Consider the following 52819-nt stretch of genomic DNA (forward strand, 5'->3'; position numbering starts at 1 on the left):
AGTGTGGAAATTATACAGCTCGTCACAAGAAGAGGAAGTTTAGATATTGATGACTTTATTCTAAATATCATTGGAGCGTTAATAGGGTTTGGATTATGGAAAGCGATAATAGCCCGGAAATTAGGGGATAATGCAGTAAACGTATAATAAATGCCTGTCTAACGGATGTAGACAGGCATTTCCATTACCTTGCTTTTTTAAAAATTAATCTAATCAGCAGCAGCCCATTTATTGCCAGCATAATTACAGCCAAAATCGTTAAGAGTGCAATATCAGGTGCAAAGACAGAGATGGAATGCCAAGGAGAAGATGTGCTAGCTGTGAAAAGAGGGATTAGTGCAGCCGACAGGCCAATAAAAATCAGCCCTAAGAAAAGTCCGGTTCCCATTTTTAGAAACTTCTGGGTTCTGAATCTTTTCCATAAATAGATTGAAAGGATTACTAGCAGCAGGACACATCCCAGCAGAGTGTATTGCATGGTCAAACTATGATTAGGCACTTGTTCAGATTCATCGCCATTTAAAAGACTAATAATATGATTCTTAAGATAATAAAGCCCATCTTCCTCTAAAATATGATTCTTATTTGTCAGAATCACGCCGCCCCAGCCAGTTTCGGGAATATAAAAGACTTCTGCATGCGAATCAGGGGTAGAACCAGAATGCCAGATCATTTCTTTGGGAGTATCCGGGTCTGATATGCGTATTCCTAAACCATAATATCGGTCAACGCCTGTTTGAACCTGAGGAGTCATAAATAAATCCAATGTTTTGTCACTGATAAAGCGATCTGGCCCTTTCCCGCTCAATAATTTTACAAATTGGACCATATCTGCAGAACTGGCCGTAATGTATCCGTATGGTGCCCCGGCATTATCGTAGGCTACAGAACTTTCCACCGGAAATCCAAACAAGGATTGATAACCGCTAAGGTATCCTTTCTTATAAGCTCCCTCTTTATTGGCTGCAGCATTTTTCATCCCTAAAGGCTCAAAAATCTGCTGTTCCATATACTCTGCATAGGACATTCCTGTTAGTTCTTCAATCATCGCACCCAGAATTAAGAAATTGGCATTGCTGTATTGATGTTTTTCACCAGGCTCAGCAGTCAAAGTAACTTCTGCCATTTTCTTGACTTGATTCTTGATAGCATTCCTGCCTGTAAACTCTTTATCAGATAGTGCCAGCCCGTCGTACGTACTTAACCCGCTTGTCTGCGCGAGCAATTGCTCCACTGTTATTTCGGCAGCTTTTCCATTTTTTAGTGTAATCCAGGGAAGATATTCTTGAATGCTGCCATCCAGTCGGATGGTTCCATTATCAGCTAATTTCATAATGGCCATTCCCGTTAATGATTTGCTTATGGAGCCAATCGTAAAAGGAGTTTGTTCTGTAATCTCCTCCTCTGATTCTCCAGTAACGCCCCATGAATGTGAAAAAAACAGCTCATTATTATGAACGATAGCAACTGAAGCTCCTGGAACTTGATATTCTTCCAGGTAATCCTTAATTGCCTCCTCCATTTTTGCATTGATGTCTTCCTCAGCTGAAGCCGAATTATTAAGCAAGTAACTAAATGAAGTGAACAAGAAAAGAACCAATATTATCTTTGATAAACTGGACGGCAAGACTGCCATATAACCTCTCCCTCTACCAGTGTTTTTTATCAACGGTTTGTCCCGTTGTTTGGATGCAAAAAAATATCTAGGCACATTCCCTTTCTTGAAGTAATATTACCTTTATTTGGAAATACCTATAATGGTCCTCAGCTTTATTTTCAAATAGGACTTGAGACGCAAAGAAAGATCGGACTCTTTTTCATCAAGATAGTTAACATGGAGATTAATCTAAGGTAATACGGAATAATGGAGGGTACACACGGGGCAGGCAAACAAATAACGAAGTTTCCCTATAGAACTGATGGTCTATTATTGGCAAAGAGGATTTTACTATTTCAACCAGCTGTGAACCTATGGCTTTTTTTCTTCATTTATTGCTCTCCTTCTTTTTCAAACACAACCACGTTTTTTAGGTACATGCACTGATTTTAGGCATATGCATACTTTATTGGGAAATTCATTTTCCCAAAAGGACTGAGCAGCAATGGTTAAATATTTGGATTACACCTCTCCGTCTTTAAATTACTTTTTTGATGTGAACAAAAGCAACCTGATGAAAAAAGATAACCGAAATTTAATAAATGTATTGGGCGTTCAGCAATTAAACACGCTGGAAGATGTCTCACTTCTGGACATCTATCTAAGCAAAAATAATGTGATAGAACCTCATTATCACCAAAACGCTGCTGAATTGGTTTACTGTATTTCAGGTGCAGCGACTGTTTCATTGCTTAATCCATTTACAAAGCAAATTCAGAACTATTACATTACACCTGGGCAAGTAGCCAATGTCCCTCAGGGCTGGTGGCATTATGAGATAGCTAATACCGACAGCACTCATCTGCTGGCCATCTTTAATGCTCCTACTCCGGAAGTCATCCTGGGATCTGACATTCTCAAATTAACACCTTCAAATATAATGGCACACACTTATTGTATGGATGAAAAGCAATGGAAAAAGACCGTAGCACCTGTTCAGCCTTCATCCTTTATCGGCCCGGCAAAAGACTGCAGCAGAAATGCTCATAGCCCCGAACCAAACCAGCAATATCAATACACCCAGCAATACTTCCCTCAACATATGTATTACTATTAAGGCTTTCACAGGCATGGATATTATCATGCCTGTCTTCTTAGATTCTCTTTGCATATGCAAGTCTTCCGTTTAACTCCAACCCGGTCCTTCGACTCCACCTTCTCAATATATTCCTTTGCCAAAGGAATTTTACAGACAGAGTTTCCAACGTCTACATGCACTTTTCCGATATGCTCAGCGACATTCTTCGCTTCCACAATCAGCTCCGTACATAAGCACCCACTGAGATGACAAAGCCATTCATCACATATCTTCGTTTTTTCCTCATGAATGGTATTTTTAACTTTCTTCAATAATGCTCTTATTTCGCTGAGCTCATTGTCAGATGTAATTGATACATAATTGGAATAAGTGCTCCAGCCGGAGACCAAAACCATTTCATTCTCTTATTGGATCAACTCCCGGGCCAATTAAAGAGCATAACCACTTTCAGCCTCTCATCCAATAGAAAAATACCAGCTTTACACTCTCTCATTTTTAAACCTTTGTATACAAGAGTCCCTTCCTAAATAAGTAAATTACTGGCAAACTCAAAAAACAGTAAAAACCGCTTATGAATTACGGTTAAATTTTTTTACAAAAAAGGATAATTTTAAGTCATAAAGAATAAAATGTTACATCTGCTGTATGGGTGAAAACCTTACAGCACTGCAAGGGGAAAACGAGAAAATATGATGGAAAAAGGGGATTGAAACACATGCAAAAGTATAGAAGGCGAAACACTCCAGCTTTTACATTTTTAGCATACTTTACACTGATTGCAGGCGTTGGTCTGTTTCTTATTGGACTATACAATGCTGATATGGAGCTTAATGAAAAAGGGTATTATATAGCGGTCATGCTCCTGGTGGCGGTTGGATCCATTCTGACTCAGAAAGTAACACGGGACAATGCCGAAGATGCGGAAATCATGGCAGAGCAGGAGCGCAGATCAGCTAAAATTGAACAATGATACACAGGTTCAGAAATGCTTCTGGGCTTTTTCTTTTTATTAAAATAAAAATGTGTTGACTTTAACACTTAAAAGCGTTTAAGATATAAAGCATCCTAATACTTAAATGCTTTGAAGGAATTGAAGTAGTGGTATCCTCCCTGTTACAGAGAGCTGGTGGTGCTGAAAACCAGTACAAAGGAGATCATGAATTACGTTTCTGGAGCTTCTTATTTCTTTTCCTGAAATAAGACGGTTTAGCCGTTATTCTGTGAAGTGGTAAGTTCTATACTTACAATCAGGGTGGTACCGCGAATAAATTCGTCCCTGCTGAGTGAAAATTCAGCAGGGATTTTTTATATCTATATACTTTCGCACTTAAAAGCGTTTAAGCATAAATACTAATAAAAGGAGACATACCAAATGAAGAAATCGATACCACTGCACCTGCGTCCTTTTACAGCCCAGCAGCATTACAATGCTTACAGCCCCATTGACCATGCAGTTTGGAGATATGTGATGAGACAAAATCATCATTTTCTTGAGGACATCGCCCATGATGCATTCATTACAGGCCTAAAGTCATCCGGCATTTCCATCGACAGCATTCCACGGGTAAGTGAAATGAACGATCATTTAGATAAAATCGGCTGGGGCGCTGTCATTGTCGACGGATTGATTCCCGGCACAGCATTTTTTGATTTTCAAGCGAATGGCATCCTCCCAATAGCAACGGATATACGCCAGAAGACCAATATCGAATACACGCCCGCTCCTGATATTCTCCATGAAGCAGCGGGGCATGCACCGATATTATTTGATGAAACCTACTCAGAGTTTGTTAAATTAATTGGGAATATCGGCGCCAACGCTTTTGCAACAAAAGAAGAACATGAGGTATTTGAAGCAATCAGGCATTTATCTATTGTCATGGAAAATCCTGCTTCAACAGAAGAAGAAATTGAAGCAGCCAAACAGAGATTAAAGGATAAACAGCAGCTCGTAAAAGGACTTTCTGAAGCTGAGCAAATCTCCCGGATTTTCTGGTGGACAGTCGAGTTTGGCCTGATTGGCGATCTGCAGAAGCCCAAGATCTTCGGTGCAGGACTGCTGTCTTCTGTAGGCGAAAGCAAACATTGCCTGTCCGATCAGGTGAAGAAACGCCGGTTCACAATTGAAGATGCGATTAACACCAGCTATGACGTTACATCTATGCAGACTCAGCTATTTGTTTGCGAAAGCTTCGAACAATTGATTGAGGAAGTGAAGAGATTCGGTGAATCGATGGCCTTCAGGCAAGGCGGCACAGTGGCTATCGAAAAAGCGATCGCTTCAAGCAAGGTCGCGCACATCGAGTTCAATTCTGGAATTCAGATTACTGGTCTATTTACCGATATCATGAAGGATGCAGAAGGTGAAGCCATCTATGTCAAATCGTCAGGTCCAAGTGCCCTTTCGATTCAAAATGAACAAATTAATCATCATGGACCTGATATTCACAATGACGGCTTTGGGACGCCTATCGGAAAACTTGCTGGTGGCATTAAGCTGGAGAACCAAACTGAACAGAGCCTGAAAAAGCTTGGCATAGAAATAAATAAAATAATGCAAATCACCTTCGAAAGTGGAGTAGAAGTTTCCGGTCATGTGACGAATCTATTATTTAATCATGATTCCCTTGTTTTAATATCACTTGAAGAATGTCTCGTCAAAAAGGGAGAAGAAACCTTGTTCCATCCCACTTGGGGCACATATGATTTAGCTGTGGGCAGCCAGATTGTTTCTGCACGGCCCATCGCAGCAGATTACGCTGCATACCACGGGGAACCTGTTATAGACGAAGAAAGCCCAAAAGAAGGAATAACCCTTACGCCTCTGGAAGAGCTATACGCCGAAGTAAGGCAAATCCGGGAAACGAATTTCCCTCAGGATGTCCTTCTTCACAGTGTTATCGGAAAAATACTCGAAGAGTTCCCGGAAGAATGGCTGCTTCAGCTGGAAGTTCTGGAACTGCTTGAAAAGCATGACAAAGAATCGCCTTTGAAAAATCTGCTTCTGGACCAGCTTGAAAAGTTAAGTAGGGAAAATCGCTATGTCCGCCTGATTCAAAACGGACTCGATGTCATCTTTGACCGGAGGCATGCTACAGTATGACAAGATTAAGTGAAGAAGAAATAGCCCGGCAGCTATCCATGATGCCGAACTGGAAAAGAAAAGACAGCAAATGGATTGAACGACGTTATCGCTTCAAAGAATATTTGGACGGTATCGCATTCGTAAATAAACTAGCATCCCTTTCCGAAGAGGTAAACCATCATCCTTTTATCACCATTCAATACAAAATGGTGATCGTCTCCCTCACTTCCTGGAGTGAAAATGGGCTGACAGGTCTGGATTTTAAGCTAGCCCGGCAGATTGATGATCTTTATTTTCCAGATCATTATTAGGAAAATAAGTGCCTGTCGAGATGACAGGCACTTATTTTTCCATTGTATCAAGTGGAATCTCATACTCCCGAAGCACCTCGTAAAACGCCCTTCTCTTTGCATACCAGTCTGAATGGAGATTCAGCAAAACCATTTTGTCTTCCTCTAATGCCATTTCAAGCTGAGCCGGCAGTAGCTGAGTGTCTGACTCCGCCTCTTCTCACTGATAGCTTTCAACTGAACTAAATGGGGCCTTTCCTTATAGCGCTGACTGCAAATCCTCAATCAAGTCTTCGGCATCTTCCAGGCCAACTGAAATGCGGATCAGGCCGTCTGTAATTCCCAATTTCAGACGGCGATCTCTCGGTATCGATGCATGTGTCATTTTGGCTGGTAGGGAGATCAAGCTTTCCACCGCGCCCAAACTTTCTGCCAGAGTAAAGTATTTTACTTTTTTCAGCACCTTTTCTGCCTTTTCACCGCTGCCGGCATCAAAGGAGATCATTCCGCCAAAGCCCTGTGCCTGCCGCAAGTGAATGTCATGGCCTTTATGATCTTTAAATCCTGGATAATAAACGTTTGAAACCTGCGGATGACTGACAAGAAATTCCGCTATCCTTTTCGCATTCTCTTCGATTTCCTCCATCCGAATGGCCAGTGTCCGAACTCCCCTGATTAATAGCCAGCTGTCCTGCGGCCCCAGAACAGCACCGATTGAATTTTGGACGAAGTGCATGTCTGCTGCAAGCTGTTCGGAATTCACCACAACCAGTCCAGCAACCACATCACTATGTCCGCCTATATATTTGGTGGCACTATGGAGGACAATATCAGCACCCAGATCTATCGGATTTTGCCAGTATGGTGTACTGAAGGTGTTATCCACAATCATAAGCAGATTCTTGGATTTGGCCAGTTTGGAAATTCCGGCCAAGTCTGTAATCTTCAGCAATGGATTCGTAGGCGTCTCGACATAGATTGCTTTTGTATTTTCCTGTATCGCCTCTTCCACAGCAGCCAAACCACTTGTATCCACAAAGGTTACACCTACATTATATTTTGTCAAAACCTTTGTCACTAATCGATAGGACCCGCCATACACATCATCTGTGAAAATAACATGATCTCCTGTTGAAAATAAGTGCATTACAGAAGAGATAGCCGCCATGCCGGAACCGAAAGCAAACCCGCGGTATCCACCTTCCAAATCCTTTATTAATTCCTCCAGTGCATGCCTTGTCGGATTTCCGGTTCTTGCGTACTCATATACGAAATTGCCCACACCATCTTGTTTAAAGGTACTGGCATGGTGGACAGGAATAGAAACGGCACCTGTATGTTCATCCCTGGAGATGCCGCCGTGAATCATTTGTGTTTTCTTTCTCATTGTTTATCCTCCTCATAAATAGATTTACTTAAATACCGCTCACTGCTGTCAGGAAAAATCGTGAGAATATTCGTGCCAGGCGCAGCATTTTCAGCTTCTCTCAATACTGCTTCGAAAGCAGCTCCTGACGAACTTCCAACTAAGTATCCCTGCAGCAATGCCAGCTCCTTCACTCGTTTAAAAGCATCTTTATCTGAAATGGTATGAATGGCGTCAAATAAGCCTATTTCCATATACGGCGGCAAAAACTCCATCCCGATTCCCTCGGTGCGATGCGGCCCTGCTTTTCCGCCATTTAAAATGGAGCCTTCAGGTTCAACGATAACTGTCTTTATCTTTGGATTCTTTTCTTTAAAATATCTGGCGCAGCCCATGAACGTACCACCAGTCCCTGCTCCAGCAGCAAAAATATCAATCTTCCCATCTAACGCTTGGAAAATCTCAGGACCCAATGTTTCATAATACGTTTGCGGGTTATTTTTATTGCTGAATTGCTGAGGACTATAGGAATTAGGAATTTCCTGCAATAATTCATGTACTTTCCTAATAGCGCCTTCCATTCCCTCTTCAGTCGGCGTATTAATAACCTCCGCCCCTAACGCCTTCATTAGTTCCTGTTTTTCAACGCTGAATTTTCGAGGTACGACACAGATGATTTTGATCTTCGTTCCAATAGCAGCCATCGCTAAGCCGATCCCGGTATTCCCTGCAGTCGGTTCAATTACAGACCCATCCTCCGGGAGAAGCTCATTCTCAATCGCTGTCTGAATCAGCTTTTGTCCTAACCGATCCTTTACACTGCCGCCGGGGTTAAAATATTCAAGCTTAGCAAAAACGTTTACTCCATGCGGAACAGCATAGTGTTTGATCTTCACAAGAGGGGTATGCCCAATCAGTTCATTCACACTGCTGTAATAATTCATCGTCAGCACCTCTGTTTTCAGAAAGAATGATTACTCTTCTCCATTGCGTTCTTTAGATATTTCTTATGCTCCCTTTAATTCTTATTATTCCTACTTGTATAGTATGTTTTAAATGTTTTTTTTGTCAATTATCAGCTTAAAAATCAGCTGGCAACTCAGAATTAAGGCAGGTTGCAAAGTTGCCAAGTGAGATATTTATTCATACTATACCAATAAGTATTATAAGAATTAAAAGGAGTGAATTTACAATGAGCCGTGAATTTGTAGATTTGTTTGACCACTGGGCAGAATCCTATGATCAGGCTGTAACGGGTGAAGACCTTGAATATCAAGAGGTGTTTTTGAATTATGAACACATTCTTAATGAAGTTGCCGATCTAGTTAATGGAAATGTGGTGGAATTCGGTACAGGTACGGGAAACTTAACTCAAAGGCTCGTGGAGAAAGGCTGTTCAGTAGTCGGAGTGGAACCTTCTGCTGCCATGAGGAAAATAGCAAGCAATAAAATGCCTCATCTTACATTATTAGATGGTGACTTTTTAAACTTTCAACTGATTGGCCCCATAGATGCCTTCGTCAGCTCCTACGCATTCCACCATTTAGAAGACAGGGAAAAAACCAATGCCATAACTAAATACAGCGCCCTCCTTTCAACTGGCGGGAAAGTTGTTTTTGCCGATACTGTCTTTGAAAGCGGGGACGAAAAACAGACTTTTATCCAGGAAGCTAAAAACAAACATTACCTCAGCCTGGCTCAAGATCTGGAAACAGAATACTATACATCCATCCCTATACTAGAAAGCATGTTTCAATCCAATAGATTCTCTGTTAAGTTTAAGCAGCTAAATCGGTTTGTGTGGCTTATAGAAGCAGAGAAACTTTAGGAAAACAAAGCTCAATTACTGAAATCCCTGCTGACCCATAGACTATTCAGCAGGATTTTCTCTTGCTAAACATCCGGTTTGACTTCTAAAATATTTTGGAGTATATTAATTGATGCATCAATCATTGACCTATCAATTATATAAAAGGCGGGGATGCTGTGTTCAAATGTTCAAAGGAAGAAGAATTAATTGCCGCCCGGCTGTTTGAGCTCAGTAAGCAGACAATGCCGAAGTTTGAACGCTGTACAGGCATCAGCCAGTCACGGCTTGAGATTCTTCGGGAGCTTTTTGAAGCGGAAGAAATTACGCAACGGGAGCTTCAGAAAAAAGTGAATATTGATCATGCTGCTGTTACAAGACACCTTAAGCAGCTTGAAGAAAAAAGCATGGTAATCCGCAGGAAAAGCCCTGAAGATAACCGCTTTACTTATGTCAGCCTTACAGAGGAAGGCAAAACGAAGATTGCTGCTTACTGCGAAGAAAAGCAACGATTTATTTCCAAAATCCTGAACGGCTTTTCGGAACTTGAGCGAAGCACACTATTAAATATGCTCACACGTATCCAGGAAAATATAGAAAAAATGTAATTTTCACATCCAGAAAAAAATAAAGGAGAGTTCATCATGAATAAAACCGTTATCAACGACTTTAGGGAAATCATCACAGGACGCCGTTCCATCCGTAATTATGACCCAATGGTCAAAATAAGCAGAGAAGAAATGACAGAAATCGTGGAAGAAGCGACTTTGGCTCCTTCATCCGTTAACCTGCAGCCATGGCGCTTTGTAGTGATCGATTCAAAAGAAGGCAAAGAAACACTGGCGCCGCTTGCAAAATTCAACCAAAGGCAAGTAGAGACATCATCAGCTGTCATTGCCGTCTTTGTTGATATGAAGAGTGAAGCTTTCATTGAAAAAATTTATGATACAGCTGTTGAAAAAGGATACATGCCCGCTGATGTAAGAGACAAGCAGGTGCCATCCATCAAAGGCTTAGTGGAAACCATGACATTCGAACAAAAGAAAGAAATGAACCTGATCGATGCTGGTCTTGTATCCATGCAGCTAATGCTTGCAGCACGTGCCCATGGTTATGATACAAATCCAATTGGAGGCTATGAAAAAGACCGCATTGCTGAAGCATTCCAGCTGGACAAGGAACGCTACTACCCTGTCATGCTTATCTCAATCGGCAAAGCCGCTGATCAGGGCTATCAATCTGTCCGCCTGCCTGTTGAAGATATCACGGAGTGGAAATAACTCATAAAGGAGAATCAAACATGATCATTATTCATGCTGGCTTCCAAATACAAACTGATAAAGAAACTGACTTTCTTGACGAAATCCGTCCGCTTATCAATGCCTCCAGAGCAGAAGAAGGCAATATCTCTTATGACCTTTTAAAAGATACAGAAAAAGAGGGTTCCTATACGATGGTGGAATTATGGAGTGATATGGACGCTGTAAAGTTTCACAACCAGACGGAACATTTTACCTCATTTACAGCGAAAGCGCCTCAATATTTTACTGCACCTCCTCAGGTGAAGTTATTTAACGCACAGCCTGCAGATAAAAAGTAAATTAAATACAAAAAACGCTTGAGATATTATAATCCCAAGCGTTTTTTAACGATCTAATTTACAATCTCTTCCTGGCTGGTTTGTCTAGCATGAATTCTTTTCATTGCAAATCTTGCAATAGGCTGGGCAATCACTAGCTCAATCCAGAATGCAGCACCAAAATTCCGGAACCAGCTATGGAAAAAGTTTTGAAACGGCTCCAGGCTTATTTTTTTCGACCCAACCCAGGTGCCTATTATGGTTAAAAAAATGGAAAGAATGGTCACATTCAATAAAGTATCCAATAAAATCCGGGCATTAAATCCGTCCGTTTGCCCTGCAAACCTTGGCATCATTCTGCCAGCTAACGGTCCCGCCACTAACCTTACAAGCAAAACCACGATTACCCACAAAAACGGAATAATCTTTAAGGTTTCGAAATAGTTTTCTTTACTGAAGCCGCGTTCCATTCCCACAATAATCGGTGCAATCGTGTTTACCGAAATAACAGAAATAATCACCAAAAATAATATGCCTTCTTTTGCATTTTGAGGCAGCCTGTCCTCTTATACATAATTTCCCCTCCGAAATTAAAACTAAATTTCAGATGGCAGACGTATCTTTCGACATATATTTTTGGCCAGTAAAAACCTTACCAATATCTCTAACACTGATTTAATCATTATATCAAAGCAAATATGGGGATTTCTAATCTTTTTATTTATTGTTCTCTTTATGATCATGATAAGCAATGAGAATAACTTCTTCTCCCTTTTCCTCACTTAAGCGTTTTTCCAGATTATGCACCTGCTGCAGATCCCCGTCAGACAAATTTGCAAATTGATATTCTTTATCCATTTTTCATCACCTTTTCGTAATAGGATACCTAAAGTTTGTGTTTTCCAAGCATTTTTATACACCAAAAATACCCGGTTTCAATCTCTATTTAATCCCCAGAATGGCAATAGCAATGACAGCTAACAACAGGCTTAGGAGCAGTGACATGCCCCAATGTTTCTTTTCAGTCATTTTGAATAACACATTCATTACTGAACTGATTGCCAGAAAAATAAAGAAAACAAATAAATAAATCATAAATTCCATTATCCCTTAACCTGCCTTCTGCCCTGTTTTCGCAAGGAAAAAAGAGGAGCTTCCCATCATCATCCCTCCGAAGATTCCCATGAAACTGCCGGCGGCTGCCCAATAGGCAGACAGAAAGATGCCGGACATTAGCAAAATCAGCCCTCCTATAAACAGGGCCCATCCCAATTTCATTTTGCTTCTCCCCCCTTTTCCTTTAGCCTAAATCTTTCACAACCGCCATTTCCTTCCCAAAACGGTGGCCATGATCTGCAAACCCCAAACTTGCATAAAGCTTATGTGCCCCAAGATTCTCAGGATGGTACCCTACTGCAAGTTTTTTCGCATTCGGCAGTTTCGCCATCTCCGCAATCATCAGATCAGTCGCTTTTTTGCCTATTCCCTTTCCTTGGTGCGCCTTATCGACCATAATCCGATAAATCCAGTAAGCATCCAATTCTTCTATACATGTATTAAACATTAAGAAGCCGACAGCTTTATCCTCCAAGTAAATCACATGTGGTCTCAGCGCCGTTTCAAATTTAGATTGCGCAATGGAAACAGCATTCGGCTCCATATAGGCTTTTTGTTCCTCTGAAAGCTCCAATAAACAGCAATCATACCAATTGTCTGCTGTTACTTGTTCAATTCTCACATTGCCAGTATTCATATAATTTCCCCTTTTCATATTTTGGGGAAACGCTGATTTTAATTAGGCGTTCTCCCCTTATTTTTATCCATAATAACTAAAGTTTTATTTAGCATAATGAACGCCTCCTTTTACTAAATTATCAGAAAAATTAACACCACTCATTATACTATAATATTCCAATAAATGCGCACTTGGGATTTCAGTTATTTTTTCTATGGAAAGGCCATATATAATATATTGATTCAGCAAAAAAAGGGGAGGATATGATAATATGCCAGCGAAGCAAATTCGTTTACGGAGAATTCAAAGCCTTGCTCACGACATTATGGTAGAAATGAATTCAAAGGAAGACCATAAGAAGAATGAATCATACAGAACAGTGATTGATAATCTATCACGTGCGATTGGGGAACTATCTGATCCATCTGGTGATTATTCATTGGATTATGTAGAAGAAAAAGTAGGCACTGCCCATTATAAAATTTTTAAAAACATGAAAAAACTGACGCCTCTCCGAAAAACAAAAGAATCAGCAAGATAAAATTTTTTTGAATGAAACTGATAATTATTATCAATAATAGATAAAGAAGGTAACCAAATAGGTTACCCCTTGGATTAAACTTCTGGTTCAAACGTTTTACAGTCTGTCTCTTTGCTGTTGGACGCCTGCTTGCCTTTATGGCTGACAACGTAAATAGCTTCTGCACCACACTTATTTCCCTTTTCCCAATAAGTGCAGTTATTTACTTCACAAAGAACATCTTTAGCCATGTATATCACCTCCTGTTTTATTATTTTTAGCCATACAGGATGGTGATATACTTGCTTGTTCAGTTATCTATGTTCCACTCTTCTTTCAAAATCGCATAATAATATTCATCCCACCACTCATCGCCATGAGGAATGCACTTTTTGAAGCAGCCTTCCCGCCTCATGCCGATTTTCTCCATCACCCGGTAAGAAGGCGGATTCTCGGGCTGGCAGGTTGCAATAATCCGGTGAAGCCCAAGTTCTTCAAAGCCATATTTCAGCGCTGCATATGCCGCTTCTGATGCATAGCCTTTATTATAAAACTTCGGATTAAACACCCAGCCAATTTCATAGGTATGATCGCCGAAATACTTAAAGAAAGCGACATGGCCAATCAGCACTTCTTCATTTTTCAAAAGAACCGGGAAATGCTCTGCTTTTTCGGTATTCTCACGGATAAACTCTTTAGCTGCTTCTTTTGTAAAAATACCTTCTGGAATGTATTTCATTACTTCTGGATTTGATGTGTACTCATAAACTGCCTGCCAGTCTTCTGATTTGAACTTACGGATTATAAGTCTCTCTGTTTTAAGCTCCATTTCTTAACCTCTATTCAGCTGTTTCATCCCATGTATGTTCGTTGATTTCAGTCAGATTTCCTTTATAAATAGGCTGATCGCACATAATTTTTTTATCCGCACATAAAGTACGTCTATCCGCACATAAAAAATCTTATGCGCACATATTTCTCAGCTAACCGCACACAAATTATTCCGATGCATCTTTATTCCGAAGAAAAGTGGTCCTTTCCTGCAAAATTCATCACTGGGGCAGAACTTTTCTATCTTTTTCAGCAATTGGCGCAGGTTTTCCAAACAGATATCCCCGAAAAACCTGGTATCCCTTGTCCCGGATCGGGTTCAAATGTGCCAAATATCATATATCGCGCTTAATAAAAACATAACAAAATAATATTTAATTGAATCTTTATGTTCGACTCAAACAAAAGACTATCCTCTGCCGAAGAAATAATCACTCATACCGCAAAGATTCAATCGGACTCAGCCTCGAAGCTTTATTGGCCGGCAGCAGTCCGAAGATGATGCCGATCGCCATCGAGAAGAAAAGGGCTCCTGCAACGACCTGCCAGGAAATGAGCGATGGCCATCCGGCAAAGAATGAAATCAGGGATGCCGTACCCCAGCCGAGCAGGATTCCCAGTACTCCTCCAATTAAGGTCAGCGTGACAGATTCGATTAAAAACTGGCCCATGATTTGCCCCCTGGTCGCTCCGAGTGCTTTACGGATTCCGATTTCCCTCGTTCTTTCTGTTACAGATACGAGCATGATGTTCATGACACCAATTCCGCCGACAAATAGCGAGATACCGGCGATACTGCCGATGATTAGAGTCATGACCTTTGTAATCTGGCCGATTCCTTCTGCCATTTCTTCCATGTTGATGACCATATAAGATTCTTCTGTATTATGCATCTTGTTAAGTAAGCTGGCAGCCTTCTTTCCGGCCGTCTGAAGCTGATCAGCGGATTCTGCCTGAAGCGTCACCTGGGTAAAGTCACTCTTCCCATAAATAGTCTGCCATGTTTTAGTAGGCACATAAATCTCCAGAACACCGAATGAAAAGAGCCCTGTCGGCTTTTCCATGACGCCAATGATCTCTATCGGCTGGTTCCCAATCCGGATCACTTCGCCAACCGGCGACTTGCCATTAAATAGCTCCTCCTGCATGGAATAGCTGACAAGCCCCACCCTGCGTCCGCCAAGGAAATCTGCAGCCGTAAAGGATCTCCCTTTCTCCAGGTCAACATTGTTCAGCTCAAAATAGGCTGGACCGACTCCTGTTGTGGATGTTTCTGCCGTCTGTTCTCCAAACGAAGACTGTGAAAACTGTGAGCTTGAAGCAACTACTCTTTTAATCTCTGGAATCTGCTCCAGTGCTTTGATATCCTCCCCATCAAAAGGAGCTTCATTAAATATGTTTGGGTTTGCCTGAATTTCCTCGTCAGAAGGCTGATAAAACAACTCCACTGTATTACCTGGACCTGTCAGCTGCGTCTTCAGCATCGCTTCTCCGCCCTGGCCGATTGCGACTACAATAATAACAGCCCCAACACCAATAATGATCCCAACCATCGTTAAAATCGATCTCATTTTATGCGCCTTCAATGAACTAAGTGCCATTTTGATATTTTCTAAAAAACTCATGTAGGCGCCCCCCAGCGGGAAGGTTCTGCGGACACAATCAGCCCATCCCTCACCATAATCGTGTGATGGGCATACTCTGCAACCTCAGGTTCATGTGTAACCATTACAATCGTTGCCCCTTCATGGTTCAGCTCACTGAACAGTTCCATAATGGAGGCGCTTGTTTTCGTATCAAGAGCACCTGTCGGTTCATCCGCCAATATGATCTTCGGTTCGTTCACAATCGCTCTGGCGATGGCAACCCGCTGCTTCTGACCTCCTGATAGGGCATTTGGCAGGTGCTCCATCCGATCAGCAAGACCCACTTTGACCAGCGCTGCTTCCGCCCTTTCCAATCGTTCCTTTTTTGCAAGGCCGCTGTAAATCATCGGAAGCTCTGCATTTTGAATAGCCGTCAGTCTCGGAAGCAGGTGAAACTGCTGAAACACAAACCCAATCGATTGATTTCTGACCTTTGCCAGCTCCGCTTCCGAGTAATGGGATATGTTCTCACCATCCAGTTCATATATTCCTTCTGTCGGCAAATCGAGGCATCCAATAATATTCATAAGCGTCGATTTTCCAGATCCGGATGGCCCCATAATCGCCACAGAATCACCTTGTTCAATGCTCAGATTAATCCCTTTTAAAACTTCAATGCTTTCTTTCCCCGCCTGATAGGACTTGGTTATGCCTTTGAGTTCAATCATTTCGCATCCACTTCCATGCCGTCTTTCAGCTGATCTGATGGATTAGTAATAATCAAATCCTTCTCAGTGAGGCCGCTTGCTATCTCAATTTTATTCCCGGAAGCCACACCTGTCTCCACTTCCTGTTTATAGCTTTTCTGATCCCTGACCACGAATACAAATACGCTGCTGTCTCCGGTTATAACCGAGTTTGCCGGAACAGTCAGTGCCTTCTTCTTATCCGTTTCAATTTCCATTATGAGCTGAAACCCTGGTTTCAGGGACATTTCCTTCACCGTTACCTCCATCCGATACTGTGGCGCACTATTTTCGGCAGGGTTCACTCCCTGATTCTCTTCTGGCATATCGGCTACTTCGCTGACTTCGCCTTTCCATTCCTTTTCAGGAATCGCATCGGACCGGAGAGTCACCTTTTGCCCCTCTTTCACTTTTAATGAATCGAATTCTGAAAGTAAGCCTGATGCGCCGATCGCTTTTAAATCTCCAACATAAATGACAGGTTTTCCTGCCGAAGCCGGATCAGAGGAGGCTGCCTTGTTCACCTGAAGCACCAATCCATCCATTGTGCTTTTTACCTCTAATTCTCCAAGTCGTTTTTCAACATCTTTCTTCTGCAGAAGCACCTGGCTTAATTCAAGATTCGCCAATCGCTTTTCCAGTTTCAACTGATCCCTTTCAGGCTGTATCTGTTTTTCCGCTTCCTTTTCACCAGCCTGTTTGCGCAGCTCTTTTACCTTATCCCCCAGCTGGACTTCCTCTTTTTCCAGCTGGCTGATTTTTATATAGCCTGATTCAGCCTGAAGTTTGACCTTTTCCAATTCAAGCTCCAATGCCTGGTCATCAAATTTGGCCAGCACTTCTCCTTTTTTAACAGAATCCCCTTCTTCCACCAGGAACTCCTTTATTTCTCCCTTTTCAGGAGATGCATATATTTTCTGCTCATTCACCAGCTCTGCCATTCCCGGAATCATGATCTGCTCTTTAATTTCTTCCTGAACCGGATGGGCGGTTTTTACTTCAGGCCCTTTCGCAAACGCCTGCCTGTAGACGCTAACGCCAGCCAGCAGCAAAAACACAGCCGCAACTCCGATCGCTATCCAAACTTTCTTTTTCATTTAGACACCAGTCATTCCAGAAAGGGTATTGCTGATTAAAGTGAAAACAATGCCGATGATGAAGAAGGCAATCGCAATGCCCCAAGCCCAGCCTTTTGATAATCCTCCAACCCGATGAAGGCCAATAGCTGTTACAACAGACTGCCAGATGCTGAATAACTCGATAGAACCCAGGACCCCTGGTTTCTCGCTGTTCATCAATACTGCTAAACTAGTAATAAATATTTCCGGATTTCCCCCAATAGCTGCTCTTAATGCCATATTGACCAAAAGGCCGATCCCGCCAATAACAAGAATATAAATATTCATGGAAAATATCTGTTTGAACGTTGCATCTGATCCAGCAATTTTTATGAAAATCATATAAATACCACCGGAAATGAGGGCAATCACTACAGGTGTGAAAATTCCTGTTATTGCCACACCCACCCTAGAAAACATCATGACCATCTCTGCTTCGGCCTCACTCATGCCATCAAGCCCAAGGTAAGAAGCATCCATTGACATGGCCATCAGGAACATTCCAACAGCATACAGAATACTGATTAGAATCAGCGGAACCCAAATCTTCGGGTTCCGGCGAATGCGGTCAAACTGCTCCCCCGGACTCCAAACCATTCCCAGCAAACTCGGTTTCTCTTTGCTCGTTTTTACTTCTTGTTCCATAAAGAACACTCCTATTCTATTAAAAATGATTCCACTATAGCTTTACGGAATAATATAGAAAAAGTTTCAAAAAATTACAATTTACCCATTAAAAATACCAGGGTCTCTCCCCTGGTATCCTGTCTACACAGCCTTCCGCTGAAAATAAAAATAGCCGCCAAGATAAAACAATAAAAAGAATCCGCCGATAACAGTCAGAAGCTGTTCCCAAGGGATAAAGAATATATCGCCAGTATCTGTCGCTGGATACATCATTGCAAACGGCTGTGCCCACGGATAATAGGGGCCCACTTTCTCGGAATTCATCGCCAGAATGGATGGCAGCGTAAAAACGACGTTGACCGCAAAAGGTGCCGCAAAGCTTTTGAACCAGACGGACATCCACAGCTGCAGGGCGACTAATGGGAAAGTCGCCACCCAGCCTCCCAATATGCTTTTCCAGATAATCGCTGCCGGAAACGGATCGGCTACACCTTTATACAATCCTGCTCCAAAAATGGCAGCTAAATATAATAACTGGATAAACAAAACCAATAGCAGAATCAATACATACTTAGCTGCAAACACTTTTCCCCTTGTGACAGGCAGCGCCAAAACCTGCTTCCAGCCCCCGGACTGATGCTCATACCGGCAGACAAGGCTTGCCAGAACCCCTGTGACTAACGGCAAAAAGAGGACCGAATAAGGCAAATTCATATAAATCAAAAGCATGTACCATTCATTCATCGCTCCCGCCGTTTCGACTGCATCTGCCCCAATCCCGGCACCCAGCCCAATCAGCGGTCCCACTAAAAGAATGCCGAAGATCTTTGATTTACGCAGTTTAAACCACTCTGACTTCAAAATAGACAGCATCTATTTCACATCCCTTCTCGCAAAATCAATCATGCCGGCTGTGTATAATAAAACGCCGGCTCCAATTCCAAGCAGGACGTTGATGAGCGGTTCATTCCACTCATTCAGCAGCAGCGGCCATTTCCAAATCAGCCAATCCGGCAAAGTAAAACCAGCATAGGTCAGAATCACACCCAGAATCCCCAGAGTGATTGGCACACCCTGGTTTACACTCACAGTCGCTATCCAAAGCTGCAGCGCCAAAACTGGCAAAGCTGCAAAAAAAGGATAAAAGCTGTATTTCAGCAGACCCGTATACGGAATCTCCCCGCCCAAATCCAGAAACAATCCAAAAGCCATCGTGAACAGCATCAAAAGCACAGAAGAAGTCAGAAGCAGAATCGACAGCACCGTGAACTTCGATAAATACACGCTCATCTTTGAAACTGGCAATGCAATCAGCTGTTTCCAGGCGTTCGTTTCATTTTCAATGCTTGACATAAATGACGTCAGAATTACGATGCCCAGCACAATCGCCAGCGGTGTGAACGAATGGATATTATCCAAATAATACCCCCACCGGTCATCATTCTGCCCGAACAAATAATCCTTGCGCACCCCGTAATTGACCATCTGCATGGCTACTACCCCAATTGGACCCAATACGGTCAGGAACCAGATTCCTTTGCGCTTAATCTTCATAAATTCAGCTGCCAGCAATTTTCCCATCATCCGGCCTGCTCCTCCCTCGTCATCTGAAGGAAAATGTCTTCCAATGATCGCTTTTCTTCTTCCACCCGGTAAACGGAAAATCCATCTGCTACAAGTCCGCGTACAGCCTCAGCCACTTGCTCATCCGATTGCTGCGGCAGCGAAATGATGCCACTATCCAAACCAGCCTTCATTCCTCTTCCCAGCAGGGAGCGCCAGGCTTTGTCGCTCTCGCTGACCTTTAATAAAACAGATTGCTGTGAAAACATGCGCATCGCCTCAATAGAATCCTGAAAAATCATTTTCCCTTTCGTGACAATACCCACTGTTGTCGCCATCTGATCAATCTCTGAAAGCAAATGACTGGAAATTAACACGGTCATCCCGCATTCCGATGGCAAGCTTTTAATTAAATTGCGAATTTCAATAATACCTGAAGGATCTAATCCGTTTGTCGGCTCATCCAGAATTAGCAATTCCGGGTTATTCAGCAGCGAAGCAGCAATTCCAAGCCGCTGCTTCATGCCAAGTGAGAAACCCTTTACTTTTTTATCACAAGCATCTGTAAGCCGGACAATCTCCAGCACTTCAGCGATTCTCTGCTTCGGCACACCCAGTATCTTTCTCATTGCTTCCAGATTTTCTTTTGCCGTTAAATGGGGGTAATATGACGGTGATTCTACAAGCGAACCTACCCGTCCTAATATATTTAGTCTTTCTTTCTTTAAATCTTTTTGAAAAATTTCAATCCTGCCGGAATCAGGCTTCATCAGCCCCAAAAGCATCCGGATAGTTGTCGTTTTCCCCGCACCATTCGGACCCAGAAATCCGTAGATTTCCCCTTTGGGTATTTTCATTTCCAGACCTGACACAGCTTTCTCCTTACCAAAATGCTTCGATAAATTTTCCGTTCTTACGATATACTCCATTCCTCTCACCTCACTTTCCATCTTAGCCAGTCAAGGTTAAAACAAAGGTAGAGGAAAGTTTAAAATTTGTTTAAATATCTACCCGCTTATGTATTTTGAAACTTATACTTCACCGCTTTGTTCGAAATTTCAGATGGCGGTTTCACTTGTTCGAGATGTCTGGCGCCCAGGCTTCAATCATAAGAGCTATTAATTATAGTAAGGAATATTTAAAAAAGGATCTTCAGCTGGAAGATCCCTTGGTATAAGAAAAAAAGTGACTACTTTATTTACTTTTTGATGATATCGTTTTTTCAGTCAGCACTTCCAAAGCATCTCGTACATCATTGGCAAAGCGAATTGGTTTTTCCACTTTTTCAAAATGCATATACATCAGCCTTGGGTCATCAAAGAGCCAATGATTATGAAAAGCTGTCACAATAATGTCATGTTTACGAAGCTCACTGATGAATGGGTTTATCTCTTCTTGCAGGATCACCGTTTCTCCACTGCAAAGAGCCCGGCCGTCTGCTGTCAATGACTCGAATGCAAACATTTGAGGAATCAATAAAAAGGAATTTCCCCTCCTGCCAAGAACGCGTGGCCTAATATTTGTACGGGATTTCATTACAAGGCAAACCCCATTTTCAAATGTATTCATGCTGCCTTCCAAAATTCTGTTGAACTCTTCACAAAGTTCTTCTCCTCGTCTATTTGATGATCTTTGTACCCTGCCGGATCTTCCAACATTGCGGGTAGTTAATAAGTCTAGTGCATTTCTTACTTTTCTGGCAAAAGCTAAAGGTTCATCAATAGATTCAAAATGCATATACATTAACCTTGGGTTTTCAAAAAGCCAGTGATTATGAAGGGCAGTGACAATGATTCCATCTTCACGCAAGCTGGTCATAAATGGGGTAACTTCCTCCTGCAGGAGGACTGTCTCACCAAGACATAATGCCCGGCCGTCCCGATCGAAATTTTCAAATGAATAAGCCTGAGGAACAAACATAAAGGATTCAGCTCTCCGGCCTAATACAACCGGGTGTATATTTGTACGGGAATTAGTCGCAGTACAAACTCCATTTATGACAGATGGAATTGATCCCAGAATTTCGGCAAATTCCTGGCAAAGATCGTCTGGCTGTGTGTTGTCCATGTTATCCAATTGCAAATCATCTCCTGAACATTATATTTCTAGATATAGTATTCTGGATTGTAAATCCCGAGCATGACCATTATTCATGAACAAAAGTACATTATTTTTCTAATACAGTTGGTTAACAAAATCCTTTCATAGTAATTTTGTTTAGCTAACCCCCTATTTTTAATAAATAAGATGCCATTCCCAGCTTGAGTGACTCCCTATTAATTCACTTAATAAATTTACTAAATGGCATCATAATTATTCTTAATGTCTACACCTAATCGCCTTCATTTAATTCTCCTGATTCTTATCGCTGTACCGTCAACACCAGATTCCATCTCCCAATCCAGCTTCATCCCCTTTACCATTAAATCGATAATGGATAAGCCAATTCCGGCTCCTTTTTCACCGGAACTGTTATTCAGCCCCTTCCCATGATCGATAAAAATAATCTCATCATACTCATAGGTGGATTCAGTCGCCACTTCAAGGTAAAGCCCATCCTTCGCATGCCGCAGCACATTTTGCAGGATGTTATCAAAAATACGGCTCAGCCACACCGGGTCTGCCTGCCATTTCTCTTCAAATGGCTCTAACTCGATGATCACTTCAAAACTTTCTTTCTCAAAAACCGGATACCATGATGCCATACTTTCACGAACAAACCGGACAGCATCCAGCTCGATCAGCTCCTGTTTATGTTTGCTTGCCATCAAAAGCGTGTAGCTCATTAAGTTCTCAATCAGTCTATCAATATTGACAATCGAAGTTTCCAGCGCTTTGACCGCCTGTTTTCCTTCTGGAGACAGATTTTCCTTTGCAATCGAGTATGTTTGCGCATTGATTTTCGTCAAAGGCGTCCGCAGGTCATGGGACAAGTTGGCGATAAGCTCCCTCCGAAGCTGTTCTTCCTCCTGCTCGCGTTGCTTGCTTTCCTTAAGCTCTATGATCATCTCATTAAAGGTCTGTTCCAGCTGGCCGATTTCATCATTCTTTTTCACATCAATGCCGATCGGAAGATTATCCATATCCCGTCTTTCCATCGCCTCCTGCAGATGAAGCAGCCTTTTGCGGATGCCACGGAAAAATAAAAAAGAGACGATGATAAACAGGGAAATGATCAAAAGCAGGCCCGCTCCTAGGAGAAGTCCATATTTCTCTGTTACCTCCACGATCGGCGGAAGAAATAAATTCCTCGGTATTTCAAGAACGATAAAACCATTCTTTTCATCCCCGCCAATAAAACTTATAACTGTAAAAGGATCCCCGCCATACCGTTCCTTTATAAACTTCGCTGTAAAGGCAGGAGTCCAATTAGCTGGCAGATCACCCTTCACATCCAGCTGCTCCAGTACATTTCCCTTTTCATCCACCCAAAACATCGAGGCATCAGGATAATCATTTTTCCATTTCGAAAAAAGCCTCTGAATGGTTTCACTTGAGGAATTCTCCAGTTCTGCTGCATCCGCATGCCATTTTTCTTCAATATGATTGGGGTCGGATTCATTCTTGTTTTTTTCTCCTGAAATATCCTCTTGGAGACCCATAACCAGCATGGCCACAAGTAAATAAGCTGCCTGGAACAGAAATAAGGCAACCAGAATAATCGCCATATACTTTGCCTGCAGCGATCGGAAAAACCTTTTCATATCTTTACCCTGTAACCGATTCCGCGGATGGTCTCAATGATTTCAGGACGCGAAGGGTTCCTCTCGAGTTTTTCACGAAGATAGCGGATATGAACCATAAGGGTTTTGTCGCCCTCCATATATTGTTCTCCCCAGACGCCTTCATAAAGCTGCTCTTTTGTCAGTATCTGATTCAGATGGCGAATGAAGTACTGAAACAGCTGATACTGCTTGCCTGTCAATTGAATTTCACCATCTGCTTCCCGATCGATAATCCGCAAATCCTTTGTATGTACCTGTATGTGGTGAAGCTCCAGCACCTGATCATTCTTTTGAAATCGCCTTAACAGCACTTCAATCCTCGCAGCAAGCTCATCCGGCTGGAAAGGCTTTGTCAGATAATCATCAGCGAAGCTCAGGCCCTCCAGCTTATCCTCCACTGCTGTTCTTGCCGAAAGCATTAGTACTGGCATGTCATTCTTTACTTTCTTAATCCGCTTGCCAAGCGAAAACCCATCAAGCCCCGGAAGCATCACATCCAAAATGGCAATATCGGCATCAGAAAGATAATTTTCCATACCTTCTCCAGACTGCAGCCAGATCACCTCATAACCTCTTTCCCCTAAATCATTTTTTAGCCAGCTGCCAATATCGCCTTCATCTTCTATGTATAAGATGCGAACCATTTTCTCCACCCTTTATCATTATTGGTGATTTTATATTAACACAATTTGGAACTTCTCCTGTCTCGAGCCTATCCTAATACAAAAAAACGGACGTGCTTGTTACACACGTCAAATTTGTCAAAACTCATATCGACGGAAGCGCGGACCTTCAGCCTGATACATTTTCTTTAACATTTGCTTTGCTCTGTAAATCCGGGTTTTTACCGTTGAGATGTTCATCTTTAAACGAAGCTGAATTTCTTTTAATGATAGATGTTCAAAGTAGTATAAAATGAGCAATACCTTATATTTTTCAGGCAGCATGGCCACCTTTCTCTGCAAGTCCTCATATTCAACGTTTCGGATCAGCGCTGCTTCAGGAGTTGCTGCTTCTTCATTTGTAAGCAAACCTGTCTCTTCGCTTAAATATGAGCAATCTCCTTTCATATTACGAATTTTATCGATGCAATAATTTTTCGCCACGCAATAGACCCATGTATCCAGCGTACTGGTTCCTTTGAAGCCGCTCCGCTTTTCAAAGCACTTAATCATGACTTCATGGGAAACATCTTCTGCCATAAATCTGTCCTTGAAATAAGAAAGCGCGATATGATACACCTTTTTTCTGTACTTTAGGTAGAAGTCACTGTCACTTAATTGATTCATCCTTATCAATCCTACTATTCTATTTCTATGTAAAATTCAGAGTCAGAGAGCCTCACACTATAATAACGCAGCTTTCGGCACACCCTTTACCTCAAGAACGCCGTTTCATCACAGTTATCTTAGTTTTGTACTCAAAGAACCCTTCCCCGATATATTCCTTAAGATGGCCGAGAACTTCACCAATGACGCGGGCTGGCTTTATAAAACATTCTTCTTGCTCAGTTATTGGACAGTTCTGATGAAAAAGAAAACCTCTATGATTATCTTGTACTTGTTTATACGAAAGGTAATCTTTAAAGTTTCAATTTTATGGAAGAAACCCTATTTTATTTGTACTTCATCCGTACGGCTCTTATACCAAGAATAGAAAGAAGAAGCCACATCTGCCGGCACATTCTCCACACTGGCATGCTGTACAGGCTTACCTCGATTCACTGTCTGTATGGAGGCAAGCCCAAACAGCTTTTGCCACCGTGTTGCCGTTACTTCTGCCTCAATAATCTTACTTCTTTTAGAGATAAATAACCGCGTGCCAACAATGCCGGTTTTGAATTGAATAAAAGGGCCATTGATCAAATATCGGGCATTTGTATACCCAGCGACTCGTACAAAGACAATTAAGGAAAAGAGAAGGATAGACCCTACCAGCCAGGTTTCTTCAATACCCAGGAATTCAGGCTTGAAATAAACCAGGGCGGCTGTTGATAGGATCCATAACCAGCTTGGCTTTAATAAGCTTGCCCATAGGGCCTTTTTCGGAAGCGGGTGCATCTTCTGTAAAATTTCATAAGCCGGCAATATCTCCTCCGCTATCTTATAAGCCCGATCAACAGGCAGAAAAGGAAATAGCGAATTTACGCCTTCCTTTTCATCTCCTTCTGAAACATCACCTGCTGTCACCAGTTTCACTTCAGCTGCCCCGGTCAAACGTTTCATCATATTCTGCCTGATCTCTATTGCCTGGACTCGATCTTTTGAGATAGAAAAGGAGGTCTCTTCTAAGAATCCCTTGCGGATATAAATCCGGGTCTCGTCAGAAAATATTTCATATTTACCATACTTGATAAAGGTCCGCAAGAAACCTGCCAATATAGATATAATCAGAAAAAAGATGATTGCAGCAGCCTGCACCTGCCAGGAATCCAGAAATCCCTTCAAAAATCCTATTCCTCTTTCTTCCAGATCAATAAAGTCAGATATCTTTGTATAAATAGAGGCTATTAAAGACAGCAGTACAAGAAAGCTTAGGGATGTAAAGGCCGCTTTTATAAGATCTTTTTTTCCGGGAGAAAAATGCAGTGTTTTTTCACTCACTTCCGGCACTTCCGCTTTCGTTTTCGCTGAAACCGCCTCTTCCAGCCAGTTCGCTTCTTTTAAGGAAATTACCTTAAACTCTATTGAAGACTCACTTCCATCCATTCCTGTTTCAAAGGTAAGAGATGTGAATCCAAATAGCCGGTGAAGCAGAGACGTATGTCTCTGGATATTTTGGACTTTAGTAAATGGGACAGTTCTCTTGGAGCGGACAAGGATTCCCTTGGATAAATGGATATGAGCACCGTCCACTTCATACTTATTTGATAGCCAATCTATGAGAACATACAAAGCAGCCAAAGCTATAAAAGGAAGAAAAAGCTTCCGTCCCCATACAATCAAAAAAGATTGGGAGCCCGCTTTCATCACAAATAAAAAGAGGGCAATGAAGGCTGAATTTCTTAGTAATTGAATGAGTCCAAACAATATAATAAGCGGATGATATCTTCTGGCTTGCTTCATTCGTCCTCTTCCTTTACTTTGGCAAGTCTGGCTATCTTATTTCTTAATGAAACAGCCTCCTCTTTTGGCAATGCCGGAATTACATGAGAGGAACCCATCGTCCCCATGCTTACGGAATATAGGCCGTATTTCCGCATAATGGGACCCTGCATGGTTTCAACCGATTGTATTTTGGTCATGGGGATCAGCAGATGCTTTTCCTGCCACACGCCTGACTTCAGCTGGACATATTCTTCATCCACATCGTAACGCCAGCTTTTGTACTGAATGTAAGGCGATATGAAAGACCAAATTGCCGCCGGTATCGATATAGCCAATAAAATGATCAGGATCCACCCGATCCATTCTTTCCAAGAAAATCGATCATCCAGATAAAACAACACTCCGAGAACAGCAAATCCGATGATATTTTGGATCGCCTCACTGATGATCCATACCCGGATGGCGTTCCGTGATACCCTGTTTCGGGGTTCTCTTATATTTACATGCATATAAATCTCCTATCTATTATTCATTTAAAAAGATTTCTTCGAGGGATGGCTCTTCAACCTCCACCCGCAGAACATCCGTCTTGCATTGTGTGAAAGCCCTTATCATTTCAGCAATCTTATTCTCATCGCTGATTGTGATCACTGTATAAGTATCCCCGTGTTCAAGCAGGCTGCCAGCTGACTCAAGCCATTGCTCCAGCTTAGCTTGCTCCTGCTTTGGCACGGTGGAGTGTTTTATTTTGACTGTTATGGTTGACCGGTAAAAGGCCCGTAACTCTTCCATCGTTCCAATCTTATCAATAATTCCATCCCGCATAATGGCAATTCTTGAGCAAATTTTCTCCACTTCATCCAGATTATGCGATGTCATAAAAACCGTCTTCCCCTGTTTTTGAAACTCTTTAATGAGGCGGTGAATGAGAATAACAGATTCCGCATCCATGCCCGATGTAGGCTCGTCAAGAAAAATCAGTTCCGGATCATGAATAATAGCCTGAGCAATCCCCAGTTTCTTTTTCATGCCAAAGGAGAACTTGCCTGCTTTCTTATTGGCATGTGACAAAAGATCAACACTTCTCAGGACCTCCAGACATTTTTCTTTTGAAGCCCTGGCACCCGATAGCTCTGAGAAAAAGCGCAAATGATCCAGAGCGGTCCATGACCCATAGAGAGATGAATAATCCGGCATAACCCCTACTCTTTTCAACACTTTGCTATCAGGACCCTCAACCCCAAGAAGTGAGTACGTTCCGCTGCTTGAGGAAACGATGCCTGTCAGCATATTAATAAAGGTGGATTTACCTGCACCGTTACGTCCAAGAAACCCAAATATCTCGCCTTTTCTTACGGCTAAATCCATTCCCATGACCACCTGATGGGCACCATAGGCTTTTGAGAGCTGTTTCGCTTCAATGGCATTCATCAGCATTCCCTCCTTCTAAAGACAGCATATGCAGCCAGCAGCATCATACCTGCCAATCCCAGTATGACTAAGAAAGTAAAATCATCCCGCTCCAAATAGTAAAAAGGAATAAAGTATTTCATCCAGTTCACCCAGCCATTTGGAGAAAAAGCAGCCCAAAATCCAAAAGCAGGAAGCATCAGCCCCAGAATGTTTCCTAAAAACATGGTATATCCAGGTCTAGGGATAAGCACGGACAATAGGACAGCTAAAGCTGCCTGGTAAGTCACCAGACTCATCGTCTGGGAAAAAATAAACAGATCAAACTTCTTGGAAAAAATACTGATCAGCAAAAAAGACACTACAATGCAGAACAGCCAGAAAAACCATATTCCAAGAAATTTACCGAATAATATAGTAGAGCGTGATGCCCTTGTCACCAGAAACCTCATTGTACGCTCATGGATTTCTCTGTTTATTGTGTCGTGGGACAAACCGAACACAAATAATTGTCCAAGCAGCAAAATGACACTTAAAAGACCGATCGTATGGATATCCTCAGCCTCACCTGCCGTCAGTTCCACTCCAGATGATAGTACACTGGAAAACTTCGCTGCATAGTACGATACTGCAAATAATATGGCAATCATAATAATGGATTTAATCCCTTTAAAAAGACTTATAAACTCTCTCTTGCACATCACAAACATTTTCCATGCTCCCTTCATCGTGATTCTGATTAAAGTATATACCGTCAATCTTACCCACTCCGAAATACCGCCTTAATTTTTCCTTAATTCCTATATTTTTGGAAATAGAGTGATATGATAGGTTTGAACAAACTAGATTAGGAGAATAACCATGCAAGATTCAAGATTACTGCTTGTTGATGACGAACAAGCCATTTTGCACATGCTATGCACGATTTTACAGCGTGAACAATTTAGAAATATCGATACCGCCTCTACTGCTGCACAAGCATTAGAACTCTGCCGGGCCAATACCTATGATCTCATTCTATTGGATGTGATGCTCCCTGACCGCAGCGGTTTTGATATTTGCCCTTTAATAAGAGAAACGACTGATGCTCCCATCTTCTTTCTTACTGCACGATCCACCGACCTTGATAAACTTTCAGGATTTGCCCTAGGAGCAGATGATTATATTACCAAGCCTTTTAATCCGCTTGAAGTGGCTGCGCGAATTAAAGCACACTTGCGCCGCCATAAAGGAAGTCAGCCTGTTCCCGTACAGACAATCTATGATTTTGGAAGAATTAAAATCAATACTTCAGCAGGGGAAGTTACTGTTTCTGGAAAAAGGATAGACCTGCCAGCGCAAGTCTACCAGCTTCTCCTGTTCTTAAGCAAACATCCCAATCAGCTTTTCAGCAAAAGCCAGCTTTATGAGCATGTATGGGGAGAAGAAGGATTCGGGGAGGACAACACGGTCATGGTGCACATCCGAAAGCTCCGGGAGAAAATTGAAAGCAATCCAAGCAGCCCCTGCCACATTATTACAGTAAGGGGACTTGGCTATAAATTTGTTCCGGAAGGCAGTCTTCATGAACATCCATAGACGATTCATCTTTCAATTTTTTGTCCAATTGATTACCGTTTTTGTGCTCTTTTTTATCATTCTGATTTCTTTTTGGGCTTTTCTTGGTTTTTCAATGATGGATTTCGAGTCCAAACAGGATCTCTCCAAAGCTGAAGATTATTTTGTATCTGACCATGTTAGCTTTAAAGACGGGAAGGCTGTTTTTAAAGAGGAATTGAAAAGACTGGCAAAAGAACAGAATGGATGGCTCCTTGCCATTAATGAAGCCGGAGATGTTCTGGGCACTTTCAATATGCCGGATAAAGCTCCTAAAAAGTTAAAGAAAAGTGAAATCGCCGCCATTACTTATGGGGAAAGCAGTGAAGCCCATTATACATATTGGAAGATCGGCACTAAACCGTATTTTGTCCTTTTTGGAAAAGCCAAGGCTGAGACTAAACTTCTGAATCAAATATCCCCACGTGTGGATTGGAAACAACAGAAGCTGAACCTTTCTGAAAACGCAGAGAACGAACTATCCAGGAAAAATGCCTGGGTCCAGCTTATTACTCCCACAGGTACTGTAGTGGATGGGTATGGAACCAAAAATCAGCGAAACAAATACTCAGTCAAAGAGCTATTCGCAGAGCAGGATACGGAAGGCAGCACACCAGCAGTGTACTTTGATCCAAACACAGAAAGTGCCATCCTGTTAGGGATTCCTGCTGACAATAAGGCTTCGACTCTGGAAAAAAGTTTATTTGAAAGTCTAAATAGAAGTCTCATTATCATTTTTGTCATGGCATTTCTGCTGCTTCTGTGGGGAACTCTCTGGTATGCGCGCAAATTCGGTGTTCCTCTGCTGACATTAATGAAATGGATTCAAAACCTTGGGAGAGGGCTATATCAGGAGCCTGCAGATGTCTATGGCCGGCCGGTAACACTCAGCAGAAAAGGAAAATTGAAAAGAAAGTTCCGTCTTTATAAAGAATTGATTGCAACCTTAACACAGCTTACCGAAACTCTTCAGCAAAATGAGAAGCAGCAGCGGATAATGGCCAATACAAGAGAAGAATGGATCAGCGGCCTTTCCCATGATTTAAAAACTCCGCTATCCTCCATTTCCGGATATGCTCAAATGCTTGCCTCCAATGATTACACATGGTCCGAAAAGGAAACAAAGGAGTTCGCCCTTATAATGGCTGAAAAGTCGGATTACATGATGGATCTGCTGGAGGACTTAACGTTAACCTACCGTCTCAAGAACAATGCTCTCCCAATTGCCAAAATGCCAACCGGCTTAAACGAATTCATTCGCCGAATCATCATTCATTACATTAATGATCCAGTCTATCAGGACAGAACATTCCATTTCATTCCGCATCCTGAATCCATTACGGCTTCCATTGATCCCAAATGGTTTCAGCGGATTTTGGATAATATCATAGCCAACGCGATTAAATATAACCCGCCAGGCACAGCCATTTCCGTTAGCCTCTCTTCCATAGAAGAACATCTGATTGTCATTAACATTAAGGATGATGGCATCGGCATGGACAGTGCCACACTTGGAAAGCTCTTCAGCCGCTACTATAGAGGAACCCATACAGGAGAAACCGGAAGCGGATCAGGACTTGGCATGGCCATCACCAAACAGCTTGTCCACCTCCATGGAGGTACCATCAATGTTCAAAGCGAGCCGCAAATCGGCACCCTTATCCGGATTATGCTGCCAGTCGATTAACACAGCAAAAGAGTGCAAAGTGCACTCTTTTGCTGTATATTGCAATTCAATCAAACGTTTGATTGATATTTTTGAGTTCTGTGAATGCCATCTTTTATCAATAAATCCTCGAATAAATAACAAATGATAAAAACACGGTACAAATCAGCAAAGTCGATAAAATATTAACGGCTTCACTTGCCGTTAATAAAATTAGATCCAGTTTCAGCCCCAGGTTAAATGCAATTAAATACATCATCATGGCAAAAAAAGAGACAAACATCCCTTTTTCCCTGATCAGCTTCATCCGCTCATCTTTCTGTTTAAATTGAGGATACAAATAGCTTAAGCAAAAACACATTACCGCCATTCCAATCATGATATATGACTCGGACGGCGGGGCAGAATCAGCCATAACCCCTGCATAGACGATAAAACCGCTCATCGCCAAAAAGAATAATCCTAAAATGAGAAATGTAATCTGATACCGATCCTTCAATCCGGCTCCCCCTTAATCTTTTTTTCCTTCATAAATAAATAATTCTTCAATTGTGGTACTAAATGTCCTTGCCAATTCGAATGCGAGCGGGAGGGAGGGATAATACTTGCCCTTCTCTATGGATATTACTGTCTGCCTGGAGACCCCAAGTTTAGCCGCCAGCCTATCCTGTGAAAAGCCATGCCTTTTGCGAAACTCGACTAAATTATTTTTCAATTCGTTCACCTCACCCAAAGTACAGGTTAATGTAAAGTTTCTTTAACGTCAAGTAAACTTTACATCATTAACAGAAAAATACAGCATACATACCAAAGTACTTCTCTATGTTTTAATTTTTTTATTTCCCTGAGTGTCCGAAAAACTTAAGGCATAGCCTCATAAAAAGAATGCAAACTAAAAACGCACATGCCTTAATGAAAATAAAGGGGGTGAAAATCATGGAAAAGAACAAAAAGAACCAAAAGAACCAATCAAATCATAAGAATAATGCACTTCCAAAAGATACAGAATTTGCGGATGACAGAGAAAATGGTCTTGAAAGAGTCGCTTTAAAAGCTCAAAGAGACAACACCAAGTAAGCCATTTGGGACAGTTAAACTGTCCCTATTTCCCCCTGTCATTACGGCCAAAATGCATGTGGTATACCTTTCTTGTTTTAGTTTCAGCTTCTATATTGCTGATAAATCGTTCTTTAACCTCTTCCATCAGCATACTCGCAAGCTTTTCAAGCCTTTTTGGACCGAATCCGGTCAATTTTTCAGAGATTATCACCTTGAGCTCTCCATATTGCTTATACATTCGAATGCTTCCATGCCCAGTTCTTTTTGTTTTTCCTGCAGTAAAATCAAAATCATATTTTTGCTCAATAAAGGAAGAAACCTCGGGAAGACCCAAATTCTCATATAACGGCGGAAATTGATGATGGACAGGAGGATCGGTAAAACGTATGGAATCTATGTTCATAATCCCTCTCCTCTCAATGTTTACAGTAATTATCTCCAATTAGGAGTAAATTCACGCGAACCTTTCCATACTGAAATTGTTTTTCCCGCAATGGACTGATAAAATCCTTATTATAAAAAAAGGAGAACTTAGCTATGATCAATAAAATTGGAAAAATCACAGTATACGTTGAAGACCAGGAAAAGGCAAAAGATTTTTGGCTGAATAAAATGGGGTTTGTTCTAAAGCTCGAACAGCCTATGGGACCAAATGCTGCCTGGATTGAAGTTGGTCCAAGCAATGAAGAATTTATAACTTTAGTTCTTTATTCAAAGGCAGCCATGGAACAGCAAAACCCATCTGCAATTGCCCACCCATCCATCCTTTTCAGCACATCTGATATTGAAGCTGCCTATGAACAAATGAAACAAAATGGCGTGGAAGTTGAAGATATGCTAAAAATGCCTTTTGGAACTATGTTTACGTTTAAAGACCAGGATGGAAACAACTACTTATTGAGAGAGGATAAGTAATTCTAAGAAGACCTGTCCTTCAAATGCGGAGTGAACAGGTCTTTTTTCGCTTAGCCTTCAAATGCTTTCTTCAAAGTATTCAAATCAATCTTTTTCTCCATTTGGAGCAATGCCTTCATTACTCGCTCAGTTTTTTCAGAATCATGGCTGCTGATCATTTCGCTTAAATCTGCAGGTACGATTTGCCAGGATACGCCAAACTGATCCTTAAGCCAGCCGCAAGCCTGTGCCTTCATGTCCCCGCCTTCACAGAGCTTTTCCCAATAGTAGTCTATTTCTTCTTGATTCTCACAATTGACTATAAATGATATAGCCTCATTAAACCTAAATTTTGGCCCGCCATTCAGAGCAGTAAACTCCTGTCCTTCCAGCTGGAATTTCACAGTCATAACCTTTCCCTCTGTCATGCCGCTAAGTTCGTGTCTTTCATTTCCATAGCGGGTTATCTTGCTGATAGCTGAGTTCTTAAAAATCGATGTATAAAAGTTTGCTGCCTCTTCAGCTTCTGTATTAAACCATAAGTTTGGTGTGATTTTTTGGATTTTCTGTTTCATGCTATCAACTCCTGTTTAGATGCTCTTCACCTTCATTTTAGCCTAATTTCGAGTTTGATATTTAAAGTACTTACTATTTGTCTATTAGTCAATAGAGCCTGTCACTCTTAGCGACAGGCAAAACTCATTATCCCAGGAAACGATGATACAGGTTCTTGGCCTGGAGAATGTCTCTTACCCCGTGTACCAGCACTCTTCCATCCTTAAATACAACCACTCTGGCCTGATTGATCTTAAATGAGAGCAAATAAGGGTTGCTCTCTACATTGATACCTTGAGAGACCAGGGATTTTTCCAGATAAGCAACATCCACATCTTGAAGGGCTGAAGGCCGGATTTGAACGGTATCCCTTCCGCAAAGCAGTGCTGTTTTTGTCTGATTTCTATAATCCAGGAACGGATAAACTGGATTAGCCCCGCACGTTAAGCAATGCGGATTCTTTAAGGAAGAAACATTAACAGAACTAAAATGATTTTTCCATACATCAAAAGAAACAAGTGTCCCGCGTAAGGATTCAAAGTCTTCTGCTAATATCTTTAATGCCTCAGCAGACTGGTGAGCCGCAACCATTTGAATAGCCGGCTGAATAACACCAGCCGTATCGCAGGTAGTCCCCCCCAATGGCAATTTGTCCATCAGGCAATTCAGGCACGGTGACACTCCAGGCAAGAAGGTATAGCTTAAACCATAGCTCCCCACACAGCCTCCATATATCCAGGGAATCCGGTGCTTCTGAGATATATCATTGACCAGAAAGCGAATGTCAAAATTATCCGTTGAGTCAATGATTAAATCAACACCCTCAATCAGCTCTTCAATTTCCTGTATTCCTACATCCATAATACGGGCGATAACTTCCACCTCTGAATTGATGGCTTTTAGGCGGTTAGCCGCTGCTATCGCTTTTGGCGTTTTTCGAACAGCATCTCCTTCACAATAAAGCTGCTGGCGCTGCAGGTTGCTCCACTCCACATAATCTCGATCGGCAATAGTTAATTTACCGACACCAGCCCTTGTGAGGGTTTCTGCATTTGCCGCCCCTAATGCACCAGCCCCTACAATCAAGGCGTGTTTTTCCCTCAGCTTTTTCTGTCCTTCTTTGCCAATCGGAGGAAATAACATCTGGCGGGAGTATCGCTCATTCAACTAAAAACCATTCCTTCCGCCGGACTGCTTGCTGATGCATAACGTTTTTTGGGCATTCGGCCTGCTTCATAGCCCAGCCTCCCTGCTTCAATGGCGAGTTTCATTGCTTTTGCCATTTTTACAGGATCATCGGCAGAGGAGACTGCCGTATTTAATAACACCCCATCTGCTCCAAGCTCCATTGCCAATGCCGCATCTGCCGGGCTCCCAATTCCAGCATCCACAATAATCGGCACAGTAGCCTGTTCAGTAATAAATTGAAGATTAATAGGATTAATGATTCCCTGCCCTGAGCCAATTGGCGAAGCACATGGCATGACCGCATGGCAGCCTAGTTCTTCAAGTTTTCGGGCAAGCACGACATCATCAGAAGTATAGGGAAGAACAATAAATCCCTCGTCTAATAGAATTTCCGCTGCTTTTATCGTTTCTATTGGATCGGGAAGAAGCGTTTTGCTGCATCCAATAACCTCAACCTTGATCATGTCGCAGAGCCCGGAAGCTTTGGATAGCCTTGCTATTCGGACGGCCTCCTCAGCTGTACTTGCTCCTGCTGTATTAGGGAGTAATTTATATTTCTGTAAATCCAGCTTTTCCAAAAAGTTGGGCTGGTTCGCTTCAAAAATGTTCATACGGCGTACAGCAAACGTAAGCACATCTGTTTCCGAAGCTTCTACAGCTTCCCTTTGCACATCAAAGTTTGGATATTTTCCTGTTCCTAACAGCAGCCGAGAATTAAATTCATATGGTCCAATTTTCAACAAATCATCCGCCTCCTACAAAGTGTACAATTTCGATTCGATCTCCATCTGTCAGTATGGTTTCAGCATGCATGGATTTATCCAAAATATGCTGGTTTAGTTCGACAATGACTACCTTTTGCTCCAAATTAAAGTGCTCGAGCAGACGTGAAACAGAATTAACTGTTTCCGGCAGCACCATAGCATCTCCGTTAATGACAACATTCATAAAAGCACCCCTTTTGACGAATGGACTAAACATTCAAGGCGGGATAGCTCAAATGGGTTAGGCTGCTCCGTTTTGCCTTCGAGGATGTCTGCCATCAGCTCTCCTGTTGCCGGGGCAAGGAGGATGCCATTCCGAAAATGCCCAGCTGCAATGTATAACCCTTCACAGGCTGGATGTTGCCCCAAAAAAGGCAGCCCATCAGCCGATTGCGGACGAATTCCTGTCCAGGCACCTTCCCATTCTGCATGCGCGATTTCCGGAACCAGGTTTTGAGCCTTTTCTATCAGCAAGGATATCCCCCCAAAGGTCACCTTCTCATCAAATGAATTTATCTTAACCGTCGCTCCAACTACCAATCTCCCAGATTGCTTTGGAACGATATAGCATCCGTGGGAAAAGATCGTTCCCTGTACAAGCGGTTTTTCAATCTTGACTGAGAAGCACTCGCCTTTAACCGGAATAATGGGCAGCGAAAGGCCCGTTCTTTCAAGAATCTCCCTGCTCCAGGCCCCAGATGCAACAATAACGGAATCTGCCAGAAGTTCTCCCAGGCCGGTTCTGACTCCATAAACCTTTTTTTCTTTTAAAATAAAATCTGATACATGTGTATACTCATATATTTCTGCGCCAAGGGTTATTGAAGCTTTTGCAAAGGCAAGGGACAATTCATATGCCTGGACCTGTCCGTCATTCGGTATATACATGGCCCCCCTCAATTTGTTTGATACGAATGGTTCACGTTTGATCAGGTCATCAATCGTAAACCATTCGGCCTGCTCATCCGCTTTTTGCTGGCTTTCTATCAATCTTTTTAATACCAGCTCCTCTTCTTTATTAGCAGCCACTTTATATACACCCTTATTTTGATAGCCGATGTGCACTTGTGTTAAATCTTCCAGTTCAGGAATCAGGCTCTGGTACATAGATCGGCTTTTGCATGCCAGCTGGAATAGCGGACCGTCTTCTGTCAGTTCCGTTTGGGCTCCTAAAATTCCAGCTGCCGCTCCGGAAGCCTTTCCGGCTATTTTTCCCTTATCCAAAACGGCCACTTTACACCCTCTTTTAGCCAGTTGAAAAGCAATGGAGCTTCCGTTAATGCCACCACCAACTATAAGGGCATCAAATATTTTCCTCATCATTTCCCCTCCGCATTTAACTTATTTGAAAAGAGCTTCGCTGCCTCTACAGGGTCCTTTGCCTGCAATATCCCTGACATTACAGCAATGCCATCTGCCCCTGCCTCCAAAACCTCTGGGACTTTTTCTGGTTTAATGCCTCCAATTGCCAATACCGGAATTTCTACTGCCTTTTTAAGAGCCTGAAGTGACCCAGTGCCCCTTGGCGGAACTCCCTTCTTGGAATCGGTTCTAAATATGTGCCCAAACAGGACATAATCAGCCCCCTGTTTTGCAGCCTCTTCTGCTTCTTCAAGAGAATGTACAGAACATCCGATGGGCATATCCAGAAAATGCGTTTTGACAACATGGACTGGAAGGCTGTGAAAAGCAAGATGAACACCTGTTTTACATGTCCATGCAACATCCACCCGATCATTGATTACAATTTTATGAATGGGGATTCCTTCATTACAAAGCAGCTCAACCCCTTCATATAGCTCCCTTGAGGTTCGATTTTTTTCCCTTAAGTGGAACTTGTCTGCAAAGGGTGCCACTTTACCTGCTATCTCAGCAAAAGCCTCTAGAGAAAGCTTTCCATCTGATATAACATGCAGCTGTTTTTTCATAGCCGATGCTCCCAAGCTATTTTTAGATTTTCTGTAAATAAAAAACCACCTTCAAAATAGAAAGTGGGGGTATGAGGCCCTGGAATATAGACCTGATACTCCACTTCCCTACGCTGGTATTCATACCAGATCAGGTTCCAAGGGTCTTAAAGTATTTGCTTTAATCTCAGCCTGCCAACAGGCACCCCCAGCGGATATAAATTTCTATTAAACTATAAAAAGATTACTGATAAATGTTTCCCCCGGCCTTATTAAATTCCTCAGCTTTTTCTTCCAGTCCCTTCTGTATCGCTTCGTCGGTTTCAAGCTTATGCTCTTTTGCATAATTCCGGATATCTTGGGAAATTCTCATACTGCAAAATTTCGGCCCGCACATGGAACAGAAATGAGCGGTTTTTGCCCCTTCAGCAGGCAGGGTTTCATCATGGAATTCCAAAGCGCGCTCAGGATCCAATGAGAGATTGAATTGATCTCTCCAGCGGAATTCAAAACGTGCCTTTGACAGGGCATCATCCCTTTTTTGCGCTCCAGGATGTCCCTTTGCCAGATCTGCAGCATGCGCGGCAATTTTATACGTGATGACACCCTCGCGGACATCGTCTCTATTCGGCAAACCCAAATGTTCTTTTGGGGTAACATAGCAAAGCATTGCAGTCCCATACCAGCCTATCATGGCAGCCCCGATTGCAGAGGTAATATGGTCATATCCCGGAGCTATATCAGTCGTAAGGGGTCCAAGTGTGTAGAATGGTGCTTCTTTACAGATGTCCAATTGTTTATCCATATTCTCCTTGATTAAGTGCATTGGAACATGGCCAGGTCCCTCGACCATTACCTGTACATCCTGTTCCCAAGCAATCTTCGTCAATTCCCCAAGTGTTTCAAGCTCCGCAAACTGAGCCTCGTCATTTGCATCTGCAATCGATCCCGGCCGCAGTCCATCCCCCAGGGAGAAGGCCACATCATAAGCTTTCATGATCTCGCAGATTTCTTCAAAGTGTGTATATAAAAAGTTCTCTTTATGATGATGCAGGCACCATTGGGCCATAATGGATCCGCCCCTCGACACAATTCCGGTCAAGCGCTTTGCCGACAGCGGAACATACCTCAAAAGGACACCTGCATGAATCGTAAAGTAGTCAACCCCCTGCTCTGCTTGTTCAATTAAGGTATCCCTGTATACTTCCCACGTAAGATCCTCGGCAATGCCATTAACCTTTTCAAGTGCCTGATAAATGGGAACAGTACCGACCGGAACGGCGGAGTTTCTAATAATCCATTCGCGTGTAGTATGAATATTTTTGCCTGTAGACAGATCCATAATTGTATCTGCTCCCCATCGGGTAGCCCAGGTCATTTTCTCTACCTCTTCTTCAATAGAGGATGAAACAGCCGAGTTTCCAATGTTCGCATTAATTTTCACATGAAAATTCCTTCCGATAATCATTGGCTCGGTCTCAGGGTGATTGATATTGGAAGGAATAATCGCCCGTCCTCTTGCTACTTCAGACCGCACAAATTCCGGTTCCATATTTTCCCGAATGGCTATAAACTCCATCTCAGGGGTTATGATCCCCTTTTTTGCATAGTGTAACTGGGTGACATTCTTCCCTTTTTCCGCTCTCAATGGCTTGCGGTTTAAGCCGGGAAAGACTTTATGATTGGCACGCGAATCATTTTTGTCGCGAAACCCATTATCCTCGGGCTTCACTTTTCGACCTTCGTACTCTTCAACATCTCCGCGTTCATGAATCCACTTTCTTCTTAATGCAGGAAGCCCTTTTTTTAGATCTGCCGTATACTGAGGATCGGTATAAGGTCCACTCGTATCATATACACGAACCGGCTCATTGACTTCTTCACCAAACGTTCCGGCAGTGGGGCTTAATTCTATCTCTCGCACCGGAACCTTTATATCAGTCCTGGATCCCTCCACATATACTTTTTTGCTGCCAGTAAAGCTCGACATAATAGAAATACTCTCATGATTTAAAGAACTTGCAGTCATTGATCATCTCTCCCTAATTAAAAATGTAAGGACGAGACCTGGAACCAAGGAAGTGCCAGATATGTAAAAAAGCCGGTCCACATAAAGATGGACCGGCTTAAACGCAGATGTCTTTGCACAAAAAAACTCTTTTGCACATTCTAACTTCCCCACGCTGGTATGATCCAGATCAGGTCCAAAGAGTCAAGAAACTTTAGCGCGTTTCTTTCTCAGCCCAAGCTATTGGGCACCCCTAGTTATTGCTATTAAATTCAATTCTAGTATACAGAATGGCGGAAACAAATGAAAGGAATTTTTTTCAGAATTCTGTCAGACGAAAAATTTTGCCTTTATTCTGCTCCTAACCTCGTTTTCCTTAATTCAGTTTTTTTCTTCTGAATGTACATCAAATCAGCCGCAGACGTTTTCCGCGACTTATGCAGGTTAATTCCCGTCAGACTCCTCATCATTCATATCCATATCACTTTCATCCATACTCTCTTCATCTTGTGGTGATTCTTCATTCATGCCGGGCTCCTCCATATCAGATTCTTCTGATGTGCCAGGATCCTGCATTTCACTATCTTCATTATTGTTTTCTTCCATCTGATTATCTTCCAATTCCACATCTTCCGTTTCCGGAGGCGGATCCTGTTCATCCGTTCCGCATCCTGCCAACAATAATCCTGCACTCAATGGAATTGATAGCCATAGCTTCTTATCATTCATGTATTGTCATCTCCTTTTGCAGTATCATGTTCTTTAAGACCTTACCCTTTTGGCAAGTGGCCAAACTTTTCCTATCTTTAATACCCCATCATCCGATTAAATCCCTAATATCTGCAAATACTATCCCTGCCACAATTACTGGAGGATGAATGATGAAAGTACTTTTCTCCCTTATATTATTTAGCTTCCTGGGAATGCCTCTATACAGCGGACAGGCTGCAGTAAAAGAACAATGGGATCAGCAGGGCCTTTCTGAAGAATATCACGGCCATGTTGAAGAACGTTCAGAAGCACCATACAAGCAAATTCAATTGCTGGGCATTAATGATTTCCATGGGCAGCTGAATGTCACTCGGCAGGTTAACGGCAGACCTGCAGGACGCGCTGATTACCTCGCTGCCTATTTGCGGCAGCGTGCTTCTGAAAATGAAAACACCATTTTACTTCATGCTGGAGACATGATTGGAGCCAGTCCGCCAGTATCCGCTCTTCTGCGGGATGAACCGACTATTGAATTTTTGAATAAGATGGGGTTTGATATCGGCACGATCGGCAATCATGAATTTGATCGAGGATCTGATGAACTGCTTCGTCTGCTAAGCGGCAGCATCCCTTCAGCAACAAAAGATTATTCCGGATCCCATTTCCCTTGGATTGCAGCCAATGTCATCAGCCAAAAGTCAGGCAAGCCCTTCCTTCCTCCATATAAAATAGTAAACGTCAGCGGGATCCCAATTGGATTTATCGGAGTCATCACGAAAGAAACACCGGCCCTTTCCGCGCCTAACAGTGTGAAAGATCTGATTTTCACCGATGAAGCTGAAGCCATCAACAAGTATGTCCGAGAACTTAAAAAACAAGGAGTAAGAGCCATTGTGGTACTGGCGCATGTCCCTGGAAAATCAAAATCAAATGGAGAGCATGCAAGAGGCCAGTTAATAGAGTTGGCCCATCAGGTGGATGACGAAGTGGATATTATGTTCGGAGGCCATAGTCATGACTATCTGAACAGTGTGGTGGATGGAAAGCTTCTTGTACAGGCCTACTCATATGGCACTGCCTTTTCTGATGTAGATATAGAAATAGATCCCCAGACAAAGGATATTGTCCACAAGCACTCTGAAATTGTGAATGTTTTTCAAGAGAATATCCAGCCCGCAAACGACATAACCAGGATGATCGAGCGCTATGAAAGAAAAGTAGAATCCACTGTGAACAGATATATCGGCACTGCAGCAATTTCAATCACAGCCGAACAAAACAGAAGCGGTGAATCAGCCCTGGGCAATCTTATTGCCGATTCTCAGCGGGCAGTGATGGAAACAGATTTCGCTTTCATCAATCCAGGAGGAATCCGGGCAGACATTGACGCTGGCCGTGTTACATGGGGAAACTTATATGTCGTCCTTCCCTTCAGCAATCAGCTTGTCAAAATGAACCTGACAGGCAGCCAAATTCGTGATGTCCTCAATCAGCAATGGCAGCCAAATACAACTAGAATTCTTCAGATCTCTGGACTCACTTATACTTGGGATGACAGCAAGCCTAGAGGTGAAAAAATAAATGATATATATCTGTCTGACGGAATATTACTTGAGCCGAACAAAAACTATTCGGTCACTGTAAATACCTATCTCGCTGATGGAGGAGACAATTTTACAGGATTCCGAAAAGGAACAAACAGAGGTACCGGCCCAAGTGATATAGATGCACTAGTGGACTATATACAGAATTCAGCACAGCCATTCAGCTCCGCTATTGATGGACGCATAAAGAGAATAGACTGAAAAAGGACAGCTCGGCGACTGTCCTTTTTTCTTATCCATTTAATACTAATAGCAGGATCGACATCATATCCTTCTATTAGGATCAGAAAGAAAGGAATCGGATAATGAAAAGGTATATTTATTTTCTCATGCTGTTCGGCGTCTTTTTTCCATTTTTTCATAAGACAGCCATTGTTTTTGAAAACTGGAGATTGTGTACAAATACATCCAAATTGATAGGGATCCAGCTTTATGGACTGGATTCAATGAGAAACCTCCTAATATCATCACTGGCGGCCCTGGTTGCTTTTTTTTTCACCCAACTATTTATCGGGTGGGACAACAAACATAAAAGTTCTTAAACATATGGAATTGCAGCCTATTCATAAACTGTAAATTGCGGTTTAGTCGGATGGTCAATGACAAGAGCATCATTTGGAAATTTTAAGAGCTTCTTATACAAAACAAGGTCTCCAAAACACCCAACTGTCAATATCGCCCCTAATATCGATAAGCCAGGCATATTCAGTACCATTCCAAGAACAAGGGGCAATAAACCTGTCGGAATGAATGGCAGCATTAAAACCTTTTTCATTTGCTGAACCGTCACTGGCTGTTTGGCATGAGCATAGGCCACACCCAATTTCAAATTGACTCCCCAGGACATTTCACTCCATGGGACACCGCCAATATAGCGAAAACCTGCCAAATGGATGACTTCATGCATAACAACTATAACGACCATACCAGCTAAAAATAGTAGCGTACCTATAAGATCAAAAGACATTTCGCCTCCGCCATAAATTACGGCATGTAAAAAGAGCACTCCAAATACCAGCGCAATCGTTGCAATGAATAAATAAACCTGCAATTTCATCATTGAAATGGAAACAACCGTTTGTTTTTTATTTTGCAAATTTTCACCCCGCGAGGAATTAGTCGATTACCTATATTTACGGATCACAAACAGCAAGGTTTCAAAAAATGGCCATTGCCGTCAGCTTATATCCTTTATTGCTCTCCCCATTGCCTTTAGCCCTCCTAACTGCCAGCTTCTAATGCATTACCTTTACCTTGAAGCTTCAGCTGAATAAAACCAAAGATGGACGAAATGATTAATAATATTCCTGATAAAATATAAATAAACCGGACACCGATTAGATCAGTTAAGACCCCTATGCCCAAAATGGAGACAACGAAAATCAATTCGTTTAAGACAGATTTAGCAGCAAGAATTTTCGTGAGCATTGTTTCATCTGCACTATTTTGATACATAGTGGTTTGTGCAAGATCCCGCAGCTGATAGGAAGGTCCCATCAATATTACAAATAGCAGCGCTAAGAAAGGATTCGATATAAAACCATACCCCAAAGTAAGAATCCCGAAAGCACTGGAGCCAATCAGCATAAAAATAATCAAACGGCCTTGCAGTAAATAAGAAAGCCGGTAAATGAGGATTCCTCCAGCAATAGTGCCTAAGTAATATCCTCCGTTAATATAGCCCCACCAAGACTCCCCCTTTCCAAGGGCATCCTCCACATAGGTTAACGTAACCGCACCAATCCAAATCGTTCCAGCCCAAGCTTCTATTAAATCCATTATGATCAGGACTCGAAGCCCTTTATCCTGGAAGAGCAATTTCCAGCCAGCCATTAGACTGGACAGCATTCGGAAGTTTGAGTTCACAGCAGGTGATTGGCTTATTTTTATCAAAAACAAGCTTAGAAGAGAAATAAAAAGTAGAATGATCGTAATAATCAATGTGAATTGTTTGCCAAGGAAAGCTAACAGGATACCACCAAAAGTCCACCCTGCAAACAAGAAAGTCTGGTCAACACTTGAGAGCAGGCTATTCGCTTTGACTCTTTGCTTTTTAGGAATAACAGCTTTTACCATGGATATTTTAATAGGTGAGAAAATGCCATTAAAAAAGGATATAAGGGCCAACACAAAGAAAATAGCCATTAACATAAAATCCGTCATTTGCTGCGAGAGTAACATCATTAATCCAGCAATCAGAACGATCTGGCTTATCTGGGAAAACTTCAATAGATTTATTGGCTGAGATCTATCCGAAATGGATGGAAGCAGTATATTGCTGATCATTCTCGATATGACACTAACCAATGTGACGGCTGCAGAAAGTGCTGTGCTCCCTGTTTCATTATACAAATGCAGCACCACAGCCATCGTGTACAGGGCAAACCCAAGATTCGCTGCTGTCTGGCTTACTAGAAGAGCGTAAAATGAACGATTCATCACTAAACCCCTATCTAAAAGAATTTTCGTTGCAAACCAGCATGATTCTATAAAGTTAAGCTCTTAATCTGATATTAAAATCTATCATTTAGCTTAACATATTAAAAATGCATGCAGCAGCCCAGCTCAGTTATATGTTTTCCATTCTGAAAAACAATATAGATCATGGTAGCTTGTTCCTATTTTCAGAAAAACATATCACGGTTTTCCTTAATGTCTTATAATCAACTTAAACTATTAAAAGAAAGGAGATCAACAGAATACGTGCTTTACATATGGGATATCGAAAAGATTATAAAAAACACCTTGGATGGGTTCCAATTGGATATTAACTATGAGTTCTGCAATACACTTACTGCACCCATGAGCTACAACGTTTCAACAAATACAATTAAGTTTAACTACCTGAAAGTGAACGGCTACATAGCAAAAATTAATTTTAAAATAAAAGAAACAGATGAGAACCTGGTTAAATTAATGCTATTCCATGAAATCGGGTATTATCTGGACTTCAAGAAAAACAAACATGATATAAGAACGCTAATGTACGGAGAAGATGACGAGAAAGAACAGCTCATGTCTGAAATAGAAAAAAACTCCTGGGATTTTGGAAGAAAAATAGTACCGGAACAACTGGTAAATGCCTATGATCATTTACGGGAATTGGATAAAATGTTCAGCTAGAAAAAGAAATGCGCCTCATCAAGAGACGCATTTCTTTTTTAATTCGGTTCCACATGGACGTGAACATCATAAACCCCATAATCCTTCATCATTACTTTCTCCACATGTGTCGCAATATCATGGGCTTCCTTAATATCAAGCTTGGAATTAACCAGAATAACCACATCAATCACTTCATTGTTTCCATAGCTTCTGCCTTTAATATCTTTAATGCCTTTTACCCCGTCTACATTTTTGATGACATCCTGATAATGCTTAATCTTTTTTTCATCAAATCCATCAGATAGTTCATGGGAGGCTTGTACAAAAATATCCCAAGCCGTTTTGCATATTAAAAACCCGACAAAAACGGCTGTTAATGGATCAAGCCATGGCATGTTCAGCTGCGAACCAAAAATTCCGACGGCAGTGCCTATACTCACCCATGCGTCTGAAATATTGTCCTTTGCCGCTGCCATTACGGCCTTGCTGTTAATCTTCATAGCTAAATTTTTATTGTATCGGTATACAAAGTACATTGCAACTCCAGAAATAACTCCGGTATATGCCGCAAAAATATCAGGAGATTCATTAACTCCATCAAACATGGATGAAACAGCATTAAGCAGAACTTGAAGACCTACTGCAGCCATTATGAAGGAAGCTACCATGGAAGCAATGGTCTCACTCTTCCAATGGCCATACCCATGATTTTTATCCGGCGGACGCTGAGAAATCCTAAGCCCTATAAGCACTGCAATTGAAGCGATTATATCTGTTGTATTATTCAACCCATCCGCTTTCAAAGCTGCAGAGTCACTCACATATCCAATTGTTAATTTTAGTACAGAAAGACATATATAAGCTGCAATACTAATAAAAGCAGCACGTTCGCCTAACTTAAGGTTATAATACTTTTCCTCTTCCATGCCCCAGCCTCCTAATTTACCCTTGATTATATTACCAAGCGGAATTCGGGTGGGTCTAGAGCAATCTTTTTGTCTTTTATTAAATAAATAAGCAAAATGCAATTAAGTTGCACTAGTGAAAAATCAAGCCAGCCCCGTAATAGGCTGGCTTGATTTGAATCATCTTAATGTACATAAAGAGGAAACAGAATTTGTACAGCCTGAAAGAAACAGCCCATCTTCCAAGCAAATCTAAGCCTTCTTAAGACTCGTCTCAAACAAATCAATAATTTCCAAAAATCTCTCAGCTTCTCTAAACGTATGATCAGCCAGAAGAGGATGAATATTGCTTTTGATCCGGCATGCCTCTATTAATTCTCTGGCTGTTTTCTTGAAATCCCTCAATGAAGCAACTGATACTTTATTCTCATTTAAAAAATAGCTAAGTATTGGTTTCGTTTCTGATTCAGGCTGCATAGAGTCAAGATCAACAGCTTGAAAGACCAATTGGTCGAAATCATGGCTAAACTCTCTTGCCTGTTCTACCAGCTTTCTTTCCGAAGGATCCAGTAAATGGCCAATAAACTTAGCATGGTCAGCCATGATCCTTAAAAAGAAGACATTTTCTTCTATAATGGCCTCCGGTTTTGGTGCGAGTATCCCTGAGTTGAGGTCTTTTAATCGATTTGCAAAGTATGCAGCTTCTCTGCTGATATGGTCAATCAATAAAGGAAAATTATTTGAACGGATTTCGCATCTTAATGTCAGCCCCAGCACTTTCCTCTTATAGCTCCAGATGGCAGCAGCTGCTTGATAAACCTCATTATTAAATGCCTGAACCTGGCTAAGTTCTGAGTTGATTGTAAATCTGGCCAGCTTTTCCTCGATTCTTTCAAATAAAGCGATAAATTGCTGTGCTTCGGCAATTAATTGTTTCTGTTCATAGGTAAACCCCAAACTTAAAAATAGTGCATGTTCTTTCATAATCCTGGACCAAAATTTAATTTCATCCAGCGATCTAACGACTATTGGATTCGCCATGTTTTCCCCTCCCCAATTACTCACTCCTTCTCATATATATTTATGATTTTCTGCCATTATTCTTTTATTGAAGCAGATAAACCAGCTGATAAATGTAAAAACTGCTCCCAAGACGGCAGCAGTCATTCTTTTACTCATATTTAGAAAAATCCATAAAATAGCTATAAATCAAGTAAATAACCATTGCAAACGCAGTTGAAATAAAACCCCAACCCAGCGTAATCTGCTCGATGACCAAATAGTTATTGCAAAGCTGTACAGGGGACCAGATGTATAGCCATCCCAGAGCTAAAAATAAGATAGTAAAGAAAATAATGAGAGCATGCTTCCAAAATGAACTTAGCTTTGGCCAGCTGTCCCGCAATGGCACACCGCCCAAAAATGGAAGTGAGATAAATTTAAAGACTTCCACACTCGTAAGCGTCAATGCTTCATCCATTGTCCTTGGCAGAGACCAATACACCAGAATGATTGAAAACAGCAATATACCCGGCACTCCGTTTTCATTCCATTTTGAGAAAAATCCCGTGAAGCGATTCTGAAAGAACTTTGCCATGAATATACCAGAGATCACCAGTAAAGGCATTTGCATATGCATATGGGTAATCATGATGGACTCCAGAAAATCAGCTGCAGGCGGAAGCATCAATACAAGCAGCAGGAGTAATCCGTAAACTGATGACTTCATCATTCTTCCCCTCCGCTCTCCAGAATCTCCGTTATCCGTTCAGCCGCTTCTTCAATTAAGGTGTAATCCATGACTTCAACTAACTGTCCTTTTGGATTCACCAGATAAAAGGCAGAGTTATGGGCAAAATTGCCGTATTCATCTGGAATGACAATGACGCCAAATCGATCAAGCAGAGATTCAAGCTCCATCTGTTTCGGTATCCTCGCCATTCTCCACGTTTCTCCGTCACTGCCAAAAGCCTTGCGGTAAGTTTCCAATGTTTTGGGAGTATCCCGCTTTGGATCAAAACTAATGCTCAGGAATTGAATATCTTGGCCAATATACTTTTCTGGAATCCGTTTATATACTTCAGACATATTAACCTCCAGTTCAGGACAAACAGTACCGCATGAAGTATATAAAAAGGTAATAAACACATACTTCCCTTCAAATTCTGTGAAAGAATAGGTCTTCCCGTTATTATCTTCAAGCGTTACATCCGGGAACTTGGGCTTTTCATCCATTAACTGATTAACCCTGGCTGTTTCAGCAGTAAAAGCCTGAAAGCCATCTGTGCCAATGTAAAAAAGTATCACGCCAAACACCAGTACAACCAAGCTTGAAAGTGCCGTTTTATTTTTTGGAAACATGATTCATCACTTCCTTTTAAAAGAAAGAGACAGCCCAGCACCCGAGCTATCTCTCTTTCCTTACCAGGTTTTATAAGGAGGTGAACCTGGAGGAGCATTGACAATAAAATCGACCAATGGAATGACATAAGCCATGCCGACAAGGACAATCATACACACAATCCATAACCCCCAGCGCTCTGTCCATCTAGGTGTTGGCGCTTCATCCTCTTCTACATCCGCAACAGGGAATTCTGTGTTTCCTTTTGGCGCAAAGAACATGAGGTAGAATACAGCATATACCTGCATAAGTACACCGATCATCAGAAGGGTACCACCGATAGCCAGGAAGAACAGATAAGGATCCCAGCTTAAAGCAGTTGCATTGTCAAAGTATGTTGAATAGGAAGTTCTTCTTGGAGAACCCAGCAGACCCACCCAGTGCATCGCACCGGACATGATGATCATACCGAGCGTCCATATGATCGTTTGTATAACCCCAAGTTTATTGATCTGCGGTGTCAGCATTCTTTTTGATACATAGGGAATAAGCCAGTAGCTGATACCGAAGAACGTCATGACGACAGACATGCCAAGTGTTAAGTGGAAATGACCGACAATCCACATTGTGTTATGAACTACCTGGTTCAATTGGTTTGTGCTTTGTACTATTCCTCCCGCTCCGGCAGGAATAAAAGCAGCCATCGCGATAAATGGTGCGAGGAATCGAACATCTCCCCAAGGAAGTTTCTTATACCAGCCGATAAGACCTCTTCCGCCTTTCTTTCTCGCTGTACGCTCAAATACGGCAAACATAGCATAAGCAGTCATTAATGAAGGGAAACCAATTGCCAAACTCATAAACACATGCATGTATTTCACAGGTTCAGAAATACCAGGATCAATAATCTGATGATGGAAGCCGCCGGTAATATTCATAATTACTAGTGCAATAACCACAATCCTTGTTAAAAGGTCATTCCATCTTCGGCCGCCAATAATCTTCGGTACTATAACATACCAGGCAGAGACTGCCGTTAAATACCAGATGTTTACCAGCGTATGGCCGAACGCCCAGAACAGCGTGCGTGCAACCATGACATTTATTGTCTCCACCCATCCAAAAGCCCAAGGGATAATGGTAAAAACCTCAATGGCTACAGGTATGCTTCCAAAAAATAAGAGAACAAATACACCGGTTGCAAAGAAAGAAAGAATAGGGATATGCTGGCCGGGATTCCTCTTTCGCCAGCTAGCCACATTAATAAATGCACCAAAGGCGCACATCCATACACCCAATACAATGAAGACTAAGCCGATATAGAAAATGGGTGAAGCAGCCATTGGCGGATAGAAAGTATACATAACAGATGCTTCATTCATTAAAATCGGAATCACAGCTAGGACAAATCCGAAAATCTTCATCCAGAAGCCAATCCAGGCCATCTTTCTTACCTTAGGAAGCAGTCCTCCCAGAGTATGCGATAATCCAGCATAGAAGTAACCAATTGTGAAGAAAGCCGAAAGAACGACTACCAGCAGCAGACCGTGAGCTGTAAGAACCTGATAATAGTTCAGCCATGCCGGCAATTCCAGCATTCCAGCCCGGTTCAGTCCTTGCAAAAGTCCAAGTATTCCGCCCAGCAGGATGGCTAAAAAAGCAACAGATAAATATGATTTCGTTATTTTTGCATCCTCCAGGCTAATTCCCATAACTTTATTTGCTTTATCCTTAAAAGCTTGTGTTTTTCCCGTTTGCTTAATAACTGTTTCCACTGTTATCCCCCCTTTATTTCACCGTAATGGTAGTACTCATCATCTGATGGCCTGCACCGCAGTACTCATTGCAAAGAACCAAATATTCACCCGGCTTATCAAATTTCTGAGTGATCTTTTGTACATAGCCAGGCACAACCATTGCATTTAAGTTCGTGTCAGCAACCTGAAAGCCATGCACGACATCTTTTGATGTCATAGTAAAATGAACCGTTGATCCTGCAGGAACTTCAATTTCATTTGGGGTAAAGCTGAATACCTGAAGGGTCATGACTACTTCATACTCTTTCTCGCCTACCTTTTTAATCCCGGGATTATCGAATGGCGCTGTTTCATCCACTTTTTGAGGATCAATTCGCTCTCCATAGCTTGGCGGCCCCATCTCCAGGGCGAATGTCTGATAGCCCGTAATCAACATGAATCCAATAATCATTCCAAAGCTTAATATCAGCCATATCTTCTCCGACCGATGCATCATTTTATATCCCCCCTATAATCTGGTCATGTACAGGCCATACACAATTAAATAAGTAACAAAGATCCCAAGCCCCACAACTGTAACTGAAAAGAACGTACCCCTTAGAGAGTTATGTTCCTTTGAACTGCTCTGGACCACTTTTCGCGTTTCCACCTTCTATCAGCTCCTTAGCTTTGTTACCTACATCATAGTTGAGAAGGGTTTTCATAAAAGTGAAATGAATCACACTTTTTTCATATATTCGCAGGCAAAGATGCTGAGATATAAGCAAAAACACAGTAATATCAAGGTTTTCCTCCATTGAATTCTATACTGGCAAGCATGACGATTCACAAATAGTTCACAAAAGATCTACTCACGAATAACCCCATGCTAATGGGGAGTCTTAAGATCTCGCCTCTTCATATTCGCTTTTCTTCTTTAGGTACAATTAGACTTTTTGTCACTTATATCCCCTTTCCCGTTGTCTTAGGAATGATTAATCCTCTTTCGTTCCCTTGCATTCAAACTTCCTAACTTACAGGAAGAAATTTAAACGAAACTCCATCATCTACTTTTCTTTATTTTAAAAAAACCTGTCTCTCTAAGAGACAGGCTTTATACATATTGATTGATACAAAGATTTGGGAACAGAAGCTTTTAAATAGGTATCCCATAACCATTTCAAGAAAAGTTTCTATAAACAAAAAAACCAATCCCTATTGGAATTAGTTTGAAAATGGTATGTATAATGGTGGGCCTAAATGGACTCGAACCATCGACCTCACGCTTATCAGGCGTGCGCTCTAACCAGCTGAGCTATAGGCCCATATGTTGGAGCGGGTGAAGGGAATCGAACCCTCATCATCAGCTTGGAAGGCTGAGGTTTTACCACTAAACTACACCCGCATATGATTATCAGTTGGAGGCAACACCCGGATTTGAACCGGGGATGGAGGTTTTGCAGACCTCTGCCTTACCACTTGGCTATGCTGCCTTAAAAATGGCTGGGCTAGCAGGATTCGAACCTGCGAGTGACGGAGTCAAAGTCCGGTGCCTTACCGCTTGGCTATAGCCCAATAATAATGCTGTCTAAAAGAATAATGGGGCGATTGATGGGAATCGAACCCACGAATGTCGGAGCCACAATCCGATGCGTTAACCACTTCGCCACAACCGCCACTATCCTACTGGCAGGGGTAGCAGGAATCGAACCCACATCAAAGGTTTTGGAGACCTTCGTTTTACCATTAAACTATACCCCTATATAAATGGTGGAGGGGGGCAGATTCGAACTGCCGAACCCGAAGGAGCGGATTTACAGTCCGCCGCGTTTAGCCACTTCGCTACCCCTCCAAGTCTGAAAAGACTAAGGAAATGGTGGCTCAGGACGGAATCGAACCGCCGACACAAGGATTTTCAGTCCTTTGCTCTACCGACTGAGCTACTGAGCCACATATTATTTGCTTTTTGTAAAAATGGCGGTCCGGACGGGACTCGAACCCGCGACCTCCTGCGTGACAGGCAGGCATTCTAACCAACTGAACTACCGGACCAGATTGCGGGGGCAGGATTTGAACCTGCGACCTTCGGGTTATGAGCCCGACGAGCTACCGGACTGCTCCACCCCGCGATAGTATTATTTATGTGATTTTTCCATGCTCACATCTAGCATTTCATCTCGCAGCTTATTCAATGAAGTACCGCCCCGATTTCAGAAAGATTATTCAAGCAGCAGCTCAATCGGTGCGCTGAAGTAATTCCTTCGAAGATTATACGGGCGTGCTCCACCCCGCGATAGTATTATTAAATAAAATATGGAGGAGGAAAGGGGATTCGAACCCCTGCGCGGTTTGACCCGCCTGTCGGTTTTCAAGACCGATCCCTTCAGCCGGACTTGGGTATTCCTCCGATGCAATAAAAAATAAGCATATTGGTAGCGGCGGAGGGGATCGAACCCCCGACCTCACGGGTATGAACCGTACGCTCTAGCCAGCTGAGCTACACCGCCATTATGACTAAATATTTATGGTGGAGCCTAGCGGGATCGAACCGCTGACCTCCTGCGTGCAAAGCAGGCGCTCTCCCAGCTGAGCTAAGGCCCCATGTAATAAAAGAAGTGTCGCTGGTCGGGAAGACAGGATTCGAACCTGCGACCCCTTGGTCCCAAACCAAGTGCTCTACCAAGCTGAGCTACTCCCCGTAATATGGCGCGCCCGAGAGGAGTCGAACCCCTAACCTTTTGATCCGTAGTCAAACGCTCTATCCAATTGAGCTACGGGCGCAAAATAATGGAGCGGAAGACGGGATTCGAACCCGCGACCCCCACCTTGGCAAGGTGATGTTCTACCACTGAACTACTTCCGCTTAAAATGGTGCGGGTGAAGGGAGTCGAACCCCCACGCCTTGCGGCGCCAGATCCTAAGTCTGGTGCGTCTGCCAATTCCGCCACACCCGCAATATGAAATTAAAATGGTGAGCCATGAAGGACTCGAACCTTCGACCCTCTGATTAAAAGTCAGATGCTCTACCGACTGAGCTAATGGCTCATAC

At 42.2% G+C, this 52819-nt stretch carries 62 protein-coding genes, 18 tRNA genes, 2 riboswitches and 1 other annotated feature (1 of these 83 only partly in view); of the genes, 16 read left to right on the forward strand and 64 right to left on the reverse strand.

Going from position 1 to position 52819, the window contains the following annotated elements; translation table 11 throughout:
• On the forward strand, positions 1–147 hold the final stretch of the coding sequence (locus DFO72_RS22015) for a VanZ family protein (protein WP_113884249.1). The gene continues 330 nt to the left of window position 1, outside the view; only the last 147 of its 477 coding nucleotides appear in the window; its start codon lies off the left edge, out of view; it ends in the stop codon at positions 145–147.
• 37 nt (positions 148–184) lie between these two features.
• Here DFO72_RS22015 and DFO72_RS22020 read toward each other — a convergent pair whose 3' ends face one another.
• A complete protein-coding gene (locus DFO72_RS22020) occupies positions 185–1636 on the reverse strand; it encodes a serine hydrolase domain-containing protein (RefSeq protein WP_113884250.1) in 1452 nt (483 codons plus the stop codon).
• A 466-nt stretch (positions 1637–2102) separates the two neighbouring features.
• Here DFO72_RS22020 and DFO72_RS22025 point away from each other — a divergent pair, with 466 nt between their 5' ends.
• Positions 2103–2714, forward strand: a complete 612-nt coding sequence (locus DFO72_RS22025; RefSeq protein ID WP_113884251.1) for a cupin domain-containing protein — start codon at positions 2103–2105, stop codon at positions 2712–2714.
• Between the two features lie 23 nt (positions 2715–2737).
• On the opposite strand, the gene DFO72_RS22030 is transcribed toward DFO72_RS22025, so the two are convergent.
• Positions 2738–3091: a hypothetical protein gene (locus tag DFO72_RS22030; RefSeq protein WP_243856240.1), complete on the reverse strand. Its 354-nt coding sequence runs from the start codon at positions 3089–3091 to the stop codon at positions 2738–2740.
• A gap of 320 nt (positions 3092–3411) precedes the next feature.
• On the opposite strand from DFO72_RS22030, the gene DFO72_RS22035 reads away from it, so the two are divergent.
• From DFO72_RS22035 to DFO72_RS22045, 3 genes are all read left to right on the forward strand, one after another.
• A complete protein-coding gene (locus DFO72_RS22035; RefSeq protein WP_009335475.1) occupies positions 3412–3666 on the forward strand; it encodes a YiaA/YiaB family inner membrane protein in 255 nt (84 codons plus the stop codon).
• A 102-nt stretch (positions 3667–3768) separates the two neighbouring features.
• Positions 3769–3977, forward strand: a binding site (T-box leader).
• Positions 3978–4068: 91 nt separating this feature from the next.
• Positions 4069–5799 carry an aromatic amino acid hydroxylase gene (locus tag DFO72_RS22040; protein WP_113884252.1) on the forward strand — a complete coding sequence of 577 codons (1731 nt, stop codon included), beginning with the start codon at positions 4069–4071 and terminating at the stop codon, positions 5797–5799.
• Positions 5796–6092, forward strand: coding sequence for a 4a-hydroxytetrahydrobiopterin dehydratase (locus tag DFO72_RS22045; RefSeq protein ID WP_113884253.1), 297 nt, complete (start codon positions 5796–5798; stop codon positions 6090–6092). Before DFO72_RS22040 ends, DFO72_RS22045 begins: the two co-directional genes overlap by 4 nt.
• 238 nt (positions 6093–6330) lie before the next feature.
• On the opposite strand, the gene DFO72_RS22050 is transcribed toward DFO72_RS22045, so the two are convergent.
• Together DFO72_RS22050 and DFO72_RS22055 are read right to left on the reverse strand one after the other, a co-directional pair.
• The gene (locus DFO72_RS22050) at positions 6331–7458 is read right to left on the reverse strand and encodes a bifunctional cystathionine gamma-lyase/homocysteine desulfhydrase (RefSeq protein ID WP_113884254.1); all 1128 of its coding nucleotides are present in this window, start codon (positions 7456–7458) and stop codon (positions 6331–6333) included.
• Complete coding sequence (locus DFO72_RS22055) at positions 7455–8381, reverse strand: PLP-dependent cysteine synthase family protein (protein WP_113884255.1); 927 nt, start codon at positions 8379–8381, stop codon at positions 7455–7457. The genes DFO72_RS22050 and DFO72_RS22055 overlap by 4 nt, the downstream gene beginning before the upstream one ends.
• A 248-nt stretch (positions 8382–8629) precedes the next feature.
• On the opposite strand from DFO72_RS22055, the gene DFO72_RS22060 reads away from it, so the two are divergent.
• The 4 genes from DFO72_RS22060 (at position 8630) to DFO72_RS22075 (ending at position 10844) form a co-directional block, all read left to right on the forward strand.
• Entirely contained in the window at positions 8630–9265 is a 636-nt protein-coding gene (locus tag DFO72_RS22060) for a class I SAM-dependent DNA methyltransferase (RefSeq protein ID WP_113884256.1), read from the forward strand.
• A gap of 158 nt (positions 9266–9423) precedes the next feature.
• Positions 9424–9852: a MarR family winged helix-turn-helix transcriptional regulator gene (locus tag DFO72_RS22065; protein ID WP_113884257.1), complete on the forward strand. Its 429-nt coding sequence runs from the start codon at positions 9424–9426 to the stop codon at positions 9850–9852.
• A gap of 36 nt (positions 9853–9888) precedes the next feature.
• On the forward strand, positions 9889–10524 hold the full coding sequence (locus tag DFO72_RS22070) for a nitroreductase family protein (protein ID WP_113884258.1): 636 nt from the start codon (positions 9889–9891) through the stop codon (positions 10522–10524).
• Positions 10525–10544: 20 nt separating this feature from the next.
• Positions 10545–10844, forward strand: a complete 300-nt coding sequence (locus tag DFO72_RS22075; RefSeq protein ID WP_113884259.1) for a putative quinol monooxygenase — start codon at positions 10545–10547, stop codon at positions 10842–10844.
• A gap of 53 nt (positions 10845–10897) precedes the next feature.
• Here DFO72_RS22075 and DFO72_RS22080 read toward each other — a convergent pair whose 3' ends face one another.
• The 5 genes from DFO72_RS22080 to DFO72_RS22085 all read right to left on the reverse strand — a co-directional run bounded on the left by DFO72_RS22080 (position 10898) and on the right by DFO72_RS22085 (position 12576).
• Positions 10898–11347, reverse strand: a complete 450-nt coding sequence (locus tag DFO72_RS22080) for a hypothetical protein (RefSeq protein WP_113884260.1) — start codon at positions 11345–11347, stop codon at positions 10898–10900.
• 193 nt (positions 11348–11540) lie between these two features.
• Positions 11541–11681, reverse strand: coding sequence for a hypothetical protein (locus DFO72_RS29650; RefSeq protein ID WP_166672537.1), 141 nt, complete (start codon positions 11679–11681; stop codon positions 11541–11543).
• An 84-nt stretch (positions 11682–11765) separates the two neighbouring features.
• On the reverse strand, positions 11766–11927 hold the full coding sequence (locus DFO72_RS29655; protein ID WP_166672538.1) for a hypothetical protein: 162 nt from the start codon (positions 11925–11927) through the stop codon (positions 11766–11768).
• A 6-nt stretch (positions 11928–11933) separates the two neighbouring features.
• Positions 11934–12101: a hypothetical protein gene (locus DFO72_RS29660; protein ID WP_166672539.1), complete on the reverse strand. Its 168-nt coding sequence runs from the start codon at positions 12099–12101 to the stop codon at positions 11934–11936.
• Positions 12102–12123: 22 nt separating this feature from the next.
• Entirely contained in the window at positions 12124–12576 is a 453-nt protein-coding gene (locus DFO72_RS22085) for a GNAT family N-acetyltransferase (RefSeq protein WP_113884261.1), read from the reverse strand.
• 253 nt (positions 12577–12829) lie between these two features.
• Between DFO72_RS22085 and DFO72_RS22090 the strand changes: the two genes are divergently transcribed.
• Entirely contained in the window at positions 12830–13099 is a 270-nt protein-coding gene (locus tag DFO72_RS22090) for a hypothetical protein (RefSeq protein ID WP_113884262.1), read from the forward strand.
• Positions 13100–13173: 74 nt separating this feature from the next.
• On the opposite strand, the gene DFO72_RS22095 is transcribed toward DFO72_RS22090, so the two are convergent.
• From DFO72_RS22095 to DFO72_RS22175, 17 genes are all read right to left on the reverse strand, one after another.
• A complete protein-coding gene (locus DFO72_RS22095) occupies positions 13174–13329 on the reverse strand; it encodes a DUF1540 domain-containing protein (protein ID WP_009335488.1) in 156 nt (51 codons plus the stop codon).
• Between the two features lie 59 nt (positions 13330–13388).
• Entirely contained in the window at positions 13389–13907 is a 519-nt protein-coding gene (locus DFO72_RS22100) for a GNAT family N-acetyltransferase (RefSeq protein WP_113884263.1), read from the reverse strand.
• Between the two features lie 433 nt (positions 13908–14340).
• Entirely contained in the window at positions 14341–15534 is a 1194-nt protein-coding gene (locus DFO72_RS22105) for an ABC transporter permease (protein ID WP_113884264.1), read from the reverse strand.
• Positions 15531–16223: an ABC transporter ATP-binding protein gene (locus DFO72_RS22110; protein ID WP_113884265.1), complete on the reverse strand. Its 693-nt coding sequence runs from the start codon at positions 16221–16223 to the stop codon at positions 15531–15533. The genes DFO72_RS22105 and DFO72_RS22110 overlap by 4 nt, the downstream gene beginning before the upstream one ends.
• Positions 16220–17338, reverse strand: a complete 1119-nt coding sequence (locus DFO72_RS22115) for an efflux RND transporter periplasmic adaptor subunit (RefSeq protein ID WP_113884266.1) — start codon at positions 17336–17338, stop codon at positions 16220–16222. The genes DFO72_RS22110 and DFO72_RS22115 overlap by 4 nt, the downstream gene beginning before the upstream one ends.
• On the reverse strand, positions 17339–18004 hold the full coding sequence (locus tag DFO72_RS22120) for a Yip1 family protein (RefSeq protein WP_113884267.1): 666 nt from the start codon (positions 18002–18004) through the stop codon (positions 17339–17341).
• Between the two features lie 123 nt (positions 18005–18127).
• Positions 18128–18859 carry an ABC transporter permease gene (locus tag DFO72_RS22125; RefSeq protein ID WP_113884268.1) on the reverse strand — a complete coding sequence of 244 codons (732 nt, stop codon included), beginning with the start codon at positions 18857–18859 and terminating at the stop codon, positions 18128–18130.
• Positions 18860–19570 carry an ABC transporter permease gene (locus DFO72_RS22130; RefSeq protein WP_113884269.1) on the reverse strand — a complete coding sequence of 237 codons (711 nt, stop codon included), beginning with the start codon at positions 19568–19570 and terminating at the stop codon, positions 18860–18862.
• The gene (locus DFO72_RS22135) at positions 19567–20478 is read right to left on the reverse strand and encodes an ABC transporter ATP-binding protein (protein ID WP_113884270.1); all 912 of its coding nucleotides are present in this window, start codon (positions 20476–20478) and stop codon (positions 19567–19569) included. Before DFO72_RS22135 ends, DFO72_RS22130 begins: the two co-directional genes overlap by 4 nt.
• A gap of 265 nt (positions 20479–20743) precedes the next feature.
• Complete coding sequence (locus DFO72_RS22140) at positions 20744–21616, reverse strand: DUF1259 domain-containing protein (protein WP_113884316.1); 873 nt, start codon at positions 21614–21616, stop codon at positions 20744–20746.
• Positions 21617–21891: 275 nt separating this feature from the next.
• Complete coding sequence (locus DFO72_RS22145) at positions 21892–23253, reverse strand: sensor histidine kinase (RefSeq protein WP_113884271.1); 1362 nt, start codon at positions 23251–23253, stop codon at positions 21892–21894.
• Positions 23250–23918: a response regulator transcription factor gene (locus tag DFO72_RS22150; protein WP_113884272.1), complete on the reverse strand. Its 669-nt coding sequence runs from the start codon at positions 23916–23918 to the stop codon at positions 23250–23252. Before DFO72_RS22150 ends, DFO72_RS22145 begins: the two co-directional genes overlap by 4 nt.
• A 117-nt stretch (positions 23919–24035) precedes the next feature.
• Positions 24036–24563 (reverse strand): RNA polymerase sigma factor, encoded by a 528-nt coding sequence (locus tag DFO72_RS22155; protein WP_113884273.1) that lies wholly within the window; start codon positions 24561–24563, stop codon positions 24036–24038.
• A 321-nt stretch (positions 24564–24884) separates the two neighbouring features.
• On the reverse strand, positions 24885–26339 hold the full coding sequence (locus tag DFO72_RS22160; RefSeq protein WP_113884274.1) for a PH domain-containing protein: 1455 nt from the start codon (positions 26337–26339) through the stop codon (positions 24885–24887).
• Entirely contained in the window at positions 26336–26830 is a 495-nt protein-coding gene (locus DFO72_RS22165) for a PH domain-containing protein (protein ID WP_113884275.1), read from the reverse strand. The genes DFO72_RS22160 and DFO72_RS22165 overlap by 4 nt, the downstream gene beginning before the upstream one ends.
• 16 nt (positions 26831–26846) lie before the next feature.
• Positions 26847–27752: an ABC transporter ATP-binding protein gene (locus DFO72_RS22170; protein ID WP_113884276.1), complete on the reverse strand. Its 906-nt coding sequence runs from the start codon at positions 27750–27752 to the stop codon at positions 26847–26849.
• Positions 27752–28489 (reverse strand): ABC transporter permease, encoded by a 738-nt coding sequence (locus DFO72_RS22175; RefSeq protein ID WP_243856241.1) that lies wholly within the window; start codon positions 28487–28489, stop codon positions 27752–27754. The genes DFO72_RS22170 and DFO72_RS22175 overlap by 1 nt, the downstream gene beginning before the upstream one ends.
• Positions 28490–28592: 103 nt before the next feature.
• On the opposite strand from DFO72_RS22175, the gene DFO72_RS22180 reads away from it, so the two are divergent.
• The gene (locus DFO72_RS22180; RefSeq protein ID WP_113884277.1) at positions 28593–29309 is read left to right on the forward strand and encodes a response regulator transcription factor; all 717 of its coding nucleotides are present in this window, start codon (positions 28593–28595) and stop codon (positions 29307–29309) included.
• Entirely contained in the window at positions 29296–31014 is a 1719-nt protein-coding gene (locus tag DFO72_RS22185; RefSeq protein ID WP_113884278.1) for a sensor histidine kinase, read from the forward strand. Before DFO72_RS22180 ends, DFO72_RS22185 begins: the two co-directional genes overlap by 14 nt.
• 97 nt (positions 31015–31111) lie before the next feature.
• Here DFO72_RS22185 and DFO72_RS22190 read toward each other — a convergent pair whose 3' ends face one another.
• Both DFO72_RS22190 and DFO72_RS22195 read right to left on the reverse strand, forming a co-directional pair.
• The gene (locus DFO72_RS22190) at positions 31112–31438 is read right to left on the reverse strand and encodes a permease (RefSeq protein WP_113884318.1); all 327 of its coding nucleotides are present in this window, start codon (positions 31436–31438) and stop codon (positions 31112–31114) included.
• A gap of 66 nt (positions 31439–31504) precedes the next feature.
• Entirely contained in the window at positions 31505–31708 is a 204-nt protein-coding gene (locus DFO72_RS22195) for a helix-turn-helix transcriptional regulator (protein WP_113884279.1), read from the reverse strand.
• A gap of 221 nt (positions 31709–31929) precedes the next feature.
• Here DFO72_RS22195 and DFO72_RS22200 point away from each other — a divergent pair, with 221 nt between their 5' ends.
• Complete coding sequence (locus DFO72_RS22200; RefSeq protein ID WP_166672532.1) at positions 31930–32070, forward strand: hypothetical protein; 141 nt, start codon at positions 31930–31932, stop codon at positions 32068–32070.
• 25 nt (positions 32071–32095) lie between these two features.
• Here DFO72_RS22200 and DFO72_RS22205 read toward each other — a convergent pair whose 3' ends face one another.
• The gene (locus DFO72_RS22205) at positions 32096–32455 is read right to left on the reverse strand and encodes a hypothetical protein (RefSeq protein ID WP_113884281.1); all 360 of its coding nucleotides are present in this window, start codon (positions 32453–32455) and stop codon (positions 32096–32098) included.
• Positions 32456–32589: 134 nt separating this feature from the next.
• Here DFO72_RS22205 and DFO72_RS22210 point away from each other — a divergent pair, with 134 nt between their 5' ends.
• Positions 32590–32967, forward strand: a complete 378-nt coding sequence (locus tag DFO72_RS22210) for a VOC family protein (protein ID WP_113884282.1) — start codon at positions 32590–32592, stop codon at positions 32965–32967.
• A gap of 50 nt (positions 32968–33017) precedes the next feature.
• Here DFO72_RS22210 and DFO72_RS22215 read toward each other — a convergent pair whose 3' ends face one another.
• From DFO72_RS22215 to DFO72_RS22250, 8 genes are all read right to left on the reverse strand, one after another.
• Positions 33018–33521, reverse strand: coding sequence for a VOC family protein (locus DFO72_RS22215; protein ID WP_113884283.1), 504 nt, complete (start codon positions 33519–33521; stop codon positions 33018–33020).
• 127 nt (positions 33522–33648) lie between these two features.
• Positions 33649–34668, reverse strand: a complete 1020-nt coding sequence (locus DFO72_RS22220; RefSeq protein ID WP_113884284.1) for a MoeB/ThiF family adenylyltransferase — start codon at positions 34666–34668, stop codon at positions 33649–33651.
• Positions 34665–35432: a thiazole synthase gene (locus DFO72_RS22225; RefSeq protein WP_113884285.1), complete on the reverse strand. Its 768-nt coding sequence runs from the start codon at positions 35430–35432 to the stop codon at positions 34665–34667. The genes DFO72_RS22220 and DFO72_RS22225 overlap by 4 nt, the downstream gene beginning before the upstream one ends.
• 1 nt (position 35433) lies before the next feature.
• Positions 35434–35637, reverse strand: coding sequence for a sulfur carrier protein ThiS (thiS, locus tag DFO72_RS22230; protein ID WP_113884286.1), 204 nt, complete (start codon positions 35635–35637; stop codon positions 35434–35436).
• A complete protein-coding gene (gene thiO / locus DFO72_RS22235) occupies positions 35634–36773 on the reverse strand; it encodes a glycine oxidase ThiO (protein WP_113884287.1) in 1140 nt (379 codons plus the stop codon). Before thiO ends, thiS begins: the two co-directional genes overlap by 4 nt.
• Positions 36773–37381 carry a thiazole tautomerase TenI gene (gene tenI, locus DFO72_RS22240; RefSeq protein ID WP_113884288.1) on the reverse strand — a complete coding sequence of 203 codons (609 nt, stop codon included), beginning with the start codon at positions 37379–37381 and terminating at the stop codon, positions 36773–36775. The genes thiO and tenI overlap by 1 nt, the downstream gene beginning before the upstream one ends.
• 88 nt (positions 37382–37469) lie before the next feature.
• A riboswitch (TPP riboswitch) is annotated at positions 37470–37580 on the reverse strand.
• Positions 37581–37604: 24 nt separating this feature from the next.
• Positions 37605–39389, reverse strand: coding sequence for a phosphomethylpyrimidine synthase ThiC (gene thiC, locus DFO72_RS22245; protein WP_113884289.1), 1785 nt, complete (start codon positions 39387–39389; stop codon positions 37605–37607).
• 129 nt (positions 39390–39518) lie between these two features.
• Positions 39519–39633, reverse strand: a riboswitch (TPP riboswitch).
• A 179-nt stretch (positions 39634–39812) separates the two neighbouring features.
• A complete protein-coding gene (locus tag DFO72_RS22250; RefSeq protein WP_113884290.1) occupies positions 39813–40097 on the reverse strand; it encodes a hypothetical protein in 285 nt (94 codons plus the stop codon).
• Between the two features lie 152 nt (positions 40098–40249).
• Here DFO72_RS22250 and DFO72_RS22255 point away from each other — a divergent pair, with 152 nt between their 5' ends.
• Positions 40250–41884 (forward strand): bifunctional metallophosphatase/5'-nucleotidase, encoded by a 1635-nt coding sequence (locus DFO72_RS22255; RefSeq protein WP_113884291.1) that lies wholly within the window; start codon positions 40250–40252, stop codon positions 41882–41884.
• Positions 41885–42242: 358 nt separating this feature from the next.
• Here DFO72_RS22255 and DFO72_RS22260 read toward each other — a convergent pair whose 3' ends face one another.
• Both DFO72_RS22260 and DFO72_RS22265 read right to left on the reverse strand, forming a co-directional pair.
• The gene (locus DFO72_RS22260) at positions 42243–42779 is read right to left on the reverse strand and encodes a DUF3267 domain-containing protein (protein WP_113884293.1); all 537 of its coding nucleotides are present in this window, start codon (positions 42777–42779) and stop codon (positions 42243–42245) included.
• Between the two features lie 125 nt (positions 42780–42904).
• The gene (locus DFO72_RS22265; protein WP_113884294.1) at positions 42905–44122 is read right to left on the reverse strand and encodes an MFS transporter; all 1218 of its coding nucleotides are present in this window, start codon (positions 44120–44122) and stop codon (positions 42905–42907) included.
• Between the two features lie 264 nt (positions 44123–44386).
• Between DFO72_RS22265 and DFO72_RS22270 the strand changes: the two genes are divergently transcribed.
• Positions 44387–44806 (forward strand): hypothetical protein, encoded by a 420-nt coding sequence (locus tag DFO72_RS22270; protein WP_113884295.1) that lies wholly within the window; start codon positions 44387–44389, stop codon positions 44804–44806.
• A gap of 38 nt (positions 44807–44844) precedes the next feature.
• Here DFO72_RS22270 and DFO72_RS22275 read toward each other — a convergent pair whose 3' ends face one another.
• The 25 genes from DFO72_RS22275 to DFO72_RS22395 form a co-directional block, all read right to left on the reverse strand.
• Positions 44845–45714, reverse strand: coding sequence for a cation diffusion facilitator family transporter (locus DFO72_RS22275; protein WP_113884296.1), 870 nt, complete (start codon positions 45712–45714; stop codon positions 44845–44847).
• Between the two features lie 231 nt (positions 45715–45945).
• Positions 45946–46734: a DUF2935 domain-containing protein gene (locus tag DFO72_RS22280; protein WP_113884297.1), complete on the reverse strand. Its 789-nt coding sequence runs from the start codon at positions 46732–46734 to the stop codon at positions 45946–45948.
• 130 nt (positions 46735–46864) lie between these two features.
• The gene (locus DFO72_RS22285; protein WP_113884298.1) at positions 46865–47425 is read right to left on the reverse strand and encodes a hypothetical protein; all 561 of its coding nucleotides are present in this window, start codon (positions 47423–47425) and stop codon (positions 46865–46867) included.
• Positions 47422–48054 carry an SCO family protein gene (locus DFO72_RS22290; RefSeq protein WP_113884299.1) on the reverse strand — a complete coding sequence of 211 codons (633 nt, stop codon included), beginning with the start codon at positions 48052–48054 and terminating at the stop codon, positions 47422–47424. Before DFO72_RS22290 ends, DFO72_RS22285 begins: the two co-directional genes overlap by 4 nt.
• A gap of 60 nt (positions 48055–48114) precedes the next feature.
• Positions 48115–49809, reverse strand: a complete 1695-nt coding sequence (locus DFO72_RS22295; RefSeq protein ID WP_113884300.1) for a cbb3-type cytochrome c oxidase subunit I — start codon at positions 49807–49809, stop codon at positions 48115–48117.
• 13 nt (positions 49810–49822) lie between these two features.
• Entirely contained in the window at positions 49823–50287 is a 465-nt protein-coding gene (locus tag DFO72_RS22300; RefSeq protein WP_113884301.1) for a cytochrome c oxidase subunit II, read from the reverse strand.
• Positions 50288–50299: 12 nt separating this feature from the next.
• On the reverse strand, positions 50300–50440 hold the full coding sequence (locus tag DFO72_RS22305) for a cytochrome c oxidase subunit 2A (RefSeq protein ID WP_134177280.1): 141 nt from the start codon (positions 50438–50440) through the stop codon (positions 50300–50302).
• Between the two features lie 578 nt (positions 50441–51018).
• A tRNA-Ile gene (locus tag DFO72_RS22310) sits at positions 51019–51095 on the reverse strand.
• A gap of 6 nt (positions 51096–51101) precedes the next feature.
• A tRNA-Gly gene (locus DFO72_RS22315) sits at positions 51102–51175 on the reverse strand.
• 14 nt (positions 51176–51189) lie between these two features.
• Positions 51190–51263: transfer RNA gene (locus DFO72_RS22320), tRNA-Cys, on the reverse strand.
• 7 nt (positions 51264–51270) lie between these two features.
• Positions 51271–51345 (reverse strand) — tRNA-Gln (locus DFO72_RS22325).
• Between the two features lie 25 nt (positions 51346–51370).
• Positions 51371–51446: transfer RNA gene (locus tag DFO72_RS22330), tRNA-His, on the reverse strand.
• 11 nt (positions 51447–51457) lie between these two features.
• Positions 51458–51531 (reverse strand) — tRNA-Trp (locus DFO72_RS22335).
• Positions 51532–51538: 7 nt separating this feature from the next.
• Positions 51539–51622: transfer RNA gene (locus DFO72_RS22340), tRNA-Tyr, on the reverse strand.
• 22 nt (positions 51623–51644) lie between these two features.
• Positions 51645–51720, reverse strand: a tRNA-Phe gene (locus DFO72_RS22345).
• A 25-nt stretch (positions 51721–51745) separates the two neighbouring features.
• Positions 51746–51822: transfer RNA gene (locus DFO72_RS22350), tRNA-Asp, on the reverse strand.
• A gap of 3 nt (positions 51823–51825) precedes the next feature.
• A tRNA-Met gene (locus tag DFO72_RS22355) sits at positions 51826–51899 on the reverse strand.
• 185 nt (positions 51900–52084) lie between these two features.
• A tRNA-Ser gene (locus DFO72_RS22360) sits at positions 52085–52177 on the reverse strand.
• A gap of 23 nt (positions 52178–52200) precedes the next feature.
• Positions 52201–52277: transfer RNA gene (locus DFO72_RS22365), tRNA-Met, on the reverse strand.
• Positions 52278–52295: 18 nt separating this feature from the next.
• Positions 52296–52371: transfer RNA gene (locus tag DFO72_RS22370), tRNA-Ala, on the reverse strand.
• Between the two features lie 21 nt (positions 52372–52392).
• Positions 52393–52469 (reverse strand) — tRNA-Pro (locus DFO72_RS22375).
• A gap of 5 nt (positions 52470–52474) precedes the next feature.
• Positions 52475–52551: transfer RNA gene (locus DFO72_RS22380), tRNA-Arg, on the reverse strand.
• 7 nt (positions 52552–52558) lie between these two features.
• A tRNA-Gly gene (locus tag DFO72_RS22385) sits at positions 52559–52633 on the reverse strand.
• A 6-nt stretch (positions 52634–52639) separates the two neighbouring features.
• Positions 52640–52724, reverse strand: a tRNA-Leu gene (locus tag DFO72_RS22390).
• A 15-nt stretch (positions 52725–52739) separates the two neighbouring features.
• A tRNA-Lys gene (locus DFO72_RS22395) sits at positions 52740–52815 on the reverse strand.
• Positions 52816–52819: the final 4 nt, after the last annotated feature.

Origin of the sequence: Cytobacillus oceanisediminis (assembly GCF_004366035.1) — a bacterium.
GTDB lineage: Bacteria > Bacillota > Bacilli > Bacillales > Cytobacillaceae > Cytobacillus > Cytobacillus oceanisediminis_C.

Coding starts and splice junctions, on each gene's coding strand:
- thiS (WP_113884286.1), bottom strand. CDS start 35,637: ATGAATGTTGTCATTAACGGAGATGCTATGGTGCTGCCGGAAACAGTT.
- DFO72_RS22145 (WP_113884271.1), bottom strand. CDS start 23,253: ATGAAAAGGTTTTTCCGATCGCTGCAGGCAAAGTATATGGCGATTATT.
- DFO72_RS22105 (WP_113884264.1), bottom strand. CDS start 15,534: ATGAGTTTTTTAGAAAATATCAAAATGGCACTTAGTTCATTGAAGGCG.
- DFO72_RS22055 (WP_113884255.1), bottom strand. CDS start 8,381: ATGAATTATTACAGCAGTGTGAATGAACTGATTGGGCATACCCCTCTT.
- DFO72_RS22085 (WP_113884261.1), bottom strand. CDS start 12,576: ATGAATACTGGCAATGTGAGAATTGAACAAGTAACAGCAGACAATTGG.
- DFO72_RS29655 (WP_166672538.1), bottom strand. CDS start 11,927: ATGGAATTTATGATTTATTTATTTGTTTTCTTTATTTTTCTGGCAATC.
- DFO72_RS22170 (WP_113884276.1), bottom strand. CDS start 27,752: ATGAATGCCATTGAAGCGAAACAGCTCTCAAAAGCCTATGGTGCCCAT.
- DFO72_RS22180 (WP_113884277.1), top strand. CDS start 28,593: ATGCAAGATTCAAGATTACTGCTTGTTGATGACGAACAAGCCATTTTG.
- DFO72_RS22155 (WP_113884273.1), bottom strand. CDS start 24,563: ATGAATCAATTAAGTGACAGTGACTTCTACCTAAAGTACAGAAAAAAG.
- thiO (WP_113884287.1), bottom strand. CDS start 36,773: ATGAGGAAAATATTTGATGCCCTTATAGTTGGTGGTGGCATTAACGGA.
- DFO72_RS22140 (WP_113884316.1), bottom strand. CDS start 21,616: ATGGACAACACACAGCCAGACGATCTTTGCCAGGAATTTGCCGAAATT.
- DFO72_RS22020 (WP_113884250.1), bottom strand. CDS start 1,636: ATGGCAGTCTTGCCGTCCAGTTTATCAAAGATAATATTGGTTCTTTTC.
- DFO72_RS22070 (WP_113884258.1), top strand. CDS start 9,889: ATGAATAAAACCGTTATCAACGACTTTAGGGAAATCATCACAGGACGC.
- DFO72_RS22200 (WP_166672532.1), top strand. CDS start 31,930: ATGGAAAAGAACAAAAAGAACCAAAAGAACCAATCAAATCATAAGAAT.
- DFO72_RS22060 (WP_113884256.1), top strand. CDS start 8,630: ATGAGCCGTGAATTTGTAGATTTGTTTGACCACTGGGCAGAATCCTAT.
- DFO72_RS22120 (WP_113884267.1), bottom strand. CDS start 18,004: ATGGAACAAGAAGTAAAAACGAGCAAAGAGAAACCGAGTTTGCTGGGA.
- DFO72_RS22090 (WP_113884262.1), top strand. CDS start 12,830: ATGCCAGCGAAGCAAATTCGTTTACGGAGAATTCAAAGCCTTGCTCAC.
- DFO72_RS22255 (WP_113884291.1), top strand. CDS start 40,250: ATGAAAGTACTTTTCTCCCTTATATTATTTAGCTTCCTGGGAATGCCT.
- DFO72_RS22275 (WP_113884296.1), bottom strand. CDS start 45,714: ATGGAAGAGGAAAAGTATTATAACCTTAAGTTAGGCGAACGTGCTGCT.
- DFO72_RS22035 (WP_009335475.1), top strand. CDS start 3,412: ATGCAAAAGTATAGAAGGCGAAACACTCCAGCTTTTACATTTTTAGCA.
- DFO72_RS22265 (WP_113884294.1), bottom strand. CDS start 44,122: ATGAATCGTTCATTTTACGCTCTTCTAGTAAGCCAGACAGCAGCGAAT.
- DFO72_RS22100 (WP_113884263.1), bottom strand. CDS start 13,907: ATGGAGCTTAAAACAGAGAGACTTATAATCCGTAAGTTCAAATCAGAA.
- DFO72_RS22050 (WP_113884254.1), bottom strand. CDS start 7,458: ATGAGAAAGAAAACACAAATGATTCACGGCGGCATCTCCAGGGATGAA.
- DFO72_RS22040 (WP_113884252.1), top strand. CDS start 4,069: ATGAAGAAATCGATACCACTGCACCTGCGTCCTTTTACAGCCCAGCAG.
- DFO72_RS22095 (WP_009335488.1), bottom strand. CDS start 13,329: ATGGCTAAAGATGTTCTTTGTGAAGTAAATAACTGCACTTATTGGGAA.
- DFO72_RS22135 (WP_113884270.1), bottom strand. CDS start 20,478: ATGGAGTATATCGTAAGAACGGAAAATTTATCGAAGCATTTTGGTAAG.
- thiC (WP_113884289.1), bottom strand. CDS start 39,389: ATGACTGCAAGTTCTTTAAATCATGAGAGTATTTCTATTATGTCGAGC.
- DFO72_RS22130 (WP_113884269.1), bottom strand. CDS start 19,570: ATGATGGGAAAATTGCTGGCAGCTGAATTTATGAAGATTAAGCGCAAA.
- tenI (WP_113884288.1), bottom strand. CDS start 37,381: ATGAAAAAACAGCTGCATGTTATATCAGATGGAAAGCTTTCTCTAGAG.
- DFO72_RS29660 (WP_166672539.1), bottom strand. CDS start 12,101: ATGAAATTGGGATGGGCCCTGTTTATAGGAGGGCTGATTTTGCTAATG.
- DFO72_RS22190 (WP_113884318.1), bottom strand. CDS start 31,438: ATGAGCGGTTTTATCGTCTATGCAGGGGTTATGGCTGATTCTGCCCCG.
- DFO72_RS22045 (WP_113884253.1), top strand. CDS start 5,796: ATGACAAGATTAAGTGAAGAAGAAATAGCCCGGCAGCTATCCATGATG.
- DFO72_RS22280 (WP_113884297.1), bottom strand. CDS start 46,734: ATGGCGAATCCAATAGTCGTTAGATCGCTGGATGAAATTAAATTTTGG.
- DFO72_RS22300 (WP_113884301.1), bottom strand. CDS start 50,287: ATGATGCATCGGTCGGAGAAGATATGGCTGATATTAAGCTTTGGAATG.
- DFO72_RS22205 (WP_113884281.1), bottom strand. CDS start 32,455: ATGAACATAGATTCCATACGTTTTACCGATCCTCCTGTCCATCATCAA.
- DFO72_RS22150 (WP_113884272.1), bottom strand. CDS start 23,918: ATGGTTCGCATCTTATACATAGAAGATGAAGGCGATATTGGCAGCTGG.
- DFO72_RS22110 (WP_113884265.1), bottom strand. CDS start 16,223: ATGATTGAACTCAAAGGCATAACCAAGTCCTATCAGGCGGGGAAAGAA.
- DFO72_RS22285 (WP_113884298.1), bottom strand. CDS start 47,425: ATGATGAAGTCATCAGTTTACGGATTACTCCTGCTGCTTGTATTGATG.
- DFO72_RS22030 (WP_243856240.1), bottom strand. CDS start 3,091: ATGGTTTTGGTCTCCGGCTGGAGCACTTATTCCAATTATGTATCAATT.
- DFO72_RS22075 (WP_113884259.1), top strand. CDS start 10,545: ATGATCATTATTCATGCTGGCTTCCAAATACAAACTGATAAAGAAACT.
- DFO72_RS22165 (WP_113884275.1), bottom strand. CDS start 26,830: ATGCATGTAAATATAAGAGAACCCCGAAACAGGGTATCACGGAACGCC.
- DFO72_RS22160 (WP_113884274.1), bottom strand. CDS start 26,339: ATGAAGCAAGCCAGAAGATATCATCCGCTTATTATATTGTTTGGACTC.
- DFO72_RS29650 (WP_166672537.1), bottom strand. CDS start 11,681: ATGGATAAAGAATATCAATTTGCAAATTTGTCTGACGGGGATCTGCAG.
- DFO72_RS22025 (WP_113884251.1), top strand. CDS start 2,103: ATGGTTAAATATTTGGATTACACCTCTCCGTCTTTAAATTACTTTTTT.
- DFO72_RS22250 (WP_113884290.1), bottom strand. CDS start 40,097: ATGAATGATAAGAAGCTATGGCTATCAATTCCATTGAGTGCAGGATTA.
- DFO72_RS22290 (WP_113884299.1), bottom strand. CDS start 48,054: ATGTTTCCAAAAAATAAAACGGCACTTTCAAGCTTGGTTGTACTGGTG.
- DFO72_RS22185 (WP_113884278.1), top strand. CDS start 29,296: ATGAACATCCATAGACGATTCATCTTTCAATTTTTTGTCCAATTGATT.
- DFO72_RS22215 (WP_113884283.1), bottom strand. CDS start 33,521: ATGAAACAGAAAATCCAAAAAATCACACCAAACTTATGGTTTAATACA.
- DFO72_RS22125 (WP_113884268.1), bottom strand. CDS start 18,859: ATGCTGTCTATTTTGAAGTCAGAGTGGTTTAAACTGCGTAAATCAAAG.
- DFO72_RS22210 (WP_113884282.1), top strand. CDS start 32,590: ATGATCAATAAAATTGGAAAAATCACAGTATACGTTGAAGACCAGGAA.
- DFO72_RS22115 (WP_113884266.1), bottom strand. CDS start 17,338: ATGAAAAAGAAAGTTTGGATAGCGATCGGAGTTGCGGCTGTGTTTTTG.